At 36.8% G+C, this 57,671-nt stretch carries 60 protein-coding genes and 1 pseudogene (1 of these 61 running past the window's edge); all 61 read right to left on the bottom strand.

Annotated features, from left to right (window positions below):
* Positions 1-458, bottom strand: the 5' portion of a protein-coding gene (gene dpaA, locus ACR65M_RS09990; RefSeq protein WP_440273235.1) for a dipicolinic acid synthetase subunit A. Its footprint begins 442 nt before the window's first position; 458 of the gene's 900 nt are visible here — the first part of the coding sequence; its start codon is at positions 456-458; its stop codon lies beyond the left edge, outside the window.
* 265 nt (positions 459-723) lie between these two features.
* Entirely contained in the window at positions 724-975 is a 252-nt protein-coding gene (locus ACR65M_RS09985) for a YlmC/YmxH family sporulation protein (protein WP_341331858.1), read from the bottom strand.
* A 65-nt stretch (positions 976-1,040) separates the two neighbouring features.
* Entirely contained in the window at positions 1,041-2,282 is a 1,242-nt protein-coding gene (locus tag ACR65M_RS09980) for a M16 family metallopeptidase (protein ID WP_341331859.1), read from the bottom strand.
* Positions 2,283-2,557: 275 nt separating this feature from the next.
* Complete coding sequence (locus ACR65M_RS09975) at positions 2,558-3,544, bottom strand: polysaccharide deacetylase family protein (protein ID WP_341331860.1); 987 nt, start codon at positions 3,542-3,544, stop codon at positions 2,558-2,560.
* A gap of 156 nt (positions 3,545-3,700) precedes the next feature.
* Positions 3,701-5,812 (bottom strand): polyribonucleotide nucleotidyltransferase, encoded by a 2,112-nt coding sequence (gene pnp, locus ACR65M_RS09970; protein WP_440273234.1) that lies wholly within the window; start codon positions 5,810-5,812, stop codon positions 3,701-3,703.
* Between the two features lie 187 nt (positions 5,813-5,999).
* Positions 6,000-6,269 carry a 30S ribosomal protein S15 gene (gene rpsO, locus ACR65M_RS09965; protein ID WP_341331862.1) on the bottom strand — a complete coding sequence of 90 codons (270 nt, stop codon included), beginning with the start codon at positions 6,267-6,269 and terminating at the stop codon, positions 6,000-6,002.
* A gap of 103 nt (positions 6,270-6,372) precedes the next feature.
* Positions 6,373-7,338, bottom strand: coding sequence for a bifunctional riboflavin kinase/FAD synthetase (gene ribF, locus ACR65M_RS09960; protein ID WP_440273233.1), 966 nt, complete (start codon positions 7,336-7,338; stop codon positions 6,373-6,375).
* A 29-nt stretch (positions 7,339-7,367) separates the two neighbouring features.
* Positions 7,368-8,294, bottom strand: a complete 927-nt coding sequence (gene truB, locus ACR65M_RS09955) for a tRNA pseudouridine(55) synthase TruB (RefSeq protein WP_440273232.1) — start codon at positions 8,292-8,294, stop codon at positions 7,368-7,370.
* Between the two features lie 100 nt (positions 8,295-8,394).
* Positions 8,395-8,760 (bottom strand): 30S ribosome-binding factor RbfA, encoded by a 366-nt coding sequence (rbfA, locus tag ACR65M_RS09950; RefSeq protein WP_077617859.1) that lies wholly within the window; start codon positions 8,758-8,760, stop codon positions 8,395-8,397.
* Positions 8,761-8,775: 15 nt separating this feature from the next.
* A complete protein-coding gene (locus tag ACR65M_RS09945) occupies positions 8,776-9,054 on the bottom strand; it encodes a DUF503 domain-containing protein (RefSeq protein WP_099362979.1) in 279 nt (92 codons plus the stop codon).
* The gene (infB, locus tag ACR65M_RS09940) at positions 9,051-11,246 is read right to left on the bottom strand and encodes a translation initiation factor IF-2 (protein ID WP_341331865.1); all 2,196 of its coding nucleotides are present in this window, start codon (positions 11,244-11,246) and stop codon (positions 9,051-9,053) included. Before infB ends, ACR65M_RS09945 begins: the two co-directional genes overlap by 4 nt.
* Before the next feature lie 19 nt (positions 11,247-11,265).
* Entirely contained in the window at positions 11,266-11,568 is a 303-nt protein-coding gene (locus ACR65M_RS09935) for a YlxQ family RNA-binding protein (RefSeq protein ID WP_099352458.1), read from the bottom strand.
* Positions 11,569-11,847 carry an RNase P modulator RnpM gene (gene rnpM / locus ACR65M_RS09930; RefSeq protein WP_121446611.1) on the bottom strand — a complete coding sequence of 93 codons (279 nt, stop codon included), beginning with the start codon at positions 11,845-11,847 and terminating at the stop codon, positions 11,569-11,571.
* An 11-nt stretch (positions 11,848-11,858) separates the two neighbouring features.
* The gene (gene nusA / locus ACR65M_RS09925; RefSeq protein ID WP_440273231.1) at positions 11,859-12,995 is read right to left on the bottom strand and encodes a transcription termination factor NusA; all 1,137 of its coding nucleotides are present in this window, start codon (positions 12,993-12,995) and stop codon (positions 11,859-11,861) included.
* Positions 12,996-13,030: 35 nt separating this feature from the next.
* A complete protein-coding gene (gene rimP / locus ACR65M_RS09920) occupies positions 13,031-13,504 on the bottom strand; it encodes a ribosome maturation factor RimP (RefSeq protein WP_440273230.1) in 474 nt (157 codons plus the stop codon).
* A gap of 663 nt (positions 13,505-14,167) precedes the next feature.
* Positions 14,168-18,481 (bottom strand): PolC-type DNA polymerase III, encoded by a 4,314-nt coding sequence (locus tag ACR65M_RS09915; protein ID WP_341331867.1) that lies wholly within the window; start codon positions 18,479-18,481, stop codon positions 14,168-14,170.
* Between the two features lie 195 nt (positions 18,482-18,676).
* On the bottom strand, positions 18,677-20,380 hold the full coding sequence (locus ACR65M_RS09910; RefSeq protein ID WP_341331868.1) for a proline--tRNA ligase: 1,704 nt from the start codon (positions 20,378-20,380) through the stop codon (positions 18,677-18,679).
* A 233-nt stretch (positions 20,381-20,613) separates the two neighbouring features.
* A complete protein-coding gene (rseP, locus tag ACR65M_RS09905) occupies positions 20,614-21,873 on the bottom strand; it encodes an RIP metalloprotease RseP (RefSeq protein WP_341331869.1) in 1,260 nt (419 codons plus the stop codon).
* A gap of 50 nt (positions 21,874-21,923) precedes the next feature.
* Positions 21,924-23,081, bottom strand: coding sequence for a 1-deoxy-D-xylulose-5-phosphate reductoisomerase (locus ACR65M_RS09900; protein WP_341331870.1), 1,158 nt, complete (start codon positions 23,079-23,081; stop codon positions 21,924-21,926).
* 24 nt (positions 23,082-23,105) lie between these two features.
* Positions 23,106-23,900, bottom strand: coding sequence for a phosphatidate cytidylyltransferase (locus ACR65M_RS09895; protein ID WP_341331871.1), 795 nt, complete (start codon positions 23,898-23,900; stop codon positions 23,106-23,108).
* A 36-nt stretch (positions 23,901-23,936) separates the two neighbouring features.
* Positions 23,937-24,698: an undecaprenyl pyrophosphate synthase gene (gene uppS / locus ACR65M_RS09890; RefSeq protein ID WP_341331872.1), complete on the bottom strand. Its 762-nt coding sequence runs from the start codon at positions 24,696-24,698 to the stop codon at positions 23,937-23,939.
* A 150-nt stretch (positions 24,699-24,848) separates the two neighbouring features.
* A complete protein-coding gene (gene frr, locus ACR65M_RS09885; protein ID WP_121446602.1) occupies positions 24,849-25,406 on the bottom strand; it encodes a ribosome recycling factor in 558 nt (185 codons plus the stop codon).
* Positions 25,407-25,410: 4 nt separating this feature from the next.
* Complete coding sequence (gene pyrH, locus ACR65M_RS09880) at positions 25,411-26,133, bottom strand: UMP kinase (RefSeq protein WP_341331873.1); 723 nt, start codon at positions 26,131-26,133, stop codon at positions 25,411-25,413.
* 111 nt (positions 26,134-26,244) lie between these two features.
* Positions 26,245-27,126 (bottom strand): translation elongation factor Ts, encoded by an 882-nt coding sequence (gene tsf / locus ACR65M_RS09875; RefSeq protein ID WP_341331874.1) that lies wholly within the window; start codon positions 27,124-27,126, stop codon positions 26,245-26,247.
* Positions 27,127-27,281: 155 nt separating this feature from the next.
* The gene (gene rpsB, locus ACR65M_RS09870) at positions 27,282-27,980 is read right to left on the bottom strand and encodes a 30S ribosomal protein S2 (RefSeq protein WP_099352445.1); all 699 of its coding nucleotides are present in this window, start codon (positions 27,978-27,980) and stop codon (positions 27,282-27,284) included.
* Positions 27,981-28,128: 148 nt separating this feature from the next.
* Positions 28,129-28,662, bottom strand: coding sequence for a hypothetical protein (locus ACR65M_RS09865; RefSeq protein WP_341331875.1), 534 nt, complete (start codon positions 28,660-28,662; stop codon positions 28,129-28,131).
* Between the two features lie 11 nt (positions 28,663-28,673).
* Entirely contained in the window at positions 28,674-28,997 is a 324-nt protein-coding gene (locus ACR65M_RS09860; protein ID WP_440273229.1) for a hypothetical protein, read from the bottom strand.
* 70 nt (positions 28,998-29,067) lie between these two features.
* Positions 29,068-29,835, bottom strand: a complete 768-nt coding sequence (locus ACR65M_RS09855) for a FliA/WhiG family RNA polymerase sigma factor (RefSeq protein ID WP_341331877.1) — start codon at positions 29,833-29,835, stop codon at positions 29,068-29,070.
* A 45-nt stretch (positions 29,836-29,880) separates the two neighbouring features.
* Positions 29,881-30,378, bottom strand: coding sequence for a chemotaxis protein CheD (locus tag ACR65M_RS09850; RefSeq protein ID WP_341331878.1), 498 nt, complete (start codon positions 30,376-30,378; stop codon positions 29,881-29,883).
* Positions 30,371-31,009 carry a chemotaxis protein CheC gene (locus ACR65M_RS09845; protein WP_341331879.1) on the bottom strand — a complete coding sequence of 213 codons (639 nt, stop codon included), beginning with the start codon at positions 31,007-31,009 and terminating at the stop codon, positions 30,371-30,373. The genes ACR65M_RS09850 and ACR65M_RS09845 overlap by 8 nt, the downstream gene beginning before the upstream one ends.
* 11 nt (positions 31,010-31,020) lie before the next feature.
* Positions 31,021-31,476: a chemotaxis protein CheW gene (locus ACR65M_RS09840; RefSeq protein WP_440273228.1), complete on the bottom strand. Its 456-nt coding sequence runs from the start codon at positions 31,474-31,476 to the stop codon at positions 31,021-31,023.
* Positions 31,477-31,510: 34 nt separating this feature from the next.
* Positions 31,511-33,550, bottom strand: coding sequence for a chemotaxis protein CheW (locus tag ACR65M_RS09835; RefSeq protein ID WP_440273227.1), 2,040 nt, complete (start codon positions 33,548-33,550; stop codon positions 31,511-31,513).
* An 18-nt stretch (positions 33,551-33,568) separates the two neighbouring features.
* Positions 33,569-34,633: a protein-glutamate methylesterase/protein-glutamine glutaminase gene (locus tag ACR65M_RS09830; RefSeq protein WP_440273226.1), complete on the bottom strand. Its 1,065-nt coding sequence runs from the start codon at positions 34,631-34,633 to the stop codon at positions 33,569-33,571.
* Positions 34,634-34,643: 10 nt separating this feature from the next.
* On the bottom strand, positions 34,644-35,513 hold the full coding sequence (locus tag ACR65M_RS09825) for a MinD/ParA family protein (protein WP_440273225.1): 870 nt from the start codon (positions 35,511-35,513) through the stop codon (positions 34,644-34,646).
* Positions 35,510-36,688, bottom strand: coding sequence for a flagellar biosynthesis GTPase FlhF (flhF, locus tag ACR65M_RS09820; RefSeq protein ID WP_440273224.1), 1,179 nt, complete (start codon positions 36,686-36,688; stop codon positions 35,510-35,512). The genes ACR65M_RS09825 and flhF overlap by 4 nt, the downstream gene beginning before the upstream one ends.
* Positions 36,685-38,721 carry a flagellar biosynthesis protein FlhA gene (gene flhA / locus ACR65M_RS09815; RefSeq protein ID WP_440273223.1) on the bottom strand — a complete coding sequence of 679 codons (2,037 nt, stop codon included), beginning with the start codon at positions 38,719-38,721 and terminating at the stop codon, positions 36,685-36,687. Before flhA ends, flhF begins: the two co-directional genes overlap by 4 nt.
* A 69-nt stretch (positions 38,722-38,790) precedes the next feature.
* Positions 38,791-39,873, bottom strand: a complete 1,083-nt coding sequence (gene flhB, locus ACR65M_RS09810; protein ID WP_440273222.1) for a flagellar biosynthesis protein FlhB — start codon at positions 39,871-39,873, stop codon at positions 38,791-38,793.
* Positions 39,874-40,650 carry a flagellar biosynthetic protein FliR gene (gene fliR, locus ACR65M_RS09805; protein WP_440273221.1) on the bottom strand — a complete coding sequence of 259 codons (777 nt, stop codon included), beginning with the start codon at positions 40,648-40,650 and terminating at the stop codon, positions 39,874-39,876.
* Positions 40,651-40,653: 3 nt separating this feature from the next.
* A complete protein-coding gene (gene fliQ, locus ACR65M_RS09800; protein ID WP_341331888.1) occupies positions 40,654-40,923 on the bottom strand; it encodes a flagellar biosynthesis protein FliQ in 270 nt (89 codons plus the stop codon).
* Positions 40,924-40,938: 15 nt separating this feature from the next.
* Positions 40,939-41,604: a flagellar type III secretion system pore protein FliP gene (gene fliP, locus ACR65M_RS09795; protein WP_121446586.1), complete on the bottom strand. Its 666-nt coding sequence runs from the start codon at positions 41,602-41,604 to the stop codon at positions 40,939-40,941.
* Positions 41,601-42,248, bottom strand: coding sequence for a flagellar biosynthetic protein FliO (fliO, locus tag ACR65M_RS09790; protein WP_440273220.1), 648 nt, complete (start codon positions 42,246-42,248; stop codon positions 41,601-41,603). Before fliO ends, fliP begins: the two co-directional genes overlap by 4 nt.
* Positions 42,249-42,322: 74 nt before the next feature.
* Positions 42,323-42,685, bottom strand: coding sequence for a chemotaxis protein CheY (gene cheY, locus ACR65M_RS09785; protein WP_341331890.1), 363 nt, complete (start codon positions 42,683-42,685; stop codon positions 42,323-42,325).
* 18 nt (positions 42,686-42,703) lie between these two features.
* Entirely contained in the window at positions 42,704-43,918 is a 1,215-nt protein-coding gene (gene fliY, locus ACR65M_RS09780; protein ID WP_341331891.1) for a flagellar motor switch phosphatase FliY, read from the bottom strand.
* Positions 43,911-44,912 carry a flagellar motor switch protein FliM gene (gene fliM / locus ACR65M_RS09775; RefSeq protein WP_341331892.1) on the bottom strand — a complete coding sequence of 334 codons (1,002 nt, stop codon included), beginning with the start codon at positions 44,910-44,912 and terminating at the stop codon, positions 43,911-43,913. The genes fliY and fliM overlap by 8 nt, the downstream gene beginning before the upstream one ends.
* A gap of 39 nt (positions 44,913-44,951) precedes the next feature.
* Positions 44,952-45,377: a flagellar basal body-associated protein FliL gene (fliL, locus tag ACR65M_RS09770; RefSeq protein WP_341331893.1), complete on the bottom strand. Its 426-nt coding sequence runs from the start codon at positions 45,375-45,377 to the stop codon at positions 44,952-44,954.
* Between the two features lie 22 nt (positions 45,378-45,399).
* On the bottom strand, positions 45,400-45,594 hold the full coding sequence (locus ACR65M_RS09765) for a flagellar FlbD family protein (RefSeq protein ID WP_099352425.1): 195 nt from the start codon (positions 45,592-45,594) through the stop codon (positions 45,400-45,402).
* Between the two features lie 42 nt (positions 45,595-45,636).
* Positions 45,637-46,416, bottom strand: a complete 780-nt coding sequence (gene flgG, locus ACR65M_RS09760) for a flagellar basal body rod protein FlgG (protein WP_440273219.1) — start codon at positions 46,414-46,416, stop codon at positions 45,637-45,639.
* A gap of 81 nt (positions 46,417-46,497) precedes the next feature.
* On the bottom strand, positions 46,498-46,869 hold the full coding sequence (locus tag ACR65M_RS09755) for a TIGR02530 family flagellar biosynthesis protein (protein WP_341331895.1): 372 nt from the start codon (positions 46,867-46,869) through the stop codon (positions 46,498-46,500).
* 11 nt (positions 46,870-46,880) lie between these two features.
* Entirely contained in the window at positions 46,881-47,348 is a 468-nt protein-coding gene (flgD, locus tag ACR65M_RS09750) for a flagellar hook assembly protein FlgD (protein WP_440273218.1), read from the bottom strand.
* Between the two features lie 6 nt (positions 47,349-47,354).
* A complete protein-coding gene (locus tag ACR65M_RS09745; protein ID WP_440273237.1) occupies positions 47,355-48,653 on the bottom strand; it encodes a flagellar hook-length control protein FliK in 1,299 nt (432 codons plus the stop codon).
* Between the two features lie 40 nt (positions 48,654-48,693).
* Positions 48,694-49,266: a MotE family protein gene (locus ACR65M_RS09740; protein WP_440273217.1), complete on the bottom strand. Its 573-nt coding sequence runs from the start codon at positions 49,264-49,266 to the stop codon at positions 48,694-48,696.
* A gap of 8 nt (positions 49,267-49,274) precedes the next feature.
* Positions 49,275-49,718 (bottom strand): flagellar export protein FliJ, encoded by a 444-nt coding sequence (fliJ, locus tag ACR65M_RS09735; protein ID WP_440273216.1) that lies wholly within the window; start codon positions 49,716-49,718, stop codon positions 49,275-49,277.
* A 5-nt stretch (positions 49,719-49,723) separates the two neighbouring features.
* Positions 49,724-51,040, bottom strand: coding sequence for a flagellar protein export ATPase FliI (fliI, locus tag ACR65M_RS09730; RefSeq protein ID WP_341331899.1), 1,317 nt, complete (start codon positions 51,038-51,040; stop codon positions 49,724-49,726).
* A gap of 3 nt (positions 51,041-51,043) precedes the next feature.
* Positions 51,044-51,805: a flagellar assembly protein FliH gene (gene fliH, locus ACR65M_RS09725; RefSeq protein WP_440273215.1), complete on the bottom strand. Its 762-nt coding sequence runs from the start codon at positions 51,803-51,805 to the stop codon at positions 51,044-51,046.
* A complete protein-coding gene (gene fliG, locus ACR65M_RS09720; RefSeq protein WP_440273214.1) occupies positions 51,798-52,817 on the bottom strand; it encodes a flagellar motor switch protein FliG in 1,020 nt (339 codons plus the stop codon). Before fliG ends, fliH begins: the two co-directional genes overlap by 8 nt.
* Positions 52,818-52,828: 11 nt before the next feature.
* Complete coding sequence (gene fliF / locus ACR65M_RS09715) at positions 52,829-54,424, bottom strand: flagellar basal-body MS-ring/collar protein FliF (RefSeq protein WP_440273213.1); 1,596 nt, start codon at positions 54,422-54,424, stop codon at positions 52,829-52,831.
* 35 nt (positions 54,425-54,459) lie between these two features.
* Complete coding sequence (fliE, locus tag ACR65M_RS09710) at positions 54,460-54,759, bottom strand: flagellar hook-basal body complex protein FliE (RefSeq protein ID WP_341331903.1); 300 nt, start codon at positions 54,757-54,759, stop codon at positions 54,460-54,462.
* A gap of 10 nt (positions 54,760-54,769) precedes the next feature.
* The gene (gene flgC, locus ACR65M_RS09705) at positions 54,770-55,213 is read right to left on the bottom strand and encodes a flagellar basal body rod protein FlgC (protein WP_121446706.1); all 444 of its coding nucleotides are present in this window, start codon (positions 55,211-55,213) and stop codon (positions 54,770-54,772) included.
* Positions 55,214-55,221: 8 nt separating this feature from the next.
* Complete coding sequence (gene flgB / locus ACR65M_RS09700; protein ID WP_341331904.1) at positions 55,222-55,617, bottom strand: flagellar basal body rod protein FlgB; 396 nt, start codon at positions 55,615-55,617, stop codon at positions 55,222-55,224.
* 325 nt (positions 55,618-55,942) lie between these two features.
* Complete coding sequence (gene codY / locus ACR65M_RS09695) at positions 55,943-56,722, bottom strand: GTP-sensing pleiotropic transcriptional regulator CodY (RefSeq protein ID WP_099352412.1); 780 nt, start codon at positions 56,720-56,722, stop codon at positions 55,943-55,945.
* 23 nt (positions 56,723-56,745) lie between these two features.
* A pseudogene (gene hslU, locus ACR65M_RS09690) lies at positions 56,746-57,594 on the bottom strand (ATP-dependent protease ATPase subunit HslU); the annotation flags it as partial.
* Between the last annotated feature and the right edge of the window lie 77 nt (positions 57,595-57,671).

Raw genomic sequence — 57,671 nt, 5'->3', positions numbered from 1 at the left:
TGAATGGTTATATCAGTATGTTGAATGACCATCATAATGGTTCCTTCAACGGTTGGAATGGAATTATAAATTGCAACATCGTCTCTTTCAAATAAACGCACTAATTTTCGATTGGTTGCCTTTATAATCCCATCTAAATAGGAATTGCTAATTCCCGAATAGACAACACAGTGTTCAGGTGTTTGTGATAGAATATCTTCAGATAAGACGACTGTTTCATTTGAAAAAATAGTTTCAACCTCTCCTGCACTGTTTGTTCCTGATACCGGTAAAATAATTGCATCTATATCTGTAAAGTCGATTTCGTCTAATCGTTCTTTTGATGCTCCAGTAAACCCATGGTCTAATTGATCAAATCCTATTAAAGAAAGCCTTGCATCTAATTCAATTAGTTTACGGATTACCTCCAACTGTCGTGCATCTCCACCTATAATAGCCACATGCATATCAGTTAACATATGTTTTATCACCTTCTTTTACCTAAAGTGAACCCCGAGTGTATGTTAGTCATCACGTCGGTGAACTTCGGTTTTTTCATATCGTTTTTTGAGGGATAGCCTCAACAATCCATAAAATTACCATAATTTTATTTACTTCACCATACTATGAGGCATTGCTCAAATAGGTGAAAGAACAAGCTGAAATTTGCTTAGAATAACATTTTCCTAAAAAAATAAAAAACCCGCGGGAGTCCCGTGGGTTTACATTGTATTACTATTCTGCTTATTCTGTTCCAAAATCATCTGGAATATCAATGATGATCATATCTGTACCAATTTTGCGTATATGCTGCCATGATACGCGAACTTCATTGCCTTGTTTCTTTAAGCCAAACCATTTTAAAGATGGAATGATGAGAGCCTTTATTTGACCGGTTCTCTCATCAATTTCTAAATCAGTTTGACCTAAAACGCCTAGTCTTTCCGCTCGTTTTACATCAACAATTTCTTTTCCACTTAATTCACTTAGCCTCAAAAAAGACCACCCCTCACATGTCCTTTGTACAGTGTATGGAGTAGTCCACATTTTTAGAATCAAAATCAATTTGAAAGCTTATTCGGTAAATCGTCTGTAGGGCTAATTAATGCAAGTGAAAAATCGTCTGTGAAGACTCGTTCTGCCATTGCATTCACGCTATTTTCACTAACGACATTAATTTCATCTAAAATTTCATCTAGGTTTTTATGTTTCTTTAATAATAATTCATTTTTACCATTTCGGCTCATTCTACTGTTTGTACTTTCAAGTCCGAGCATAAGGCTACCCTTCATTTGCTCTTTGCTATTTTTTAATTCCTTATCGGTGATACCTTCTGCTTTAAGCTTTGCTAATGTTTCCTGTATTGTTTCAAATAACAAATTAAGTTGTTTACTTCCTGTGCCCCCATAAATGGTGACCATCCCTGCATCCTTATAAGAGGAATGATAAGAGAATACAGAATACGCTAGCCCTTTTTGCTCACGTACGTCTTGGAATAGACGGCTACTCATACTACCGCCAAGAATATTATTTAGCACAATAAGATCGTACACATCTTTATCTCCAATTTGTAAGCCATTAAAGCCTAAGCAAAGATGCGCTTGTTCGGTTTCTTTCTTTCGAGTAATCTTATTTGTATGGAATGAAGGTTTTTGCAACTCATATTTCGTCTGATTTCCTGAATAACTACCAAAGTATGACTCAACTTCAGAAATAAAGTTCTCATCAATATTACCAGCGATAGACACGACCACATTTTCTGGAGTATACATTTGATTCATATATTGACGTAGTTTATCACCATTAAAGGTTTCCAATGTTTCTTCTGTTCCTAGAATTGGATAACCTAATGGATGATTTTCATAAGTAGCCTTACTTAATAAATCATGGACGATATCATCTGGTGTATCTTCGTACATTTTTATCTCTTCTAGTACTACATTTTTTTCTTTTTTCAGTTCTTCTTCATCAAAGTTCGAATTGAAGAACATATCCGCTAGAACATCTAGTGCAAATTTTGCATGTTCATCTAATACCTTTGCGTAATAACAAGTGTATTCTTTTGAGGTGAATGCGTTTACCTGTCCACCAATACTATCAAAAGACTCCGCAATTTCTCTTGCTGTTCTTGTCTTCGTACCTTTGAAAAACATATGTTCTAGAAAATGAGAAATACCGTTATTCTCGGGGCTTTCGTTTCGTGATCCTGTCCCAATCCAAACACCAATTGCAACTGATCGAACAGTTGGGATGTTTTCTAATACAATTCTTACACCATTTTGACAAGTATACTTTTTAATCAATGCTGGATTCCTCCTGTAATCAAATGCGCCTTGGCGTATTTGCGCCCGATTTTTTTAGGCCCACACGAGGTGGGTCACAAAGACGTTGCCACAGGAAGTGGCGTCCTTAGTCTTTGATCTTATGCTCGAAAAATTACCTTTAAAAAATCGTGGCATCCGCCGGAGGCTTTAACTTTATTCAACTAGGTTTTGTTCTCCTACTGGATTGTATACTCTATTTCATTTAGTAGCCTTTTATAAAAGGTGGACTTATAGTTGGATAAAGTTAAACACCACTACTTTTTCTTTAGTATTATACGTTCTTCGTTTAATAATGTAGAAACGTTGTCGATTGCTAGATCTTTTTGTTTAATAGATATAATTAATCTTTCGAGACTTTGAGCAGTTGGTGATGTTGGATGCATTAAAACCATGGCGCCAGGATGGACTTTGCCCATTACCCTTTGAACTAAAACATGGGGTTGTGGACGCTGCCAATCGATTGTATCCACACTCCACATAATTGTTTTCATACCGAGTTCATCTGCAATTTTAACGACTTCATCACGGTAGCTTCCACTTGGCGGAGCAAAGAGAGTTGGCTTTTTCCCAGTAGCTGCCTCAATTACCTGATTTGTCTTCATTAATTGCTCTCTAACAAGATCTGAGGACAAGGTCTTCATATCAGGATGTGTATAGGAATGGTTGCCTACTTCATGTCCAGCATCCACAATCATTTTAGCTAAATCTGGATTTTCCTTTACCCATCTTCCTTCTAAGAAAAAAGTTGCTTTTACATTATGTTTTTTTAACGTCGCAAGCATATCAGGAATATACTCATTCCCCCATGCAACATTTATGATAAATGATACAAGTGGTTTGTTTGGATTTCCGCGATAAATAGCAGACGAAGGTAAATCTTCAAGATGAACTTTAGGTGATAGCTGTTTATACACCAGCCTATTTTCATCAAATACACCCTCTTTTTTCATCTTTTCATATGAAGCTTTAACATCTACCTCAAGCCCATTGAGGCCAGGTGTTGCTTTCCAAACAGGGTCAATCTTAGCATCTTCTGCAGGAATACTATATTCAATTGCCCTTTTTTCAATTTCATTTAAAAGTTTGTCACTACTACTAACAGGGATTGCGTCAGCGCTTTCTTTTAAAGTACTGTTTTTTAATCCCTGAACGTAATCATTAGTGAACGGATTATGTAATGATCCAATTGAAACCAATAATATGAATATAAAAGCAATAAATTGTATATACCTTTTTTTCATAACAATCCCCCTCTTTACTAGAAAATATGTAAAGGAGGGACAAGGTAGAACACAAATCAAGAAAAGTACTATGGCAACTGTTCAAACTTTAAAAAACGATTTCATTACAAAAATAAAAACCTAAAAAGCCCGGTTTACCAGGCTTTCCAAAGTTTATTATTGTTGTTGCTTTTCTTTTTGTTCTCGTAAAACGGCTTTTCTTGAAAGGTTTACACGGCCTTGCTTATCAATTTCAGTAACCTTCACAAGAAGTTCATCACCGATTGAGACTACATCCTCAACTTTTCCAACTCGCTCTTCTGCAAGTTCAGAAATATGAACAAGTCCATCTTTTCCACTGAAAATTTCAACAAATGCGCCGAACTTTTCAATACGTTTTACTTTTCCGAGGTACATTTGACCAACTTCTACTTCACGAACAATATCTTCGATGATTTTCTTGGCTTTTTGGTTCATTGCTTCATCAACTGAAGAAATAAAGACTGTACCGTCTTGCTCAATATCAATTTTTACGCCAGTTTCGTCAATGATCTTATTGATCTGTTTACCACTTGGCCCAATAACATCACGGATTTTATCTGGATTAATTTTTAGTGTTAAGATCTTAGGTGCATACTTAGAAAGCTCAGATCTTGGGGTTGTTAGTGTTGCTAACATTGAATCAAGAATTTGCATACGGCCTTTTTTAGCTTGCTGTAATGCTTCCTCAAGGATTTCTCGTGAAAGACCTGCTATTTTAATATCCATTTGTAAAGCAATTACACCCTTTGATGTTCCCGCAACTTTAAAGTCCATATCTCCTAAGTGATCTTCCATGCCTTGAATATCAGTTAATACTGTATAGTGCTCTCCTGATTTAATGAGCCCCATAGCAATCCCAGCAACAGGTGCTTTAATTGGAACACCTGCATCCATCATAGCTAATGTACTTGCACATATACTAGCTTGGGAAGTAGATCCATTTGATTCTAATACTTCAGAAACTAGGCGGATGGTATATGGAAAATCTTTTTCAGAAGGCACAACAGGTTCCAATGCACGCTCACCCAAAGCACCATGTCCAATTTCACGACGACCTGGGCCTCTCATAGGTCCCGTTTCACCGACACTGAATTGAGGGAAATTATAGTGGTGCATAAAACGTTTTGTTTCCTCTATACCTAACCCATCAAGGATTTGCACATCACCTAATGCACCAAGTGTACAAATACTTAATGCTTGGGTTTGTCCACGTGTGAATAGTCCAGAACCATGTGTACGAGATAATAATCCTACTTCTGATGAAAGTGGACGAATTTCGTCGATTTGTCTTCCGTCAGGGCGAACCTTTTCAACAGTGATTAAGCGTCGAACTTCTTCTTTTACAAGTTTATTTAAAATTTCTTTCACTTGCTTAAGAGTCGCCTCATCAGCTTCTTGTTCAGTGTATTCTTCTATAATTGCAGCTTTAATTTCATTAATTGCATCTTCTCTTGCATGCTTTTCAGCAACTTGTACAGCTTTGTTAATATCCTCTTCGGCTTTTGCACGAATTTGTGCTTCTAATTCTGAATCAAGCTCGTAAAGGACAATCTCTCTTTTTTCTTTACCGATTTCTGCAACGATTTTTTCTTGAAAAGCAATTAATCGTTTAATTTCTTCATGTCCAAACATAATTGCTTCAAGCATCACTTCTTCAGGAACTTCTTCAGCACCCGCTTCAACCATATTGATCGCATCTTTTGTACCGGCAACAACTAGATTGATATCGCTCATTTCCTGGTCTTTCACTGAAGGGTTGATAATAAATTGATTGTCAACTCTACCAACAGTAACACCTGCTATTGGACCTTCAAATGGGATATCTGAAACAGATAACGCTAATGATGAACCAAACATTGCTGCCATTTCTGAAGAGCAATCTTGATCAACACTCATTACGATACTGACAACTTGAACTTCATTTCTGAATCCATCAGCAAATAAAGGTCGAATCGGTCGGTCTATTAATCGACTTGCTAGAATCGCCTTTTCACTTGGTCTACCCTCACGTTTGATAAAACCTCCAGGGATTTTTCCAACTGCATATAATCGTTCTTCATAGTTTACAGTAAGCGGAAAGAAATCCAATGGTTTTGGCTCTTTCGAAGCTGTTGCTGTACTTAAGACAGCAGTCTCTCCATAACGAACTAATACAGCCCCATTAGCTTGCTTTGCTAGTTGACCAATTTCAACAGTCAGCTGTCGGCCTGCCCAGTCCATGGAAAAAACTTGCTTTCCTTGTTCCATATAATAGTACCCCTCTCTAAATCACATTCAAATATATGTAATGATAGTATGAACTAATTTATTCGAACATATCAATACTCGTTAAATATGTAAAGTGAATTTTTGTTCAAATAGTAGAAATGGAGGAAAAAAATCCCTCAATTTTTAACCTAATAAAAAAGCGGGAATGCTCCCGCTTTTTCGTAGATTATCGACGTAGTCCAAGCTTGTTGATTAATTCACGGTAACGAGTTACGTCTTTATTACGAAGATATGTTAATAAATTACGACGTTTACCAACCATCTTTAATAGACCACGACGTGAATGATGATCCTTCTTGTGTGTACGTAAATGATCATTTAACTTATTGATTTGCTCAGTTAGGACAGCGATTTGAACCTCTGGTGAACCAGTGTCATTGTCATGAGTTTTGTACTCGCTGATAATTTCGTTCTTACGCTCTTGTGTGATAGCCATCCTATTCACCTCCTATTATAGTATCCCCGATTACCTAGCAGACGTTGGTGATTCGTACTGCCACGCAATGGTTCTTTTTCATACTTAACTAGAATACAACTTTTTACGATAAAAAGCAAGTATGTTCGTCTATTTTCTCAAAGTATTCCTTCGCCTGTTCCTTATCTAGTCCAATTTGTTTCACCAATTCGTCAATGGAAGAAAACTTTCTTTCCGATCGAATTCGTTTATGCCATTCAACAATAACCTTTTCCTTATAAATATCTTCATTAAAATCAAATAGATGAACTTCAATTGAAGGCAACTTTACATTGTCATGAAAAGTTGGTTTTACTCCAAGGTTACATACTCCATTATACCATTTTGAACCAACTTTTAAACGAACAGCATACACGCCCATTTTAGGAATAATATAATCTCCGTTCGTTTTAACATTTGCAGTAGGAAAACCGATGGTTCTACCACGTTTTTCACCATCTACTACAATCCCATTTACTGTGTAAAATCTACCTAATAACGGTGGAAGTTTTTCAACCTCACCACTTTGTATAAATTCACGGATATGCGTTGAGCTCACCTTTTCATTATTAAAGGTTAATTTCTCTACAGTTGTTTGGGTAAAACGCCCATTAGCATGTTGAGGAAGAGTTTCCATTGTTCCTTTTCCAAACCGTCCGTACGTAAAATCAAATCCCGCAACAACATGTTTTACATTAAGACCGATAATGTATTGCTCAACAAATTGTTGTGGCGAAAGACTCGCAAACTCAGAGGTGAAATTAACTATATACAAATAGTCGACATCAAATTGAGCAAATAACTCTTCTTTGTGATGCAAAGGAGTTATATATTCTACGTGTGTAACATCTTTTTTTAGGACGATTGATGGATGAGGGTCAAAAGACATGACAGAGCAAGCAATTCCTTGTTTCTCTGCTTCCTTTTTTGCAGTCTCAACAACTTTTTGGTGGCCTAAATGGACCCCATCAAAATATCCCAATGCCAATACAGTTGGCGGCAAATCTGTTTGATTAAAGGAATGTGGATGCGTGATATATATCGTCTTCACTTCTATTTCACCTTTTCTACACGAATAACCTATTTTAATTCTTGATTATTGACTAATACTTTAATAGGTTTTATCAAGTTGGGTTTTTCTGGATGCCTTTGATATATTGCTAGGATATCTTCATTATATAGGACAGCAATAGGTTCTCCAACCTGGATCTGAATTAACTCCTGTGGAACCGGCAAGACAGACCCATTTTTTACTTTCTCTGCTACTTTATCATTAATTATTAATTTGGGCAAATGGGAAAGCGCATCTTCAATTGATAGGAGATGTTCCTGAATGCGTCCATCTTTCACCAAGTATTCAAGTTCTTCAAGTGTCATACATTGTTGAAGCTTAAATTCACCAGAAGAGACTCTTATCAAATCGGACATATGAGATGGATACCCTAGCTTTTCACCAATCTGTACAGCGAGCGTTCTCACATACGTACCCTTGCTACAGGTGACACGGAAACGAAATGATACTGTATGATTGGTATGGACTATATCACTAAGTAGCTCCAGCTTATGTATGGTAATTTTACGGGATGGTCTTTCGATTACCATTCCTTGTCTAGCATACTCATAAAGTCGTTTTCCATTGACTTTAACAGCAGAATACATTGGAGGGGTTTGAATGATTTCACCCGTTAACGAATGAAGTACATTCAATACTTCATCTTTGGTTATATCACGGTCTACTCCTTTTTCATCTACCACTTCACCTGAGGCATCTTCTGTAGTAGTTGAGAACCCTAATTTCACTTCACCTTCATAGGTCTTATTAGCCGCAGTTACATACTCTACGATTTTAGTCGCTCTTCCTAAACATATTGGCAGAACACCTGATACGTCTGGATCTAATGTTCCTGTATGTCCTACTTTTTTCATTTTTACTAACTTCCGTACCTTGAATACACAATCATGGGAAGTCATCCCTTTTGGTTTATTAAGCAGTAAAATTCCATCCACTTAGAGCCACTCCCCTAAACCTTTAGATAGGTGTTTTTTAAACAATTTTCTTAAAAATTGAAAAAAGGGATAGACTTTATATTAAAGCCTATCCTCTACTTTATTCTCGGTTTGATTCTTGATTTGAATCTTTATTTATTTCATGTAGGATCGTTTCAATTCGATTCCCATAATCAATTGATTCGTCAAATTCAAAAAGAATCTCAGGTGTTTTCCGTAAACGAATACGTTGACCGATTTCTGACCGGATAAAACCTTTCGCTTTGGCAAGACCTTTTAATGTGTTTTGCCTTTGCTCTTCATCACCTAAAACCGAAATAAAAACTTTCGCTTGCTGAAGGTCTCCAGTAACTTGAACGTCGGTAACAGTTACAAATCCAATGCGTGGATCTTTTATCTTCCGTCCAATTATGTCACTCAATTCCTTTTTCATTTGTTCTCCAACACGATTTGGTCGTAAACTCATCTTTATATCACCTCGTTATAACCACTCAAAATCGGTTACTGTTCGATCTAATTCCGGAAACGAATCAATAAACTTTAGAGCATTGTTTAATTCGAGTTCAGAGTGCTTTCGACTTGAAGATACAGTAACAATGGCTAATTTAGTGCGTTGCCATGTATCTTGATGGTCTACCTCCGCAACTGAAATATTAAACTTTTGTTTGAGTCGAGTAATGACACTTTGTAAAACGGCACGTTTTGCTTTTAAAGAATTCGCATCATAAATGACGCATTCACACTCTACATAGCCGATCAATGTCGATCAACTTCTTGCATCACAAATGCTTCAATGATATCTCCTTCTTTAATATCGTTGAATTTCGCAATTGTTATACCACACTCATAGTTTTGCGCAACTTCCTTCACATCATCCTTGAAACGTTTTAATGTATCAATTTCTCCTTCAAAGATAACAACTCCATCACGAATTAGGCGAACACCGCTGTCTCGAGTGATTTTACCATCTGTCACGTAAGAACCAGCAATTGTACCGATCTTCGATACCTTGAAGGTTGTACGTACTTCTGCTTGCCCAATTACTTTCTCTTCAAATTCAGGGTCAAGCATACCCTTCATTGCAGATTCAATTTCTTCAATTACTTTATAGATAATGCGGTGAAGACGGATATCGACCTCTTCTGCTTCTGCAGTTCGTTTCGCATTCACATCAGGTCGTACATTAAAGCCGATTACAATTGCATTTGAAGCTGATGCAAGTGTAATATCAGATTCATTAATCGCACCGACACCGGTATGGATAATCTTAACTTTAACACCTTCTACATCAATTTTTTGAAGAGAAGCTGCCAAAGCCTCAACAGAACCTTGAACGTCAGCTTTTACGATTAAGTTAATTTCCTTCATTTCACCTTGTTTAATATGCTCAAATAAATCTTCTAGACTTACTTTCACTTTGTCACCACGTTGCTCAACTAATTGCTTCTGAGCTCTAGCTTCTCCAACTTGTCGTGCTTTCTTTTCATCTTCAAAAACAACGAATTGATCACCGGCTTGTGGGACATCACTTAGTCCAGTAATTTCAACTGGAGTAGAAGGTCCTGCCTCTTTAACACGACGGCCTAAATCATTAACCATTGCACGGACACGACCAAATGTGTTTCCAACTACGATTGGGTCACCAATGCGTAACGTTCCGTTTTGGACTAGTAGTGTAGCAACTGAACCTCTTCCTTTATCGAGCTTTGCTTCAATTACAGTACCTGTTGCTCTTCTCTTAGGGTTTGCCTTATATTCTTCAACTTCACTCACTAGAAGAATCATTTCAAGCAAGTTGTCGATTCCTTCTCCTGTTAACGCCGAGATTGGAACGAAGATTGTGTCTCCTCCCCAAGCCTCAGGAACTAAACCATGTTCAGTTAATTCCTGCATTACACGATCAGGATTTGCTGTTGGTTTATCCATTTTATTCACTGCTACGATAATTGGCACCTCAGCAGCCTTTGCATGGTTAATTGCTTCAACTGTTTGCGGCATTACACCATCATCTGCTGCGACTACTAAAACAGTAATATCAGTAACCTGAGCACCTCTCGCACGCATAGTGGTAAAAGCGGCGTGTCCTGGTGTGTCTAAGAAAGTTATTTTCTTTCCGTTATCAACAACTTGATAAGCACCAATATGCTGTGTAATCCCACCAGCTTCCCCAGCTGTAACCTTTGTATTTCGGATGGAATCAAGAGTAGTAGTTTTACCATGGTCTACATGTCCCATGATTGTAACAATCGAAGGTCTTTCAATTAGGTCCTCTTCATTATCTTCCTCGACATACTGTTCGAATTCGGTAACGTCAAAGACAATTTCCTCTTCGACCTCAACACCATATTCAGAAGCAATTAATTCGATGGAATCTTTATCAAGCTCTTGGTTAATTGTCGCCATAACACCTAACATGAATAACTTTTTAATAATCTCAGAAGGCTCTTTACCTAATTTTTTTGCTAACTCTCCAACGGTTAATGAACCAATGAAAGTAATTTTTTCAGGTAATTTTTTTTCAGGCTTTGGTTGAACCGGTTGTTGTTGATGATTTGGACGGTTATTACCTTTTTGTCTGTTGTTTTTATTTCTTCTGTTATTATTGTTATGATTTGACTGAAAACCCTTTTTCTGTCCTTGATTTTCAGGCTTTTTAGCGTCACGGTTTTTAGGAGTTGCAGGCTTATTCTTAACTTCTTTTTTGTCAACCACTTTAGTTGTAGCATTATTATTAACAGGTGGTTTTGAGTTATTATTTTTATTTTGCTCGCTTGTAGCCTTAGCAGTTTCTGTTTTTTTACCAAATGTTTGATCCAATTTTTTCAAAATATCTCCTTCAATTGTTGCCATATGATTTTTAACCTCTATGTCCATCTCTTTAAGCTTTGTAATAACTTCTTTACTTGAGATATTTTGTTGTTTTGCATATTCGTATACACGCATTCTACTCATATGTTCACCCCCAAATATGTTAATCGAGCAAGTGACTAATTTTTTTTGCAAACCCACTCTCCGTTATCGCGACAACTACTCGGGCATCCTTACCAATCGCATGTCCTAGTGTATACCGATCGCTTACAGTACGAAGTTGAACCTGATAATACGTGCTTTTATCCGTAATTTTTTTTGTAGTGTTTGCTGATGCATCTTCAGATAAGAGAACAAGTTTTGCGTTTCCATTGCGAATTTCTTTCACGACGAGTTCTTCACCTGAAATGACCTTTCTTGCTCGATTGGCAAGACCTAATAATGAAAACCATTCCTTATTTTCCATTTATGAAGGCTTCTCCTTATCTACTAGTTGGAGTAATTCTTCATAAATTGAATCATCAATTGTGGCTTTCAGCTGACCAGCAAGAATGTTCTTTTTCTTCGCTAGTAAGATACATTCTTTATCTTTACTTAGGTATGCACCGCGGCCAGACTTTTTCCCAGTAAGGTCAATGGAAACTTCACCCTCTTTGGAACGTACAATTCGTACAAGTTCCTTTTTCGGCTTCATTTCACCACTGGCAATACATTTACGTAATGGTATTTTTTTATTTCCTACCAATTTTCTTCACCTCACTCGATTTCTTCAGACTGCAAATCGAATGCTTCTTCCTCATGTTCATCTTCGTGATCGTCGTCAAATAAACCAAAGCCTTCTCTAGGGTAAATCCCCGCTTGCTCTGCATCTGTTTGACTCTTAATATCAATTTTCCAACCAGTAAATTTTGCTGCTAAACGAGCGTTTTGCCCACGCTTACCGATTGCTAATGATAATTGATAGTCAGGAACAACAACTGTTGTTGCTTTTTCTTCTTCATTCACAATAACGTCAAGTACTTTAGATGGGCTTAGAGCGTTTGCTACAAAAACAACTGGATCATCTGACCATTTTACAATATCGATTTTTTCACCTTTAAGTTCATTCACAATCGCTTGAACGCGTTGACCCTTAGGACCAACACAAGAACCTACTGGATCTACTTCTGGATTATCAGAGTGAACAGAAATCTTCGAACGATCTCCAGCTTCTCTGGCAACTGATTTAATTTCAACAGTTCCGTCATAGATTTCAGGAACCTCGATTTCGAAAAGACGTTTTAATAATCCAGGATGTGTTCTAGAAACAAAGATTTGTGGACCTTTTGTCGTTCTTTCAACCTTTGTTATGTAGACTTTTATTCTGTCATGAGGCTTATATTGTTCATTAGGCATTTGTTCATTTAATGGAAGCAATGCCTCAATTTTCCCTAAGCCAACATAGATAAACTTAGAATCTAGACGCTGAACAATCCCTGTCATGATGTCTTCTTCACGGTCAATGAATTCTGAGTAAATAACTCCTCTTTCTGCTTCACGTACACGTTGAGTAACAACTTGCTTAGCAGTTTGAGCAGCAATTCTTCCGAAGTCTTTTGGTGTTACTTCAATTTCGACAACGTCCTCGACTTGGTAATTAGGGTTGATGGTTCTTGCCTCTTCAATGGAAATTTCTAGTCTAGGGTCAAACACTTCATCTACTACATCTTTTCTAGCAAACACACGCATAGAACCGTTTGCTAAGTTCAAATCTACTCTAACATTCTGAGCCTGGTTAAAATTCCGCTTATATGCAGAAATAAGTGCTGCCTCAATTGCCTCGATAATAATATCTTTGCTAATGCCTTTTTCTTTCTCGAGCAATGTTAAGGCATCTAATAATTCACTACTCATTAGTTTCCTAATCCCCCTTTATTATCTCAAACCTATTAATGAAAAGTAACAGCAAGTCTTGCATTTGCAATTTTTTCATACGGAATTTCTACAGATTTTTTGCGTGTTTTGACCATTACATTGATTGTTACTAGCTTTCCATCGAATGAAGTAAGCTCTCCTTCAAAAATCTTTTCACCGTCGATTGGTTCGTATGTTTTCACATACACTTGTTTTCCGATTGCCTTTTCAAAGTCACTGTTCTTTTTCAACGGGCGTTCAGCACCAGGGCTAGAAACTTCTAGAAAATAGTTATACGGAATGGGATCTACTTCATCAAGCTTTTCACTTAATTTTTCACTAACTAATCCACAATCTTCAATATCTACCCCTTTTTCGGAGTCGATAAAGACACGTAGAAACCAGTCTTTCCCTTCCTTTACATACTCAACATCAACAAGTTCCATCTGTAAATCAGTTACAATAGGTATCACTAATTCTTCCACTATTTGTGTTACCTTTTTACTCATGTTTTTCCTCCTAAGCTGAAAATACATGTTCAAAAACGAGGATGAAAAGGACCGCGTCGACAAAACGCCACGTCCTGTGGCATTGTCGACACTAGCACATCCTGTGCGTCGAAAGTTTCGAAGCGGCGCAGCTTAGAGTACCGGAACGTATGCAATTAATACGTGAGGAACGGATAAGCAAGCCAACGAGCTTCCACATGATGTGGTGACTTCGACGTTCGACACAGGACGTGTCGGTAGTTAGTCGAAGTTCCCGAATTGCGTCATTTTCACCGGACTTTTTGAACTTCCAATAAGGAATTCCTTTGTTTTATTCATAGTATTTCCTAAGTAGTGTAAAAACACCCTGCTATAATAGCAGGGAGGCAGTTGGAAAATATAGTGAAGTTCCATCTAAATAAACGTTGTTACACAATTTTTAGCCTCAGCCAAAGAATAAAGAGTGGGAAGCCCCACTCTTTTACCAGTAATATACATAGCATTTCCATAAAAACTATAACATAATCGCTATTTATATGCAAATAAAAGTGCATAGAAAGGCGAAAGGCGCTCTGCTTTAGGCGACAAGCATAAGACGAGCGCTGGCAGAAGGTGCTCTTTACCTTCAGAAGCGATTGACTTATGACCTCGAGCCGATGGCGTCTTGAGCTAGACATCTAACAATTAGAACAAGGATAATTGATTTTGTTCTGGCATATCTTCAAGGCAACCATGGTTTTCAAGATATTCCATAATTGTTTTAGATACTTTACCACGCTTCTGTAAGTCTTCTTTTGATAAAAATTCACCTTGTTCTCTTGCTTTAACAATATTGATTGCAGCGTTTGTTCCTAGTCCAGGAATCGAATTGAACGGTGGAATCAAGGCATCTCCATCTATTATAAATTCTGATGCACTTGAACGGTATAAATCAATCTTATTAAAAGCAAATCCGCGCTCACACATTTCTAGAGCTAACTCTAAAACTGTTAATAAGTTCTTTTCTTTTGTTGAAGCTTCTAACCCTTTGGCATTGATTTCCTCCATTTTTGCACGAATTGTACTAGAACCGCGAACCATTGCTTCTATATCAAAATCATCTGCACGAACTGTAAAATATGCTGCATAGTAAAGCAAAGGTAAATGAACCTTAAAATATGCAATCCTTACAGCCATTAAAACATATGCGGCGGCGTGGGCCTTTGGGAACATGTATTTAATTTTTAAACATGAGTCAATATACCAATCAGGAACATCATTCTTTTTCATTTCTTCAATAAATTCGTCCGTTAACCCTTTACCCTTACGAACAGATTCCATAATTTTAAACGCTAGGGAAGGATCTAGTCCCTTATATATGAGATAAACCATTATATCGTCACGACAACCTATAACTTCACTTAATGTACAAATATTATTATGGATAAGCTCCTGTGCATTACCCAACCATACATCTGTACCATGTGAAAGTCCTGAAATCTGAACTAATTCTGAGAAAGTAGTCGGCTTTGTATCCTCAAGCATTTGACGAACAAAACGTGTCCCAAATTCTGGAATTCCAAGAGTACCCGTTTTACACATAATTTGCTCTTCGGTTACGCCTAGAGACTCAGTACCACTGAAAATTTTCATTACCTCAGGATCATCGGTTGGAATGGTTTTTGGATCAATTCCGCTCAAGTCCTGAAGCATACGAATGACTGTCGGATCATCGTGTCCGAGTATATCAAGTTTTAGTACATTGTCATGGATAGAGTGGAAATCAAAATGTGTGGTTTTCCACTCAGAACTTGTATCATCAGCCGGAAATTGAATAGGTGAAAAGTCAAAGATATCCATGTAGTCCGGGACAACGATAATACCTCCTGGATGCTGACCCGTTGTTCGTTTAACACCTGTACACCCAGCTACCAAACGGTCGGTTTCTGCACCACGCATTGTCAAATTATGATCATTTGCATAACCTTTAACATAGCCATAGGCCGTTTTTTCAGCAACTGTACCGATTGTTCCAGCACGATATACATATTCTTCACCAAATAGTACTTTTGTATAGTTATGTGCACGAGGCTGATATTCACCAGAGAAGTTTAAGTCGATATCTGGAACCTTATCTCCCTTAAACCCAAGGAACGTTTCAAACGGGATATCATGTCCATCCTTTTTATACTTTGCCCCGCAATTTGGGCACTCTTTGTCTGGAAGGTCAAATCCAGAACCAACTGAACCGTCATTAAAGAACTCTGAATGCTTACAGTCTGGGCATACATAATGTGGCGGTAGTGGGTTTACCTCTGTAATTTCAGTCATCGTTGCAACTAATGATGAACCAACCGACCCACGAGAACCTACGAGATATCCATCATCAAGTGATTTTTTAACAAGTTTATGAGAAATGAGGTAGATTACTGCGAATCCATGCCCAATAATACTTTTCAGTTCTTTTTCTAATCTTTTTTCTACAATCTCAGGTAATTCTTCACCATAGATGCTTCTTGCCATACTATAACTCATATTCCTAATTTCATCTTCCGCACCTTCAATTTTAGGTGTATATAGATCATCCTTAATTGGTTTCACTTCACCAATCATGTCTGCGACTTTTTGTGTATTCGTTACGACAATTTCCTTCGCCTTCTCTTTATCGAGGAAAGAAAAGCAGTCCAGCATTTCATTAGTTGTGCGGAAATGAACCTCTGGCAATGAATGTCGATTTAATGGATTAGCTCCACCTTGGGACCGAACTAAAATTTTGCGATAAATATGGTCTTCAGGATTTAAATAATGCACGTTCCCAGTAGCAACAACTGGTAAATTCAACTTCTCTCCTAGGTTAACAATGTTTTTTAGGATGTCTTTTAGCTCACGCTCATTTTGGATTAAATCCAATTCGACTAAATGTTTATAATTTGATGGTGGCTGCACCTCTAGATAGTCATAAAATTGAGCGATAGACTCAACTTCCTCTGGTGACTTCTGCATCATACCCTCAAATACTTCCCCTTTGTCACAGGCAGAGCCGACTAAAATACCTTCTCGATATTTTTGCAACTGAGATCGTGGAATCCTTGGTACACGGTAATAATAATTAATATGTGAAATTGAAATTAATTTAAATAAGTTTTTTAGTCCTATATCATTTTGTGCTAGCAAAGTCGCATGATAAGGTCTTGAACGTTGGTACGCTTTACCTTGACCCATATAATCATTTAACTGATCATGATATTGAATCTCTTTCTCTGCTGCATCCTTTAATAATTTCATGACTAAATAGCCAGTTGCTTCTGCATCATAGATTGCGCGGTGATGCTGGGTTAATTCAATATCAAACTTCTTACATAATGTATTTAAACGGTGATTTTTTAATTCTGGATACAAAAATCTGGCGAGTTCCAGTGTATCAATTACTGGATTTGTTGCTTGTTCAAGCCCAGCCTTTTTATAGCCAACATTTAAAAAGCCCATATCAAAGCTGGCATTGTGGGCAACGAATATTGCATCCCCGGACCAGTCCTTGAATTTAACCAAGACTTCACTTACTTCTGGAGCCGTTCTTACCATATCATCTGTAATTCCGGTTAAGTCAATAGTTGTTGCACTCAATCGGTGATGAGGATTTGCAAATGATTCAAATCGATCAATGATTTCACCATTTTTTACTTTAACAGCAGCCAACTCAATAATTGTATTATAAACTGCAGATAAACCTGTCGTTTCTACGTCAAATACGACATACGTATCCTCTTCTAAATTACGATGCTGTGAATTATATGCAATTGGGACACCATCATCTACTAAATTTGCTTCGACACCGTAAATCATCTTTATCCCGTTTTTCTTTGCTGCAGAATAAGCTTCTGGGAATGATTGAGCTACCGCATGGTCTGTCAATGCAATGGCTGTATGACCCCATTTTTTTGCTTGGCCAACTAATTGACTAATAGAAGTTACAGCATCCATTTGGCTCATTGGAGAGTGTGCATGCAACTCGACACGTTTTTCTCCTTCTGGTGCAGTGTCTTTTCTTTCGTTCATCGGCTGTATCTCATTAATATCATTTGCCAGCATCACTAAATCTCTAACAAATGTATCATTTTGAATACTTCCACGACAGCGGACCCACATCCCTTTTTTAATACCTTGTAGAAGATGAACATCTTCTTTATCACGTGAAAATACTTTTACTAGTATTGAATCCGTATAGTCTGTAATTTTAAAGGTCAGAAGAGTTCTTCCACTTCGCAATTCCTTTGTTTCTGCAAAGAAAATATATCCTTGGATCGCAATTCTACGTTCTTCATCAAGAATTGAACTGATTTCTTTAAAATCTTCTTCATCTTTGATTGTATATCCGATTGTAATCGGTCCAGAAACAGCATTATTCTGATCCTTTTCCTTCTCTTTCTTTTGCATATCAGCAACAGCTAATAGTGCTCTTTCCTGATCTTCCTGTTGTTTTTTCTCTAAAAACTGTTCGTACTCTTGATTTGAAGCCTCAATCTCTGTTTCAAGTGTGAACATAGGAAAACCGTAGGATTGATAGACATTTCCTAACAATTGACCGTATTTTTTCTTAATCGCAATTGATTCCGTGTCATTTCTTGTCTTGATATGAAGCTTGAGACCATGTTGTGTTGGAAGTTGATTATGCAATAAAGATAGAATAGGCGGTGCGATTCCATCTAATTCTTGTAAGCAAAGCGGCCAATAGGCTTGTACCATTTCTTCAGTCACATGTTGTGATCGTACATGTAATGAGAAAGTCACTGAAGCTATATGTGTGAATTTTGTTCGAAGTTGAGTAGAAAATATCCTCATGACATCTGCTGGAATTACTTTTTCAAAAGAAAATAAGAAATGCCATGCCTTCTTCTCTTTATCAATCATAAGTTTTTCAATACCTGCATTTGCAAAGTGTGCAACTATTGCATCATCGGTTAATTCAAGCTGTTGCAGCAAGACCATAAACCGTTCTTTTTGCTGTGGCGTTAATTCCATCCTCGTTCCCCCTCTTCAGACAGAATGTCTAGTTTCAGCGACTAGAAACTCGAGAATCTTCAACTCCTCCTTCAGAAGCAAAAGAACGCTTCTTTGTCGGAGTATCCAGATTTCTCGTTTCAAGGCAAGTCGCTGCCACATTTCAAATATTTAGGGTACCCCATACTACCCGGGTACCCTTTTCTTTTGTACTATTTATTTTACTACATATTTGTTAATTGTCTCGATAAGATTTTCAATATTTATTTCCAATGTTTCCCCTGTCTTACGAACCTTCACTTCGACAATTCCCTCGCCCGCACGTTTTCCAACTGTGATACGTAGTGGCAGACCAATTAAATCAGAATCTGCAAACTTCACACCTGGGCGTTCGGCACGGTCATCAAATAATACATCATAGCCGCTTTCCTTAAGCGTTACATATAAAGATTCGGAAATTGCTTTCTGTTCTTCGTTCTTCATATTGACAGGGATTAAGTGTAGATCAAATGGTGCAAGATTTGCTGGCCAAATCAGACCATTTTCATCATTTGATTGCTCTGCTACTGCAGATAATGTCCGGGAAATCCCAATACCATAGCAACCCATAATCATTGATTGTGATCTTCCATTTTCATCAAGGAAGGTTGCATTCATTGCCTCACTATAACGTGTTCCAAGCTTAAAGATATGACCTACCTCAATGCCTTCAGCAAATACTATTTTTCCTTGACCATCTGGAGATGGGTCCCCTTCTTGGATAAAGCGAAGGTCTGCATATTGAATACCTGAAAAATCTCGGTCAGGGTTTACATTTATATAATGATAATTCTCTTCATTTGCACCACAAACACCATTCACAACTGAGGCTACAGCATGGTCTGCAATTACTGTGATGTCTTCCGATACTTGAATCGGACCTAATGAACCAACTGTGCAGCCCATAATACGATTGGTGTCCTCTGGATTTGCTAACTCGACAGTTGTAGCCTCAAGTAAGTTCTTCACTTTAATATCGTTTACTTCATGGTCCCCACGTGCTAATACAAGAACAAATTTTTCATCGACTTGGAAAAGTAGTGATTTGATGCATTTTTCCTTTGTAACATTTAGGAAAGTAGCAACCTCTTCAATCGTTTTCTTCTCAACCGTTTCTACTTTTTCTAATTCTTTTACTGACTCGTTGCTTTTTGAATATTCCATAACAACAGGTGCCATTTCAATATTAGCTGCAAATGAAGATGTATCAGAATAAGCGATTGTATCCTCACCAATTTCTGAAAGCACCATGAATTCATGGGTATCCTTTCCACCCATAGCACCGGAATCGGCGATCACAGCACGGAAGTTCAGGCCACAACGAGAGAATATATTAGAGTATGCAGTATACATTTTTTCATATATATCGTGAAGGCTTTCTTGATCAGCATGGAATGAATATGCATCCTTCATGATAAATTCTCGACCACGTAATAATCCGAATCGTGGTCTTTTTTCGTCGCGGAACTTTGTTTGTATTTGATAAAGGGTGATTGGGAGTCTCTTATAGGATTTAATTTCATCGCGAACGAGACTCGTAATAACTTCTTCATGGGTTGGTCCTAATACGAAGTCACGCTCATGACGATCGTGTAGGCGCATTAGTTCTGGACCATAAGAATACCAACGTCCTGATTCCTGCCATAACTCTGCAGGCGTTAATGCAGGCATTAATAGCTCCGCGGCACCTGCACGCTCCATTTCCTCACGGACGATTGTTTCAATTTTTTGTAAAACACGCTTGGCTAATGGAAGGTAACTATAGACCCCACTCGCATTTTGTCTAATAAAACCTGCTCGAATTAAAAGCTGGTGGCTCTTGACTTCGGCATCTGCTGGTACTTCTCGTAGTGTAGGTATAAGCATCATACTTTGTTTCATATCTTGCACCTCATTATAATTTCAGCTTATTTTAATAAATGTTCAAAAGGAGGGTGAATGTGACCACATCGGCTAAGACTCCACTTCCTGTGGCAAAGCCGACACTAACACATCCTGTGCGTCGAAGTTCAAGGCGGTGAAGCTTTGTGTACCGGAACGTATTCAGGTACGAAAAAAGCAAACCAACCTAAAAATTCCGAGCGTCAATTTCATCCGATTTTTTGAACCTTATTTTATAGAAAGAATCTTTGAATATCGTTCCACGTTACAACCAACATTAAAAGCATTAATAAAGCAAAGCCAATAAAATGAACCATTCCTTCTTTTTGCTTATCAATTGGTTTTCCACGAACGGCTTCTAACGCAAAGAACACTAGTCTCCCTCCATCAAGGGCAGGTAATGGTAATAGGTTCACGATTCCAAGGTTAATACTTAGAATTGCGGCCCATTTCATTACATAATAGATTCCAGATTGAACAACTGTATCGGTTGATACATATATTCCAACTGGTCCAGAAAGCATATCAATCGAGAACTGACCAGTAATAAGCTTTCCAAGTCCAAGTAAAATCTCCTTTGTCCACATGAAGGTTTCCATAACCCCATATTTCAAGGAAGGCAGTACTGATTTTTCAACTGGCCCATAAACACCTATGATACCAATAGTTTGGTCCTCAATTTTTTGAGCTTTCGGAGTTACAGGTATATCCAGTAATTCTCCATCACGTTCAACTACAAATCCAATTTCTTCTTCCGGATTTGCGCGAATAATATTTACAATGTCATTCCAGGTAGAAACTTGTTCATTATCAATCTCACGAACAATATCACCTTCATGGAGACCTGCTTGAAGTGCTGCCCCATCCTCAGTTAGCTTTCCGAGAATTGGCTTATCAATAGGCGTACCCTGTAATAAACCAATTGCAATTAAAATGATAAAGGCAAGGACAAAATTCATTGCCGGACCCGCAGCAATTGCCAGTGTCCGTTGCAATAGCGTCTTGGAAGCGAATTGACGATTATATGGAGCAATTTGAGTTTCTAGTCCGTCGACCACATAAAACGCAGTCTCACTAACTTCAAATCTTTTTAAGACCTCGTCCTCTCCATCCTCATAACCCGCAATAAATAGATTATGCTCTAAATCTGCTTCCTCAACCTCAATTACTCTTAAATCTGGATACTTATCCTTATTATTTAAAATAATTTTCTCTACTTTTCCAGCATTATCAAATAACAACCCGATATTATGGCCGGGTTTAATTTCAATCATTTCCGGGTCTTCGCCAGCCATTCTAACATATCCGCCAATAGGAAGGAGACGAATCGTATACAATGTTTCATTTCTTTTAAAGGTAAATACCTTTGGCCCCATCCCTATTGCAAATTCACGACAGAGGATTCCTGCTCGCTTTGCTAAAACGAGATGTCCCAACTCATGAAAAAATACGAGTGCACCAAATATAATGATAAAGGCTATCACAGTCTCCACATATTTAACCACCTTTTGTTAGATTGACTATAAAAAGTGTATCTACATCTTTATTTATTCTCGATTAATCCACGAACATAAGCCCGTGTTTGTTGATCTACCTCTTGGATGATTTCTAAGCTTGGGTGCTGTACAGTATCATGCTTCTCAATTGCTCCCTCAATGATGTCTTCGATTTGTAAAAAAGAGACTTTTCCATTTAAAAACCCTGAAACTGCCTCTTCATTTGCGGCATTTAATACAGTAGGTAAGGTGCCACCTGTTTTTCCGGCATGAAATGCAAATCCAAGACATCTGAATCGATCAAAATCCGGCTTTGAAAAATGTAGTTTACCTATCTCCCAAAGTCGCAGTCTCTCTTTAAATGCAGCCATTGGGAAACGGTCTGGATATGAAAAGGCATATTGAATGGGTACTCTCATATCTGGTGTCCCAAGTTGTGCAATGACACTACTATCATGAAACTCGACCATTGAATGAATGATGCTTTCTTTATGAAGAAGGACCTCAATTTGTTCATATGGAAGATTGAACAACCAATGAGCTTCAATTACTTCTAAACCTTTATTCATCATTGTCGCAGAATCTATTGTAATTTTAGCACCCATTGACCAATTTGGATGATTTAATGCATCTTCAATTGATACATTCTTAAGTTCCTCACGTGTTTGGTCACGGAAACTTCCACCTGAAGCGGTAAGAATGATTTTCTCGATATTTTTTTCTTTTTCGCCTTGAAGACACTGAAAAATAGCCGAATGTTCACTGTCTACTGGTAAAATTGGAACCCCATTCTGTTGTGCTGCATCCATCACTAGATGTCCTGCAGTAACTAATGTTTCCTTATTAGCAAGGGCTATCGTCTTCTTTGCTTCAATTGCTTTTAATGTAGGTAAAAGCCCTACACTTCCTACTACAGAATTTAGGACTATGGTTGCTTCATCGTAAGTAGCCACCTCTATTAATCCTTCATCCCCGTATACAAATCGGATATTACTTGAAAATTCACTTTTCAATGTTTCACATGTTTCTTTAGACTTTACAGATACAAGCTTTGGTGAAAACTTTTTAATAATCTTTCGACCAAGAGCAACATTTTCTCCAATTGACATTGCTACAAGCTGTAGTTTTTCAGGATGATTTTCAATTACATCCAATGTTTGCTGCCCAATTGAGCCTGTAGCCCCTAATAAACTTACTTTTTTCACAAACTCACTCCCAATAAACAACCACTACTGAATAATTGCACTTAAGAAATAAAGGATTGGCAGAATGAATATCATACTGTCAAATCTATCTAATATTCCACCATGTCCAGGTAGTAATGTTCCAGAATCTTTCACATTATAATGTCTTTTAAGTGCAGATTCTACTAGATCCCCAATTTGTCCAAAAACAGACACAAACAATGTCACGATAATTAGTGATAAGATGGAATCAAATAAATCTGTAATCATGTTAAAAATGAATGCAAATACAATAGCAGTCACAATACCGCCGACAAAGCCCTCAATGGTCTTATTAGGACTAATTTCTGGCCACAACTTATTTTTACCAAGTTTTCTCCCTACAAAATAGGCCCCTGAATCGGTTGTCCAAATAACAACGAATGCATAAAATATATATGCTAATCCCATCGCTCTTATTTCAATCATATAATAAAAACCAAATCCTATGTACAGAGCTGACAGAATCACAAGGCCAGCATCATCAAAACTGAAGCTATTTTTTGAAATAACAGTATAGGTTAAAATAAATAAAACAATTAGAAGAACTATTTCGATCTTCGTAATTTGAAGGGTCTCAAAAATGTCATTATATTGACTTGGAACTAAAATAACCCATAACAATATAATAGAGATTACACCAGGGATTGATGCAATATTAATTTGCTTCATCCGTAAAAGTTCAAATATAGCAATTGCTCCCATCAAATAGACTAAAATAGTAAACGGGACTCCACCAAAAATAACTATCGGTAGAAAGACTGCTGCTGCAATTATTGCCGTTATTATTCTTTGTTTCATTGTATCATTCCTTTTATTACGGTTTGGTCGTAATGATTATATACCACCAAATCGTCTACCTCTCTTTTGAAATGCATGAATAGCCTCTAATAAATGATGTTCCTTAAAATCAGGCCATAAAACATCGGTGAACCAAAATTCAGTGTATGCAAGTTGCCAGAGCATAAAATTACTTAAGCGAATTTCCCCGCTTGTACGAATTAATAAGTCTGGATCTTCTAAACCAGCACTCATTAAATATTGATTAAAAAGATCTTCATCAATCTTTTGGAGGGGGTCTTTCTCACGATAGTCTGAAAGAATTTGATTGACCGCATCCAGGATATCGGCACGGCCACCGTAGTTAAGTGCAAAATTTAATACTAAGCCTGTATTATTCTTCGTCTCATTCACAGCTTTATCGACCGCTTTTTGAGTATGTGCAGGTATCGCATCTTTATTCCCCATGATTCGAACCTGTACATTTTCTTCAATAAGCTCTGGTAGGAATGTGCCCATAAATTCTTGGGGAAGTTTTAATAAATAATTAACCTCATCCTCTGGACGCTTCCAGTTCTCTGTTGAAAATGCGTAGACTGTTAAAGTCTTCACCCCAAGTCTACTTGCAAGCTTAGTTACTCTCTTTACTACTTTCATTCCTTCATGGTGACCAGCAGTGCGTGGCAATGACCGTTTTTTTGCCCATCTCCCATTTCCGTCCATGATAATTGCTATATGGTTAGGTATTGGCCCTTTGACTATTTCTTCTTCAGAAATAGTAACTGGCTCCTTTTTTGTCTTTTTAAATTTTCCAAACATGAACAAGTCCTCCAACACCCGTCTCAATTGAGTTTCACTCATTTTACCATTTGTTTAGTTCGAGGTAACTAATTAGTAGACAGTATTAACAAAAAAACCCCCTGTAAACGTAAGAGGGTCTTTTTACAATATATTGTACATTGAAATGGATTAGACTTCCATGATTTCTTTTTCTTTTTCTTTTGCAACTGAATCAATTTTGTTAATAGATTCATCTGTCAATTTTTGAATATCATCTGTAAGACTACGTAATTCATCCTCAGTGATCTCACCATTCTTTTCAAGCTTTTTCAAATCATCATTACCATCACGACGAACATTTCGAACCGCAACTTTTGACTCTTCTGCATACTTCTTAACAAGCTTGACCAAATCACGACGTCTTTCTTCAGTTAATGGCGGAATTGAAATGCGAATTATCGAGCCATCATTTGTTGGGTTTAAGCCTAAATCAGCCTTTTGAATCGCTTTTTCCATATCTCCTAATACTGATTTGTCATATGGTTGAATAACAAGCATTCTAGCTTCAGGTACATTGATTGAAGCCAGCTGATTAAGAGGTGTTGGTGCACCATAGTAATCAACTGTAACTTTATCAAGTATTGCTGGATTCGCTCTACCAGCTCTTACAGTTGCTAGTTCACGAGACAATGCTTGGACTGCTTTAGACATTTTATCTTTTACTTGATTTAATGTGTTATTTGCCATAAAGTTATTTCCCCCTTACAATTGTTCCGATATTTTCTCCTAGTACGGCACGTTTAATATTTCCTTCTTCCATAATTGAAAAGACAATTAACGGAATATCATTGTCCATGCAAAGTGAAGAGGCAGTGGAATCCATCACAGCTAACCCTTCTTTAATAACATCAAGATAGGTTAATGATTCATATTTCACGGCTGTTTTATCTATAGATGGATCAGCGTTATACACACCATCAACATTATTTTTAGCCATCAAAATAACCTCTGCTTCAATTTCCGCAGCACGTAAAGCAGCAGTTGTATCTGTTGAGAAATAAGGATTTCCTGTGCCCGCGGCAAAAATGACAACTCGCTTCTTCTCAAGATGACGAATCGCTTTTCTTCTTATGTATGGTTCTGCAACTTGTCGCATTTCAATTGATGTTTGGACACGAGTTTGGATTCCTTGATTCTCCAGGCTATCTTGTAACGCTAAGGAATTCATCACTGTTGCAAGCATTCCCATGTAATCAGCATTTGCACGGTCCATTCCCATTTCACTACCAATTTTACCTCTCCAGATGTTTCCGCCACCTACTACTACAGCAACTTCTACTCCAAGTTCAGCAATTTCTTTTACTTGTTTTGCAACAGACTGGATAACAGATGGATTTATACCAAATCCCTGTTCACCCGCTAATGCTTCCCCACTTAATTTTAACACTACACGTCTATATTTGGCACCGCTCATCGAATAAAAAACCTCCATCTTTTAAAGAAAAGTACTAGCGTTTAAATAAAGCCACGCTAAAACTAGACATTTCAAAAAGAGGGAACACATAATGTGTTCCCTGTTATCTTTTTACTTCTTCACTTGGCTCATTACTTCTTCAGCGAAGTTATCTTGACGCTTCTCGATACCTTCTCCAACTTCGTAACGAACGAAGCTCTTCACTGTAGCACCTTTAGACTCGACAAATTTACGAACTTTTTGATCTGGGTCTTTAACAAAACTTTGATCAAGAAGACAAATGTCTTCGAAGAACTTACCAAGACGTCCTTCTACCATTTTAGCTACGATATTTTCAGGCTTACCTTCATTTAATGCTTGTTGTGTTAGCACTTCACGCTCACGCTCAACTTCTTCAGCAGAAACTTGATCACGAGTTACATATTTAGGATTTACAGCAGCAACATGCATTGCAACATCCTTTGCAACATCGCTATCTGAAGTACCACCAAGGACAGTTAGAACACCGATACGTCCACCCATGTGAAGGTACGCACCAAATACATCACCATCTTCTTTTGTTACAACTTCAAAACGACGAAGTGATAGCTTTTCTCCAATTTTTGCGATTGCAGCATTTACATGTTCAGAAACTGATGCACCGTTGTCCATCTTTTGTTCTAGTGCTTCTTCAACGTTTGCTGGCTTTTTCGCTAATAGATGAGCAGCTAATTCTTTTACTAAAGTTTGGAAACCTTCATTTTTTGCAACGAAGTCTGTTTCAGAGTTAACTTCTAAGATAACTGCTTCATTACCTTGAACTTCAATAGAAGTTAAACCTTCTGCAGCGATGCGGTCGCCTTTTTTCGCAGCTTTCGCAATTCCTTTTTCACGAAGGTAATCAATTGCTTTTTCCATATCACCATCAGTTTCTGTAAGAGCCTTCTTACAGTCCATCATTCCTGCTCCTGTTTTTTCACGGAGCTCTTTTACCATTTGTGCAGTAACTGCCATTATGTTTTCCTCCTTAATTGACACTATGTACTATTTGATTTTTACGATTTACACATCGTGTAGACAATCTGTTTCTATTATGACTTAATTCGCTAAAATATATAATTCTTAAAAAAGGTGATAAAAGGCATAACCCTCTTATCACCTTTCGCTCATTAAGCAGATGTTTCTTCACCTTGTTTAGCTTCTAGGATAGCGTCTGCCATTTTTCCTGTTAAAAGCTTAACCGCGCGAATTGCATCATCGTTTGCTGGAATTACATAATCAATTTCATCTGGATCACAGTTCGTATCAACGATACCAACGATTGGGATGTTTAATTTATGTGCTTCTGCAACAGCAATACGCTCTTTACGAGGGTCGATGATGAATAAAGCATCTGGTAATTGCTTCATATCTTTAATTCCGCCTAAGAATTTCTCAAGACGTTCTAATTCTTTCTTAAGACCTACAACTTCTTTCTTAGGTAAAACGTCAAAAGTACCGTCTTCTTGCATTCTTTCGATGTCTTTTAGACGCTTGATACGCTTTTGAATTGTTTCAAAGTTTGTTAATGTACCACCTAACCAGCGTTGGTTAACAAAGTACATTCCAGAACGTTCAGCTTCTTCTTTTACAGAATCTTGAGCTTGCTTTTTTGTACCAACAAAAAGCATTGTTCCACCGTTTCCAGCTAATTCCTTAACGAAATTATAAGCTTCTTCTACCTTCTTAACAGTTTTTTGAAGGTCGATGATGTAGATTCCGTTACGCTCTGTAAAGATGTAACGCTTCATTTTTGGGTTCCAACGGCGAGTTTGGTGACCGAAGTGAACACCAGCTTCAAGCAATTGCTTCATAGAAATTACTGACATGAATAAATCCTCCTAATGGTTTTTTGTCCTCCGTTCACATCATCTTTAAGCAAAACTGTTTGAACAGCACCAATGCTTAAATCTATGAACGTGTGTGATAACACCAAAAATTAATATATCATAATAAAAACTTGCTGGTCAAGAAAAATTAGTAGTTTTGACGAAATTTGTGTAAAAGTTCAATTTCAGTTTGACCTTTATTTAATTTTTTTGCAATATCTTCATATGTGAGTCCAAGTTTGATGAGATGGTCAATGTCTTTAACAAGCAAATCTTCATTCATTTCAATATTGCCTCTTTGTTGGGGTTTAGATTGACTTTCTAATATAGTATTTTTTTCGGTTTCGTTTTGACCTGCATAAGCAGGTAGAAGATCTTGAATTTCCTCAGTTGTTAAATCAGTTTCTTTTATTTGTATCGATTGTGTACTTTTTCCCTCTCGTTCAGAGATATCTTGCTTGTTCGGTGTTTGTTGAACTTGTTGAATTCTATTTAAAAACACTTCATTGTCCTCTTTGATTTCCATTACATACGAAGTGATCACATTTTCAAATTCATTCAGTAAGCGTTCTTGTTTGATTTCAATATCTTTTAATTGAGTCATTTTTAAATATAAAAGAATAATTAAAAAAAAAGCTAATGCAAGTAAAGCAAAGCAGGTTACGAATAAAATGGTTGTCATTCTAATTCCCTCTATCCCACGAAATCAATGAAATTCCCCTTGTATGGATGTTGTTCTTTTTCTTTTTTTTCAGGGTTTTGAGTCTTATGTGGTGGTTCCGTTGAAAATGTATTTGATGATGAATCCTTATGTATTTGTGCATTTTCTGACTTGTTGTTCTCGTTTACTATAGTACGGTTCCTTTTCTCAATTTTTTCGGTTTCTGCAGAAATGTGGCCTTGCATGTGCTGACCACGCATCATTAGTTGTTCATGAATTTTTCCCACATCTTGTGTCTTTGGGATTGCAACTTGTAATTCAATTAATTTTAGACTCAATTGATTCACTTCTTCCATTCCCTATTTTTAAGAAATGCGTTGATGGAAATCTCCTTTTTGCTGTACTTAAACTACTAAATACGTAATCTTAATGGATATGTTTTTGTAATATATCCTTCAGTTTAAAAAGAGCTTTTGAGTGAATTTGAGAAATCCTAGAAGTCGATAACCCCATTACCTGTCCAATTTCAGTTAATGTTAGTTCTTCTTTATAAAACAAACTAATAATTAGCTGCTCTTTTTCATTCAATTGTTGAATTACACTAATTAGTTGATTGATCACTTCTTTTTTTACAACGTGTTCTTCTGGTGTTAAAGTAGTATGATCCTTAATTGAGAATGCTGACTTTTCACTGCTCTCGTCATCATGTTGGTAATCGTCCATAGAAAGAACATTTGCAAAGAAGCCTTCATTAATCGTTTGATAAACTTCATCCTCGCTCATTCCAACCTCTTCTGCGATTTCAGGAATTGTAGCATTTCTCATTAAATTTTGTTCTAGCTTTTCAATAGCAGTTTCTACTTTCTTTGTTTTTTCTCTTGAACTTCTTGGTAACCAATCTTCTTTTCTAAGTCCGTCAAGTATTGCACCTCTAATCCGAAAGGAAGCATATGTATCAAATTTCAAATCACGAGAAGGATCGAATTTTTCCAGTGCATCATATAAACCAATCATCCCAAGACTTTTTATATCATCTTTATTTACACTCTTCGGGAGTGTGACAGAGATTCGTTGTACATGATATGAAACGAGTGGCATATATTTCCTGACAAGGGCGTCCCCTGCATCAGTGTCTCGTGAGTCGGTCCATTTCTGCCAATATTCTTGATGATCTGCGGATGATAATCTGGACATTCTACTCCTCCTTTTGTTTATTTGAATGTATTTTATCTTTACCTTCTATATTTCCTTAATACCATGATTGACAGTCCGAATCTTGAGGATGGCTGTTTCAGGGTCAAATTCAATCGTTCGTCCATTATTTCCACCTATATCTGATGCAATAATCGTAATGTTAAAGCGTTTTAGCTCTGCTTTAACTGCTTCAACGTTACGAGGACCAATCCGCATAATGTCACTTGTAGATTGAAATTGGAACATTTGTGCACCGCCTGCGATTTTGGCTTTCAAACTCTGTTCTCGACCGCCAATTTCAATGACTTTTTTTATTAGCTCCTCAATTGCAGTATCGGCATATTTGGCAATATTCATGTTCCCGGCTTTTGTTGAACCAGAACTCGGTAACATGATATGCGCAAGTCCTGCTACCTTTCTTGGTTGATCATAAATCACTACACCTACACAGGAACCCAATCCAGATGTTCGGATTAAGTTTGGTGTAGATATGACATTCATATCAGCTATCCCAACCTTTATAATCTGATTAAGTTCATTCATTTGTTTGAACTCCTAATGCAGTAAATATTTTTCCAAAAGAATCGGGATCTGGCAATAATAGAAAATGCCCATTAATATTATTTTGTTCATGTTTTTCATTCTCACTAATAGCCGTTTCGATAACGATTGCATAATCACTTACTTGAGAAAGTTCGATTAATCCATATCCAATGATTGCACCAACCATATCAATTGAAAAGCCTGGAATTGAAGGATATAAATTTAATTGAGTAAAATCGGATAAAGATGTAAGATAAGAGCCAAACAAGATATTTCCGACTTCTTGTAAAGCAGATATCCCCATGTCACTTTGTTTACTTTCAAATGAGTAGCTCTCGTCGCCTAAGAGATCTTGGATTAGTTTTGTAGCTTGTGGGAGCTGTAAAATAAAAAACATATTTCCCGTTATATCTCCTTCAATTCGAAAAAAGATACCCGCAACAACATTTTCTGCCCCACCGGCAAAATCCATCATTTCATCAAAAGTAACAATTTTTACATTCGGTACCTGCATATCAATTTTTCGATTTAAAAGCTTTGAAAGAGCAGTGGCAGAATGCCCTACTCCGATATTTCCAATCTCTTTTAAAATATCTAAATGAGTAGAATTAATACGTTGAAAAAATGACATACGATTGCCCCTTACTCTTTTCCCTTACGAATATCGGGGGTAAGAACCTTTTCTAAATTTAATAGGATCAATAATCTTTTATCAAGCTTGGCTACACCTTCTAGGTATTCGACCTCTACACTGCCAACAATCTCAGGAGGTGGTTCAATCGAATCAACTGGGATATCCATTACATCATTTGCCGAATCAACAATTAATCCTACTTCAACATCATCTGTAGCAACTATTATTATTCTTGTGCTATTCAAATACTCGGTTTCATCTATACCAAAACGAGTTCTTAAATCAATAATCGGAGTAACAACCCCTCTTAGATTAATCACACCTTTTACAAATGGCTCTGTTCTAGGAACCCGTGTTATATGTTGCAGTTTTTCTATTGAACGTACCTGTGAAACTGGGATTGCATATTCTTCATCCTCGAGTGAAAAAACAATTACCTTTAACACAGTAGCTTGTACAGACATTTTTTTCCTCCTTAACTACAAAATCAATGCATTTCTATTTGATTAAAGCATTACAATCAATAATGAGGGCAACTTGACCATCACCGAGTATTGTTGCCCCTGAAATTGCAAATACATTTGTTAAATAGTTTCCTAGTGATTTTAATACAATCTCTTGTTGTCCTACAAAGGTATCAACGATGAGACCAGCTGATTTCTCACCCTTTTTCACAATTAGAATAGAAACGTCTTCATCATCTTCAGTAATTGTTGGAACCTCAAAAATATCTTTCAAGTTTACCAATGGGACAACTTTACCTCTATAATCAATTACCACCTGATTGTGCGCATAAAGAATTTCACTTTTCTTAATGATGGCTGTTTCAATAATAGAAGAAAGTGGGATTGCATACTTTTCATTCTGAATCGTAACGAGCATTACAGAGATGATCGATAAAGTGAGTGGTAACTGTATAGAAAATGTTGAACCTCTACTAATTTCAGAATGAATAGTGATTGACCCACCTAATGACTCAATCGTATTTTTCACAACATCTAGACCAACGCCGCGACCTGATACGTCTGAAATTTGTTCAGCAGTTGAAAAACCAGAAGAAAAAATAAAATCAAATACTTGACTATCAGTTAGAGATTCAACCGTTTTTTCTTCAATCAGTCCTTTGTTAACTGCCTTTTGGATAATTTTTTCTCTACTAATTCCAGCACCGTCGTCTTCTATTTCGATAAATACATGATTTCCGCTATGGTAAGCACGTAAAATGACAGTACCCTCTTCTGTTTTTCCATTTTGCAATCTAATTTCTGGTGTTTCAATACCATGATCAAGTGCATTTCGTAATAGATGCACCAGTGGATCACCAATCTCATCAATTACAGTACGATCTAGTTCCGTTTCTGCACCAATAATTTGAAGATTAATTTTCTTATGTAAGTCCTTCGCTAATTGACGAACCATACGAGGAAAACGGTTAAAGACAGTCTCAACTGGAACCATTCTCATTGTCAAAATAATATTTTGTAAATCTCCAGATATTCTTGACATTCTCTCAACAGTTTCGTTTAACTCTGAATGTTTCAATTCATGAGAGAGCTGTTCTAAGCGCCCTCTATCAATGACTAGCTCTTCAAATAAGTTCATTAGAGTATCAAGTTTTTCAATATTTACTCTGATTGTTTTTTGATTCCCAACATACTTGCTGGTCGATTTTGAAGATAAATTTTCCTCTTTATCGTTCATTTGTTTCTGTTGGGGAGCAAGTGTTGGAGCAACTTCAGCCTGTGCCTGTATTTGTTCATGTACTTGAGCCTTATTTGAATCATTGTAAAAATCATTAACAATTACCTTGTTTATTTCAGATACTTTGTTTATTTGTTTTTCGATATTTTCGGATGTTTCCATTGAAACTACCGTTACATGAAATTCACTATCAAATTGTTCTTCCTCCAGCTGGCCGACTGATGGAAATGACTTAATGATTTCACCGACTTGTTCAAGAACCTCAAACACCATGAAAACTCGTGCAGCTTTTAATAAACAGTCATCACGAAGTTGAATCGTTATTTCATAACAATTAAAACCTTGTTCTTTTGATTGTTGGATAACCGTCAGTTCAAAATCATCATAGTTAGTTATAGATGCAGTAGGTTCATCAACATTATTTTGTTCACCAGTAGTTTCTTCTGCAGCTGTTTTATATTCACTTTCTACATTTTTAAGTGATAAAACAACATCTGTAACATCCTTTTTTCCATCACCACCCTCAGCAATGGAAAAAATCATTTCCTCTAGATAATCAACTGACTTAAAAACAACATCCAAGAGAGATAGGGTTACTTTTATTTTCAAATTACGAATACCATCTAGAACATTCTCCATCTGATGCGTAAGACTCGCCAGATCTTCATATCCCATGGTAGCTGACATCCCCTTCAATGTATGGGCAGAACGGAAAATTTCGTTGACAATCGCAATATTTTCAGGCTCTTTTTCCAACTTTAGCAAATTTTCATTACATGCCTGGAGATGCTCTTTACTTTCTTCAATAAATACCTCTAAATATTGATCCATTTCCATTTATCAAAACCCCTTTACTTATGAAAGGCTAAGTACCGTCCTCGCTATATCCTCTAAATTTTCAACTTTATCAACTAAATTTGTTTCAATAGCAGCCTTTGGCATCCCGAACACAATTGAAGTTTCCTTCGATTCTGCTATCGAAACAACTTGTCCAGTCTGTTTTAGTTTTATCAATCCACTTGAACCGTCCGTTCCCATTCCTGTCATGATAATAGAAATTGTTTGAATCCCCTTAATTTCACTAATTGATTCAAATAGGACATCAACAGATGGTCTGTGTCCATTCCGTATTTCACTCTCATCAATATTTACAGCCAGCATTGTGCCAATCTTTTTTATTTTCATATGATAACCACCAGGTGCAATATAAGCTGTCCCAGCCTTTAACATTTCCCCATCTTCAGCTTCCTTAACGGTAATATTACATAAACCGTTGAGCCTATTGGCTAAAGATTTAGTAAAACCCGCTGGCATGTGCTGAACAATAACAATTGGTGCTGAATAATTTTTCGGAAACTGTGGGAGCACCTGTTGCAAAGCCCGAGGTCCCCCTGTTGAAGCACCTATGCAAACAATTTTATTCATATTTTTATTTGGTTCTAGGTCTATTTTACTACATTCTACTATTCTAGTATTTGACTTTTCTTGTATTTTTATTGGACTTTTAAGTAAGGTTACGTTCACTTTTCCAGCATTTAGTACTTTTGTAACAATCTCATTTTTTATCAGGTGGAGATTAATAGAAATAGGTCCTGATGGTTTTTGAATAAAATCAACAGCCCCATTTTGTATTGCAAGTAATGTTTTGTCTGTTCCTTCTATTGTTGTGCTTGAAAGCATTACAACAGGACGGGGATGTTTATTCATAATCCGTTGTAATGCTTCAATTCCGTTCATTTCAGGCATTTCAACATCCATAGTTATAACATCTGGGTTGAGTATTTCAATTTTGTTTAGGGCATCGATTCCATTTCTCGCTGTTCCGATAACGTTAATTCTTGAATCTTCTTGAAGGAAATTTGAAATAAGCTTCCTCATAAATGCTGAATCGTCTACAATAAGAACATTAATCTTTGTCATCGCTAAACTCCTATCTACCACGTACGAAAAAACGTTGTAACTTTGATATAAAGGAGGTATGTTGATTTTTCTCCTGACTTTTTTCAGTACCAAGATAACTTTTGCAAATATCAAGTAAATTTTTGCTGATTATTGCATTAGGGGCATATAGTAAAAATGGTTCCTGGTGACTGACTGCCTTTTGGACGGTTTTGTCATCAAGTAATACTCCTAGTAGTTTAATTTCTTTTATTAAAAATTGTAGAACAGCTTGTTTTAATCTTTTTAAGGTTTGCATTCCTTCAGATTCATTATCAGCTCGATTCACAATCAAATACATAGGAATCGACTGAACAAATAAACAGATATATTTAATGACTGAGTATGCATCTGTAATAGAGGTTGGCTCAGGTGTGGTAATGACAAATATTTCGTCCATTGCCATAAGAAATTTAACACTTTCCTCGGACATACCAGCGCCCATATCAAAAATAATGTAGTCATAATCATGTAGTACGGATTGCAATTGGTTTATTAAATACTGAGATTTGCTTTCATCCAGCTTAAAAAGCGAAGGTAAGCCATTGCCTCCCGCAATATAGTCAATGCCTTCCGGACCTTTAATAAGCAGATCTGTTATTGATAGATTTTTTTCAAATAAGTCTACAATCGTATGGTGGGCTGTTATCCCCATCAAGATATCAATATTCCCCATTCCAATATCCATATCAAACAACAAAGCCTTCTTGCCAAATTGTGATAGGGCAATGGAAAAATTTAATGAAAAATTGGATTTACCAACTCCACCTTTTCCACTGATTATAGCTATTGTCTTCGGTTGGTCTTGTTCGTTATTCATCGATCCTAGTTTGTTACGAAGAGCTGTAGCTTGGTCTATCATGATTCATCAACTCCAAGGATAGTATTAGTTATTAGAGTTGGCGTAGCCACGACAATGTCATCTGGCACATTTTGACCATTCGTTAGATATGCGACACCGATACCAGAATCAGCAATTAAATTCACCATCGCTCCATAGTTTGCCGTTTCATCCATTTTTGTAAATATAAATTTGGATATTGCAATTTTGGAAAACTGTTCATAAATTACTTTCATGTCACTCATTTTGGATGTTAGTGAAAGCACTAAAAATGTTTCCATATCATTTGAAAAATGGATTAAATTATTTAAATCATCAATATATTTTTCATTACGAAAGTTCCTGCCTGCAGTATCAATGAATATAACATCATAATCCTTAAAGGCTTCCTTTGCTTTTTTAAAATCATCAAAAGAATAACAAACCTCAACAGGAGCACTAAGGATTTTTGCATATGTTTTTAGTTGCTCAATCGCAGCAATTCGAAATGTATCCGTTGTAATGAAGGCAATTTTCTTTTTGTCCTTCAACATGCTGTCCGCTGCAATTTTAGCAATGGTCGTTGTTTTTCCAACACCTGTTGGACCAACAACATTAATATATTTTTTTTGAAAGGTTAAGCCACCGTATTCAACTCCGGAAATGATGGAAGCCAAACATTCCTTCGTCCATCCCTTGACTTCTCCAAATGATGCATTTTCTGTTTTCAAATACCACTTCTCCATTAAAGTAGACATAACTTTTTTTCGAATGGATGGATTTATTTCTTGATGAGCCAGCAATTGATTTATTTCCTGTAAGGGGGCTGGATAAGGACTACTATCAACAGATATTGCTTTTATCGCGACCCTTAGTTCTTTCATTTCTTTTACAAGATCTGGTGTCGACTCTGATCGATCCTTTACCTGTTGTGTATTTACAGGTTTGGCAACCTCTTGTTTAATTGGGATTGGTTCAGATTTTATATCAATAACCGTTGGTTTTTTATTCTTTTCTTTCGGTTTCATTGTTTGAGTCTTAGGGACTTGAGAATCAATAGCTGCTATCACTTCAAAATTCTTTTTTCGAAAAAGGCCGAAAACCCCCTTCGTTTGAACAACCTTTGAGTTTAAGATGACCGCATCACTACCTAATTCAGCACGAATCATTTTCATTGCTTCTGGCATAGAAGTAGCAATATATTTTTTTACCTTCAATCTATATTCACCACCCCAACACTTTGAACTTCAACATTTGCCTCAAGCTCGTTATAAGAAAGTACAGGAACTTGTGGAAAATATCGTTCAATTAATTGTCTCACATACATTCTGACCGCAGGAGAACATAGTAAAATCGGAGATTGTTCTTGTATACTAACACTTTCGATTTGTTTTGCTATCGCTTCAATAATGGATTGTGACACATTTGGATCAATTGACAGATAGTTTCCATGTTCTGTTTGTTGAACACCATCAGCGACAAACTTTTCAACTCTTCCTGATAAAGTTACAACTTTCATTGTTTCACCTTGAACAATGTGTTGATTTGTTATTTGTCTGGCTAGTGATTGTCTCACGTATTCCGTTAATAAATCCGTATCAGTTGTCATTCGTCCAAAATCTGCGAGTGTTTCAAAGATGATAGGCAGATTTCGAATTGACACATTTTCTTTAAGTAACTTAGCTAATACCTTTTGAACATCTCCTACTGCTAGTGGATTTGGCGTGACCTCTTCTACTAAAATTGGGTATGATTCTTTTAGATGATCAATCAGTTGCTTTGTCTCTTGTCTTCCCAGTAACTCATGGGCATTCCTTCGAATTACTTCGGTGATATGTGTTGACACAACAGATGGAGGATCAACGACCGTATAACCTAGCATTTCTGCCTGGTCTTTCATATCCTCAGCTATCCATTTTGCCGGTAATCCAAAAGAGGGCTCAATTGTATCGATTCCCTCAATCGAATCATCCTCATAACCTGGGCTCATCGCTAAGAAATGATCAAGTAAAAGTTCCCCTCTTGCCATTTCACTACCTTTTATTTTCAGACGATATTCGTTTGGCTGTAATTGAATATTATCCCTTATTCTAACGACTGGGATGACTAACCCCAACTCAATCGCCAATTGTCTACGGATCATCACGATTCTGTCCAATATATCTCCACCTTGGTTTGTATCAGCCAATGGTATCAATCCATAACCGAACTCAAACTCAATGGGGTCTACATTTAACAGACTCACGACGCTTTCTGGACTTTTTAAGTCCTCTACTTGTACTTCTTCTTCGGTTTCAGGCTCTAATTGAGTCTCCTGATCCTTACTTTTAGAAATCATATAGGCGCCAATCGCTAAACAACTTGAGATTGAAATTGTTAAAAAATCATGGATTGGAGTAAACAATCCTAAAAGGAAAATCGTTCCTGCAGTCACATATAGCATCTTTGGAAAAGCAAATAATTGCTTTGTAATATCTGTCCCTAAATTTCCTTCAGACGCAGCACGAGTAACCACAATCCCTGTCGCTGTTGAAATTAATAATGCAGGAATCTGGCTGACAATTCCGTCCCCTACAGTTAACAGGGTAAATTTAGAAAGCGCCTCTTGGAAACCCAAGCCATGTTGTGTCATCCCGATGATAAATCCAAAAATTAAGTTGATAAGAACAATAATAATACCAGCTATTGCATCTCCCTTTACGAACTTACTTGCCCCGTCCATTGCCCCGTAAAAATCAGCTTCTCTACTTACTTTATCACGGCGCTCGCGGGCCTCAGTATCAGAAATCATACCAGCATTTAAATCAGCATCTATACTCATTTGTTTCCCTGGCATTGCATCTAATGTAAAGCGCGCAGCAACCTCAGAAACACGTTCAGAACCTTTTGTAATTACAACAAATTGAATAATAACAAGGATTAAAAAGACAACAAATCCGACAACCACATTCCCACCAACTACAAAGGTACCAAAGGTGTGCACTACCCCACCAGCATCCCCTGTAGCGAGTATTGATCTAGTTGTAGAAACGTTTAACCCTAATCTAAATAAGGTCAAAAGAAGTAATAAAGAAGGGAAAATTGAAAATTGAAGTGGTTCCTGCATATTCATTGAAGTTAAAAGAACTAACAATGCAAGAGAAATATTAACAATAATTAAAATGCTTAGCATCCAAGATGGAAATGGAATAATTAGCATCGCAACTATTAAGATTACACTTAATAAAACTGATAAATCTCTTGCTCGCATTGTTTTCTCTCCTTTAAGTCAAAAAACACATAAGTGATGAGGAATTAGTAAAAATCTCTTAAAAATCGTTTATATCTTTTCTTTCAATCGGTATACATAGGCAAGAATTTCCGCTACCGCTTTAAAATACTCTTCTGGTATCGCATCCCCAATATTTGTCCCTGCATATAGGGCTCTTGCGAGAGGACGGTTTTCGATGGTCGTGATTTCATGCTCGTTTGCAATTTCCTTAATTCGCCCCGCAACAAAATCTACACCCTTTGCAACTACAAAGGGAGCATCCATTTTTGATTCATCATATTTTAAAGCAATTGCATAATGAGTTGGGTTTGTAATAATGACATCTGCCTTTGGCACTTCTTGCATCATTCGACTCATTGCCATTTCACGTTGTTTTTGCTTTATTTTTGATTTAATCAGAGGGTCTCCTTCTGTCTTCTTATATTCATCTTTAATATCCTGCTTAGACATCCTTATGTTTTTTTCATAATCAAAACGTTGATAAAGATAGTCTAAGAACGATAAGAATAAAAGTGCTCCTCCCGCAAATAACCCCATCTGGACTGTTAGTTTGGCAAGAACAACTAGAGCTGCTCCAACGGTTTTCTGTGACAAGGACAAAATATCTTCCAAACGGAACCAAAGAATCGAAATCGTAACGCCACCTACGATCACGATTTTTAAAATTGATTTAAGCATCTCAACAAGCGCACGTATCGAATAAATTCGTTTAAATCCTTGAATCGGATCAAGCTTATTTAACTTCATTTGAATCGCTTCTGTTGAAAATAAAAAACCAACCTGCATAAGGTTCGCTGCAATTCCAACGATAAGGGCAATTATCATAATCGGTGCTAATATAATTGCAGCCTCTAAAGATAGTTCAATAAAAATTTCCTGAACACTTTGTTCAGTCGGTGAAATCAATAAATAATGGCTAAAAGAATGATTTAAAAAGGTTAATATTCGATCTAAAATGAATCCACCAAAAACAAGCAGTGTAAAAAAGATCGAAATTAGTAGTAGTGCGGTATTAATATCTGCACTCTTTGCAACCTGACCCTTTTTTCTTGTTTCTTGACGTTTTTTAGGAGTGGCTTTTTCTGTTTTTTCACCTGCAAAAAATTGCAGATCAAGACGAACAAAATACATCTAGCTTCCTCCTAATAGTTCCATTAAACCTCGCATCGTAAATACCATATTGTCTACCAGGTTTCCAACGAGCATAAAAATCATCGTCATCGCGATAAATAATACAACAAAACTAACCCCAATTTTTAATGGAAGACCTACAACAAATACATTTAATTGTGGGACTGTTCTCGCCACTATACCTAGAGCAATATCTACTAAAAATAAGGCACCAACGACTGGCATTGACATTTGAAATGCTATTATAAACATTGTTCCAAAAGCTTTAATAACAAATTCGACTATATTTTCATCACCAAATGGGAGAGTTGATTGTTCCATTGGGATAAATTCATAGCTATAAAAAATTCCATCCAACAATAAATGATGGCCATTAATTGCCAATAAAAAGAGGAGTGCAAACGTATATAAATATTGTCCCATCAATGGACTTTGCGCCCCTGTATGTGGATCAATAACATTGGCGATGGCAAACCCCATCTGAAAATCGATAAAGCCCCCTGCAATTTGAATCGCAGCGAAAATCATATAAGCTGTTAACCCAATTAAGAGACCCACCATAGCCTCTTTGAGAATTAACATGATAAAATAGCCATCAATCTGGAGAATTGGTTTTTCCATAGATAGGAACATAACCCATGCAATAAAGAAAGCAATTCCGATTCGATGTAATGCCGGCAAAGTCCGATATGAAAACAAAGGCATCGTTACAAAAAAACTCGTTACCCTCACTAATACAAGTAAAAAGGCAGGAAAATAGGTATATATCTCTGTCATTTTTTAACCTACAAATCTTGTTAAATTACTAAAAATATCATGCGTATATGCGAGCATCTTTGAAAGCATCCACGGTCCAAAAAATACCAACCCGACTAGCACGGCTATAATTTTAGGGATAAATGCCAGGGTTTGCTCCTGAATTTGTGTTGTGGCCTGGAACACACTAACAATCAACCCAACAACTAAAGCCACTAATAAAAGTGGACCACAAATCATTAAGGTCGTATATACACCTTTTTCTGCTAATGAAATAACTGCTTCAGGACTCAAACTGTTCACCCACTCTTAGAAGGTCTGTAATAAGGATTTAACAATTAAATACCATCCGTCCACGAGGACAAATAATAGTATTTTAAACGGCAAAGAAATCATTACTGGCGGTAGCATCATCATCCCCATAGACATAAGGATACTTGCAACAACCATATCGATCACAAGGAACGGAATAAAAATCATAAAACCAATTTGAAACGCTGTTTTAAGCTCACTTATCGCAAAAGCCGGTACCAAAGCAGTTAAGGGAATATCCTCAATCGTTTCCGGCCTATCAGCTCCTGAGTAATTTAAAAATAACTCCAAATCCTTTTGCCGGGTATGTACACTCATAAATTCCTTGAACGGTAACGAGGCACGATTATAGGCTTCCTCTAAATTAATGTCCTCATTAAACAGAGGGGTTAAGGCTTGTTCATTGACCTCACTTAAAGTCGGCGCCATCACAAAGAAAGTTAAAAACAATGCCAGACCAATCAGTACCTGATTTGGAGGCATTTGTTGTGTCCCAAGTGAAGTTCGAACAAATGACAACACAACAATTATCCTCGTGAAACTCGTCATTAAGATCAAAATACTAGGACCTAGTGAAAGAACAGTCAATAGAAGTAAAAGTTTAACTGATGTCGACACATTTTCGGGGGCACTAGTATTAAAAAACTCCATAAATTCATTCATTCTTTACTAGACTCCTTATTTTCAAGTTGCTCGACAATTTTCTTTCTCCCTTGTTTTAATTCTGATAGTTGCTTTTGTAACAACGAGGAAAAATGACCTTGGTCCCCATCTTTGACTTCTTTTCTTTTTTGAATCATCCGGTTAAGGAGATCTCTAGGCTGAATCATGGAATCCAATGATGCATTATGCTGTTCCAAAATTTCATTAATTTCATCCGTGTCTTCGATCTCTTTAAGAAGCTGAACGGTATCTCCAACCCCCACTACTAGAATCCGCTCCCCAACTTTCACAATCTGAATGGATCGGTTTGTACCTAAACTTGTTCCACCTAGATTTTCAATGAACCTATGCTGATTAAACATGCGATTTCTTTTATTGACAAATTTTAATAATAAGTAAATGAGTGCAATGACAAATAACGTTGTAAAGATCATTTTAATAAAATCGCCTGCTGTTAGTTCACTGACAGGTTCTGCGGTTTCAATAGCGTCCGTTTCCTGCTCTTTATCTACTTGTTTTTCTTGATTTTCAAGTACATCACTTACACTTCTATCAATATGACCTTCTTCAGCTTGAACAGGAAAAGTGACAAGCAAGGCATGAAAGAAGATAAGTGCAAGAATAACTTTTTTAATATATTTCAATTTTGTTGCCACTCTCCTGAATAAATAGAATTACAAGTCTCGATTTAGGTGCTACATTATTCGGTTAGTTATTGCTAACTTAGCGTTTTGCTGATAGCTTCAATCACACGGTCTGCTTGAAATGGCTTTACAATAAAATCCTTCGCACCCGCTTGAATGGCATCAATAACCATGGCTTGTTGACCCATAGCCGAACACATAATAACTTTTGCATTTGGATTTATTTTTTTAATTTCTTTAAGTGCTGTAATTCCATCCATTTCTGGCATAGTTATATCCATTGTTACTAGGTCTGGTTGTGTTTCTTTATACTTTTCAACAGCTTGTGCTCCATCAGCTGCTTCTGCTACGACTTCGTATCCATTTTTAGTTAGGATGTCCTTAATCATCATTCTCATAAATGCTGCATCATCTACAATAAGAATTCTGTTTGCCATTAGAATAGCCCCCTACTATTAATTCAATTTTTTTATTCGATCACTTTGGCTAATAATATCGGTGATCCTAACACCAAAGTTTTCTTCAATAACAACAACCTCACCTTGAGCGATAAGTTTTCCATTTACTAAAACATCTACCGGCTCTCCTGCGAGCTTATCCAACTCAATTATAGAACCAGCAGACAATTCAAGAATTTCTTTTATAGACCGTTTGGTCCTACCTAATTCGACCGTAACTTGAAGTGGAATATCGAGTAACATGTTTAGGTTTCTAGATTCAGATTCTTGTAAATGGATCGATTCAAATTCAGAGAACACCGCAGGTTGGATTTCAGGTTGTTTCGCCTGGAATCCTCCTAGATGTTGCGGGCCACTGTTTGAAATAGGCTGGTTATATTCAGATTGTTGAACCTGCTGAGTCGGTTGATATGATGTATTTTGTACCGCGCGGTGATTAGTAATATTTTGATTCTGCATTAACATCTCTTCGTCAACATGGGAAGACGATTGTTCAATTGTTGGGGCTACCAACTCTGCCTGTGGGGAGAGAAGTTCACCAACAAGGTCTTTTCCAAATTGAACTGGCACAAGCTGCATGATTGTGGAATCAATTAGTTCACCAATTTTTAATCGAAATGATATTTTCACTAAGATATCATCAAGTCGAAGATTTTCTACACCATTGCTATTACTCATGTCAAGCATATCAATACTAGGTGGAGAAATATCAATTTTCTTACTAAATACAGTTGACATTGAAGTCGCAGCAGAACCCATCATTTGATTCATCGCCTCTTGAACAGCACTTAATTGAAGTTCTCCTAGGTTTGTTGGTGCTGCAAGTCCGCTTCCACCAAGCATCAAATCAGCAATAATTGATGCATCACTTTGTTTAATGACTAATAGATTTGTTCCTGTAAAACCAGCTGTATAGTTTACATAGACCGTTACACATGGGTGTGGAAACTCATCCGCGAGTTGAGAACTTTGAATAAGCGTTACATTTGGAGTAGTAATTTCAACCTTTTGATTGAGTAGTGTAGAAAGAGCCGTTGCCGAACTCCCGAAAGATATGTTCCCAATTTCCCCGAGTGCGTCCTGTTCAATTAAAGATAAAAAATCCTCGATAAGGGGTTTATTTTTGTCTGCTACCGGTTCATTGTCTAAGTCAGCTGTACCTTTAAGTAATGCATCAATTTCATCTTGAGATAGCATATTACCATTATTCATCTTCACTGCCCCCCTCTTTTATTTCCATTAGGATTTGAATGGCTTGTTTCTTATTTACCTTACCAACCTGCGCATGAAATTTCGGGATACCTTCAATTTTTACATCAATTGGGTGTTCAATCATATTGTCAAGCTGGATTGTATCGCCAACGTCTAATAATAAAAACTCCTGGATCGCAATATTGGCTGTACCTAATTCTGCTATAATTGGTAGTTTAGTATCTTTCAGATTGCTTTTTATTGTGGCCAGTTCCTCTGTATTCCGTTCTTTTCTAGGAGCCGTTTGCATCCAGTAATGCGCTGATAGTTTAGGAATAATTGGCTCAAGAATCACATGGGGAATACAAATATTTATCATCCCACTAGTCTCACCAATTTGAGTATTAAGTGAGATAACAACAACCGTTTCATTTGGAGAAACCATTTGAAGGAACTGTGGATTTACTTCAAAATCAGTTAAAAATGGGTCAACTTCTACTAAATTAGCCCATGCTTCCCTAGCTTGTTCAAATGCTTTTTCGAACATATTGCTCATAATTTTTGTTTCTATTTCAGTTAAACTGTCGATCTTATTTAGTCCTGTTCCTTTACCTCCAAGTACTCGATCGAGCATGGCATATGCAATATTAGGGTTTACTTCTAGTAATACTCGCCCTTCGAGTGGAGGCATTTCAAACACATTTAATATGGTCATTTTTGGAATCGAACGTATGAATTCTTCATATGGTACCTGATCTGCTGTTCCTACTGTGATTTGTACATACGTTCGAAGTTGAGCTGAAAAATAGGTTGTTAATAATCGTGCAAAATTTTCATGTATTCGGGTGATACTTCGAATCTGATCCTTTGAGAATCGAAGTGCCCTCTTAAAATCATATACTCTAACTCGGCGCTCACTTTCTTCTTTCTTTAGTTCTTCCGGATTCATTTCACCAGTTGACAGGGCTGAAAGTAAAGCATCTATTTCACTTTGAGATAATATTTCACCAGGCAAGGTTCCACCTCCGCTCATTAGGTCATTTAATTAAATTGGTTACTGCGGAAGAAAGGATGTCGCATAGACTTTAACGACAGTACCATCTTGCATTAATTCATTTATTCGGTCCTTTAATCTATTTTCAAGATTCACGATTCCTTCTTCACCCTTAAATTCTTCAGAAGTCATATTGGAAAGTTCCTTAATAATGATGTTGCTTACTTGGAACTCTCGTTTCTCCAATTCTTCTTTGCCTTTTTTTCCATCTGTTTGAATATTAAAGGATATACGGATATAATCATCACTTAATAGTTTTGTTGTGATTTCTGGAATTTCTACAGTCGCTTTAAGTACCTGATCAATCGATGGTTCCTTTTCACCTTCACCCGCTGCAACCTTCGTTAGAATGACAAATGCAGTGGTACCGACTAATGTTATCGTACTTAATATGATGACCATTACCACAAGAAGTTTATTTTTCATAGCACCCTATCCTCCCCAAGCATTAACGAAGGCCAAGTACATTTATTTTTTGATAAAATTCATGAACCTTCACATGTACATCTTCTTCTGTTTCTTTGACAACAAACTTTTTACCATTTGTTAAGGTAATGGTTGTATCAGGAAAGGATTCAACCTGTTCAATATATAATGCATTTAATGTAAACTTTTTATCATTTAATTTCGTTAAAGTAATCACTTTTCATCGGGGTTTTAGTGTTGTCTAATACCCCTTACCCCCTTAACGTTTTAGGTTTACAAGCTCTTGAAGGATTTCATCGGATGTGGTGATGATACGAGTGTTCGCTTGGAATCCACGTTGTGCAACAATCATTTCTGTAAATTCTTCAGAAAGGTCAACATTTGACATCTCAAGAGCACCAGCCATTAATTTTCCACTTTCCCCATTTCCAGCTGTTACTGCTGTAGGTGTTCCCGAGTTTAGTGTTTCAATAAACAGGTTATCCCCAAACTTTTCGAGACCATCAGGATTCGCAAAAATGCTAATTTCTAATGTTCCTGCTGTTTGTAAACTACCGGTATTGTCTACGTAACTTACTACACCAGCTGAATCAATACTAAAACTTTGGGCATCCGAAGGTATTGTAATATCTGGCACAACATTTAGTCCGCTGCCATTTACTAATTTACCAGTTTCGTCTAAATAGAAATTACCTGCTCTAGTATAGAAGTCATTTGTACCATCAGATACAGTAAAATAACCAGATCCGGAAATAGCTAAATCAAGTGGTCGGTTAGTAGATTGGATACTTCCTTGTGTAGAAATAGTATCAATTGTAGATAATGTAGAACCTAAACCAACCTGCTTTGGATTCACACCACCTCTTACACCGTCATTTGCTTTTGCACCTTGAATCGTTTGACTCATCATATCGGAAAAAACTGCTCTTCCCTTCTTGAATCCGTAAGTATTGACGTTAGCGATGTTATTACCAATTACATCTAGTTTAGTTTGAAAGTTTTTCATACCGCTGATTCCTGAATACATTGAACGTAACATTTTATTTTCCCCTTTCAATTAAGGTGGCGTCTATCGGTCGGCACACCCCGGCTTCCTGTTAAGGTCCAGCCTGATAAATGATTAATCTAAAATAATGGTTCCATTAATATTGGTAAATATCTGAGAATTTGCTTCATCACGATTCATTGCAGTGATAACTGTATTATTTGGGACATTTACAATTAATGCTGCATTTTTAGTCACGACCAAAGAATCTTGAATTCCCTTTGTTTTTGCTTCTAAGATTTTTGTTTGGATTTCTTTCCATTTAGAATCTTGAATGTTAATGTTTCTTTCATCCAATCTTTTTTGTGCGTGTTTACTTATTACTAGTTCTGACTCTTTTGCGAGAGTATCTTTAAAAGAAATGGAAGGCTGCTTTCTATGCTGCACTTTATTCCGTGTTGTTAATGACAAGGGATGATTTTGTATTTGCAGAATACGATGATCCATCTTAACACCTCCTATTCTTCCTCGTTAGAAGGTTCCTTCACTTTTAAAATTTCATCACTATAAATCTTAGTTCCGTCCTTTAACTCTAGCTCAATATACCCTGATTTTTGTGATACAGATGTTACAATTCCTTGCCCTTTATTGATGATTTCATTTCCATTCTCATCCTCAGTTTTAAAACTGTATTCAACTTCTTTCCCAATCATAGAGCTATATTTTAAAAGCTGTTCACCCTTCTGGCTAGTCACGAATTTCTCTAAAGTACTATTCATATTTGTCATTTGTTCAAGCGAGGTAAAGGTCGCCATTTGAGCAATAAAATCCTTATCTTCCATTGGATTCATTGGATCTTGGTTTTGAAGCTGTGTCATTAATATCTTTAAGAAATCATCTTTTCCTAAAATATCATTACCAGTTTTTCTTTCTTGCTTTAAATTTGAAAGGTAAAGACTCGAATCTATTTTTGTAGTCACATTCATCACCACCTAAATTTTAATATTGACAAGCTCATCCAATAGAGCAGTTGTAAAGGAAGAAACATCCTCATTTTGTTCTTGATTATTTTGTTCCTTCTGTTGTCTTCCTGATTGCTGACCATGTTGTTCATTTTCTCTTTGCAGATTTTTTTCAGTTTGATACTGAAGCTGTGTTGAAACTTCAATTTTTTCGACTGAAATGTTTTGTGCTAAGAAAGAGTGTTTTAGGTTTGTTAACTGTGACTCTACTAATTCCTTTGCTTGACTCGTTGAAGCCAAAATTTTTGCAATCATACCTGCTTCACTTTGAAGAATTTCAATTCGTAGTGACCCAAGATGTTCAGGATATAAGTTAATTAATAATTTTTGTTGCCCGCCACTATTCAAAAAGTTGCTTCTTGCTAGGATATTCTGAAACTGCTTTATGAATTGTCGCTGATTCGGTAACGGTTTACTCGTTTGTTCAACGTTTATTGTAAATTGCTCAGCCCTAGAAATATGATTGGAGCTCAAATCAGCTACAGAAATGGCTTCTCTTGAATTTCCTATAACTTGGTGTGTACTTGCTTGTTGTATAGACTTACCAGCCGTATCAGCCTGTGTCGTTTCAATCCCTTTTGGTGCCGAAAAATATCTCGAATGTACAGTTTGCAGGTAGTGAAGACGGGACTGAGATTCTGTCCTTGGCTTCTCGACTAAAGAAGTCTTGTTTTCTAGCGACTGCATCAACTCTTGGATAAGCTTAATTGCCTTTAAATCGGTTAAGTCCTTCGAAACTTGAGGACTTGTAGTCAATTCCTCGTTAGAAGCTATCTTCATTTGCTTTAGAAGGTTTATTAGTACAGCCTGATCAATTACTGGATTTTCTTCAACTAAACGTGTAGCCACTAACAGCAATGCAGATTGTTCAGCTTCTCCATACGCTTGTCCAACTCCCAGCTCGATTTCACCATTTTGAATTCCAGTGATAAATACTTTTATTTGGTCTACCAAATCAGGTGGAAGTGTCAGAAATACATCTTCTAAACCAGATAAATCGAATTCTTCTTTTACAAAAGACTGGAATTCAGATAATGCTTGATTGGTTGTAGCCATAGATGTGGAATCCTCTTCTTTTCCTGCATTAAAATTAGGAGTAAGCTTTAATTTAGGATCTCCGAAAAGTTTTGGGTCGTTCTCAAAAATTGCATCTAATTTCTCCCGAAAGTACAATTCAAAAGTATTATTACCTTGGATTAAGCCATTGCCCAGACTTGAATCAACAGCCTTTCTGAATGCTCCAGATGATGGTTCCAAATTTACTACCATATTCACATTACTTCACCTCCCTTCAAGTTTAGTAGGATCATTATTGTGTAATCAATTGAGTAAATTTCGCTGCGTCCTCAGGCGCCATTTTTTCAAAGATAGCGGCTAGTTTTTCTGTATCAATACTTGAAAGAATCTCCCTTGCCTCTTCTTCTTGTAAATTCGGAATTATTTTTGCCGCATTTTTGGGAGACATCAGCTCATACATTTTAGTTAATTCATTTAAAGATTTGCTTTTAGCTAAACGTTCTTTCTGGAGTTTTACAAGTTCATCTGAAAGGTTATTAATTTCATTTTCTAATGCTTCAATTTCATCGCTCTTTTTTACCAATTCGTTTTCCAATTGCGTAATTTTCGTTTCCTTTTCCTGTATCTCAGACTCTAAATCAGCAATTTCTATTTCATCCTCTTCCGGATTCTGCTCCTTTTTTTCATCACTAAAAAGAGAACTAACTGCTGGTATTTTAGCAACGACATCATTCATTACTCCAAGTGGCTTAAAACCAGCAACAGATAGAAGTACAAATACTACTAATAAAGTAAAGATAGACGGTATAAGAATGACAAACAGGAACCATTGAAATCTACTGTATTCTTTTTCGTTTGTCTCCATTTAATCACCTATCTTCCTTTTGACATATATTGTTGGATTGAAATTTCATCCATCATTTGACTTTCTTGTATTTTTAACAGTCCCTCATAAATAGCAAAATCTTTTTCATGCATGATTTCGTATTTCTTAACCTCGATATTTTTTTCGGTTAGCAATGATTGTAGCTGTTTCATTTTGTTTCTTGCTTTTATAACAAGATTTTGGTAATACATAATTGTTCTTTCTAAGCTAGTAATAAAAGACTGTTGTTGTCTAATACTTTGAATGGATAAGCCGCTTTGTAGCTGCTGTCTTTGATTTTCTTCAAGTATTTCCTTCTTTTTTAAAGAATCGTATAAAGCTTCTGCAGCCTCTTCGAATTCTTTGACAGATGTTTTATAATCTGAAAGAACTTGATTCTTCTCATTTTCTTTTAGCGACATCACTTTTTGAAATTTGAACGTATAACTCATTTGTTTTATTCACCTTTTTCGGCCAATTGTGCTAATAAGTGTACACTTTCTTCAAACGTGAATTTTTCATCGGTTTGTTGTTTTAAGAAAGAAATAATCTTAGGATAATATCTGATTGCTTCATCAACCTCAATTGAAGAACCCCTTTTATAAGCCCCTATATTGATTAAGTCTTCTGAATTAAGGTAAGTGGCCAATATCCCTCTAATTTTTTCTGCATAAGCTTTATGTTCGCTTGATGTAATTTGGTTCATTACACGGCTAATCGATTTTAATACATTAATTGCAGGATACTGTCCTTTGTTAGCTAGACTTCGATCAAGAACAAAATGCCCATCAAGTATACCTCGAACTGTGTCGGCAATCGGTTCATTCATATCATCACCGTCTACCAGCACTGTGTAAAAAGCAGTTATTGAGCCTAAATGATTGGTACCAGTTCTCTCCAATAGTCTGGGAAGTGTGGTAAACACACTCGGTGTATATCCTTTCGTTGTTGGTGGTTCCCCAATCGCTAAGCCAATTTCCCTGCTTGCCATTGCAACGCGGGTAACAGAGTCCATCATTAACATGACATCTAAACCTTTATCTCTGAAATACTCTGCAATCGCAGTAGCAGTCATCGCTGCCTTGATTCTAAGAAGTGCCGGCTGATCTGAAGTCGCCACCACAAGAATCGATCTTTTAAGGCCCGCTTCACCCAAATCCTTTTCTATAAACTCTCTTACCTCTCGTCCACGCTCTCCAACAAGTGCAATTACATTAATGTCAGCAGTTGTATTTCGAGCAACCATTCCTAATAATGTACTTTTACCAACACCACTTCCTGCAAAAATTCCAACACGTTGTCCTTTACCAACCGTTAAGAGGGTATCAATCATTTTGACACCAACCTCAATTGGCTCTTCTATTGGAGGGCGAGATAGTGGGTTAGGAGGATCCTGTTCAGTAGGAGCCGACGACAATCCTCTAGGAAGTCCGCTTTCATCAAGGGGATGTCCTAATGGGTCTAATACCTTTCCAAGTAAACCTTCCCCGACTTTTATATCAAGTGGCTTGCCAGTAGCTTCCACGATGCTGCCTGGTGAAATATCCTTTACATTTGAGAAAGGCATTAAGATTACATGCTCTTCACGGAAACCGACTACTTCGGCTTGAATACATCTTTTATGTGTTAATCCCACATAAATAAGACATAAATCGCCTATCGAACATTCCGGTCCACGAGATTCAATCATCAAGCCAACAACTCTTGTCACCTTTCCGTACCGCTTATATGAATCAATTGTATGGATTTGATCTAGCAGCTCGATTGCCTTCACGACCTATTCCTCCAATAGCAAAGAAAGCAGTTTTTCTTTTATCTCTGTAAGTTGAGTATCTACACTTGCATTAATCTTTCCGAAGGATGATTCAATCACACAATCTGTTTCTTTGAAATCTTCATTCGGATAGATAAAAAGATCAGTTTCTCGATTAAGGATGGCAATTAACTCCTCTTTTTGCTCCATCACATATTGAAAATAATGTGGGCTGACTTGAATCATAATATTAGAATGTTCCTTTACTTCTTTAGTCGCCTTTCTAACGAGAAAAACAAAATCCTCTGGTTTCTCAGAAAGATGAGAGCCAATGATTTTTTCTGCTACTGTTAAGCCAAGCTTAACAATGACTTCTTCAGAAGAATCAAGATATCGATCATAATCTTGCTTTGATAGATCAATAATTTTACGAGCCTCAGCAAGTAAATCTCTATATTCTTGATAGCCCTGTTCTCTACCTTCAACCAATCCAGCTTGAAAGCCATCTCCTGATGTTTTATTAATTAACAGTTGTTTTTCTTCTTCCCACTCACGTTTTTCCACTAATATTTGTTGCCTAAGTGAGTTTGAATAGGAAATCGCATCTTTCACAATTTTATCCGCTTGTTCTCTAGCCTCTTCTACTATTTTTTGAGAGACTAAAAGTGAATTTGGCTGTGGTTCGACATTATTCGTTTCTTTTGTTTGTAGAACTTTAAGTCCGATGACTCTCTTAGGAGAATCGTTTGTCGTCTGCAAGGAACCTGACTTAATAACGTTAGACAATAATATCATCTCCTCCGCCACGAGCGATGACAATTTCCCCTGCTTCTTCTAGTCTACGGATGACTGTTACAATACGAGTTTGAGCTTCTTCAACATCACGCAATCGAACAGGTCCCATATATTCCATTTCTTCTTTAAATGTGTCGACCATTCGCTTCGACATGTTTTTAAAGACAATTTCCTTGACTTCCTCGCTTGCAACACGAAGGGAAAGCATAAGATCTTCATTCTCCACATCTCGAATCACACGTTGGATTGCACGATTATCGAGTGTCACAATATCCTCAAATACAAACATCCTCTTCTTAATTTCTTCAGCAAGTTCTGGATCTTGTATTTCGAGTGCATCTAATATTGTTCTTTCAGTTGAGCGATCGACACCATTTAATACCTCGACAACTGCCTCAATACCACCTGTTTGTGTATAATCATGTGTCACCGTAGCAGAGAGTTTACGCTCTAATATTTGTTCAACTTCATTTATTATCTCGGGTGAAGTTCGATCCATAATGGCGATTCTTCTAGCTATATCTGCTTGAACCTCTTGTGGCAACTCAGATAATATTTGTGCAGCCTGCCTTGAATCCAAGTACGATAAAATCAAGGCAATTGTCTGTGGATGCTCATTTTGAATAAAATTCAAAATTTGGCCTGGATCTGCTTTCCTTGCAAAATCAAACGGTTTAACCTGCAATGAAGATGTTAGTCGATTAATGATAATTCCTGCTTGCTCTTCACCAAGAGCTTTTTCGAGTACCGTTTTTGCATATCCAATTCCGCCCTGGCTGATATAATCCTGAGCCATTGCAATCTGATGGAACTCTTCCATAATTTGTTCCTTTGTATTTGCTTCCACCTTACGAACCCCTGATATTTCTAAAGTTAGTTTCTCAATCTCTTCCTCTGAAAGATGCTTATACACTGAAGCCGAAACATCCGGGCCAAGTGAAATGAGGAGAATGGCCGCTTTTTGTTTTCCGGTGAGTCCGTTTTGCATATCTCGTTTTGCCATTTCTCCACCTCCTACTCGTCCGCTAACCATGAACGTAATAATTTTGCAAAGTCTTCAGGCTTATCTTTCGCAAGCTTCTCCAATTGCTTTCTTCTAACCGTTGTTTCCGATTCTTTTTCTTCATTAAGATCTGGAATTTGATTAAATAATACAGGTTCTGGTTGAGGGATTATCTCTTCAATCTCTGTTTCTTTCTTTTTACGTAAAAAGAAAAATAATAGAATGATTAGGCCAAGTACTAAAATACCACCTACAATATATACCCATAAAGGAATTGCTTTAATGATTGGTGATTCAGGAACAGTATTCGTTTTTCCACTAAATTCTTGAACTGAAACGACAATTTTATCCTGTATCTCTTCTTGTGATAACTCAGTATTTTCATCTTGATTAATACTAGTCCTTACGATAGTGCTCAATATTCTCTCGATATCGTCGACACTTTCCTGTGGCATCGATGTAGGATTTTTCGGGTCTGGAGCTTCAACCATTACCTGGATTCCTAAATCTCTAATTTTATATGGTGCTTCAACAATATTTTTTGTAATTCGATTCACATCTTTATTCACACGTTCTTCGATTCGTTCATAGTCCCCATTACCAGCTTGTCCATCAGTGTTATAGGATGGGACATCTGATTCTCCGGTACCAACAACTCCACCAGCCTGGGCTCCTTCACCTGTATAGGTTTCAGTAATACGTTCGACACTAATTTCGATTCCATCCATATTTTCAGGGTCAACGGGTGTGACTAAATTTTCTTGACGGTTTTCTTGAGTGAAATCAATATCCGTAGTTACAGATACAAAAACCTTCTCTGGTCCCATCATCGTCCCTAGCATTTGCTGAACCTGTCTTTGAATATCTCTTTCAATCTCACGTTTCAAATCAAGCTGTGAGGCTACATTTCCTATAACTGATACATTTCCTTCATTTTCTAAGTCAAAATACTCAAAGTTTTGATTCGTTATGACGATATTATCAGTAGGTAAGTTAGGAATACTTTTGGAAACCAAGTGATATAAAGATTTAATCTGCTGCCCGTCTAATTTATATCCGGGTTTCGTGTTAAGTACGATTGATGCGGAGGCCTCTGCTTGGCTATCTTTTACAAAAATTCCTTCGTTCGGCATACTGATCATAACGTTCGCATCGTTTATCCCATCGATGCTCTTGATCATATTTGCTAATTCTGTTTGTGTGGATTCAAGTTTTAACATATTAAATTCATTATCGGTCATCCCAAATCCAGCATTTTGGCCAAAGAATGAATAATCAATGTTACCACTATCTGGTATTCCTTCTGCCGCAAGTTCGACCATTAAGGGTTCTACCAGTTCCTCTGGCACCTTAATGGTCGATCCATTATCCGCTATTTCAGATTGAATTCCTCTTGAATCTAACGTCGCTTTTATTTGTCCTGTTTCCTGTGGAGATAGATTGCTATACATAGGAACTAGGTTTGTTTTTGTTGTAAAAAACACAGTAAGCGAAATAATAAAAATGAAAAGCAATGGCAAACCAATAATTGTAGCTTTTTGAAAGCCAGATTGTTTATTCCAAAACTCGCCTATTTTTGTCTTATATAATAGTAGTTTCTCTTTCATGACATACCCCTAAGTAGAAAATTTAAAATCCCGGACTAAACCTGCATCCTCATGATTTCTTGGTATGCTTCCACAACTTTATTTCGAATTTGAAGTGTCGTTTGCAATGACACACTTGCTTTTTCAGAAGCAATCATTACTTGGTGTAAATCTACATTTTCACCCTTAACAAGCTTTTCGGTCATTTTATCTGAAGTCTGTTGAGTTTCATTTACATTATTTAAGGCATCTTTTAAAAAGCTGCTAAATTCCTTTTGAACTGCACTTGCAGTCTTTGGCTGTGTAACAGGTTTCGACAAAACCTGTGATGTAGTAATATTTACCTTATCTATCATGCTTTATCACCTATTTCCCTATTTCTAGAGCTTTCATTAACATTCCTTTTGACGCATTAAAAACTGTTACATTCGCTTCGTAGGATCTAGTGGCACTCATCAGGTCGACCATTTCCTTTAGAGGGTCTACATTCGGAAGAGCCACATACCCGTCTGCATTAGCTTCAGGATGATCTGGGTTATATACAAGCTGAAATGGGGTTTGATCTTCAACAATACCTGTAACCTTAACACCATTTCCTGTTTTTGATTGATTCATCGCTTTTGATAAGTGGGAAGAAAAGCTATTGCCTAGAGGCTGCTGAACAACCATTTTCCTTCTATACGGCTGCCACTGTCCATCTACAAGTTTCCCTCTTGTTGTATCCACATTTGCCATATTAGAAGAAATAACGTCCATTCTAAGTCGTCCCGCAGTTAGGGCTGAGCTGCTTGTATTGAGGCTTTGAAATATTGACACCTTTAGTTTCCTCCTTTTACGACTGTTTTTAATGTATTGAATTTCCCGCTTATTCTTTGTGTGATGGCATTATAGTAAATTTGATTTTCTGCTAAAAGTGCCATTTCCTTATCGATATCGACATTGTTACCGTTATGGTTATATGCAGTATCGTTCTTCGCAATGAGCGGATTGTTCGAACGTTTACTGCTTGTAAATTCGATATGTTTTTCATTTGTTCGATTAGCTCTCATTTGGCTTTCCGTCTCATTAGCAAGAAGATTTTTAAAGCTCACATCTTGTGCTTTATAATTTGGTGTATCCACATTTGCTATATTATTTGAAATGACCTTCTGTCTTAAAGCTGAATAATCCAAAGCTTTTTCAAGTGAATGTATTGTATTAGAAAAAAGTTTCATATAAACCCCTCACAAAAAAGTACTATCATTCGAATAAATATAACGAATCGTATTAACTCCTTTTTCATTGTAATGAAATTAATTCTATCTGTCTATGAAGCTTGTGATAAAAAGTGATAATTTTCGACAATTTAGGACTTTCTACTCATAGTTTCCGTTTATCATTATAGAATTTCACAGGAGTAGTTTCACGAGTTTTTTACAAAAATCGTCAAGTACATATTTCCACTTCAAAAACTCGACAAATTATGTTACGAACACTTTTATAATAATCATGAAACAAAAAAAAAACGAAGATGTGAATTACATCTTCGTTTTTTATTAATTAATGTGATTTTAGTTTTTCTAATTCAAGTAAGAATTTATCGTTTAGTACTTTAATGTAAGTACCTTTCATTCCTAGTGAACGAGATTCAATTACACCAGCACTTTCAAGCTTTCTTAATGCATTAACGATAACTGATCTTGTAATTCCTACGCGGTCAGCAATTTTACTTGCAACTAATAATCCTTCGTTGCCATTTAGCTCTTCAAAGATATGTTCAATAGCTTCAAATTCACTATAAGATAATGAACTAATTGCCATCTGAACAACAGCTTTGCTTCTAGCTTCTTCTTCAATTTCTTCAGCTTTTTCACGCAGAATTTCCATACCAACAACTGTTGCACCATATTCAGCTAAGATAAGGTCATCATCTTCAAATCTTTCATCTAGTCTTGAAAGAATGAGTGTTCCTAATCGTTCTCCACCACCGATTATCGGAACAATCGTTGTTAGTCCATTCTTAAACAATTCCTTGTTCTCGATTGGAAAAGCAGTATAATCACTTTCAATATCGAGATTAGATGATGTTTCCTGAATGTTGAATAAGCTTTGTGTGTACTCTTCAGGGAAATGACGATCCTCAATCATTTTCTTAATTCTTTCATTTTCAATCGTTTGCTTGATGGCAAAACCAAGAAGTTTCCCACGACGACTTAATAAGAAAGTATTCGCACCGATTACATCGGTTAATGTTTCTGACATTTCCTTAAAGTTAACTGGTTTACCTGCTGCATTTTGCAGCATTGCATTAATTTTTCTAGTTCTTTCTAATAATGGCATTTTTCTTGTTCCTCCTGATAAACTTACAAAATAAACTGACTTAAATCTTTGTTTTTTACAATTGTACTTAATTTCTCATCGACATATTGTGGAGTAATTGTGATTTTTTCCATCGTAATGTCCGGCGCTTCAAATGATAAATCCTCTAATAGTCTTTCCATAATTGTATGTAGACGACGAGCACCAATATTATCTGTATCCTGGTTCACTTGAAAGGCAACTTCAGCTATCTTACGAATAGCATCGTCAGAAAATTCCAGTTGTATACCTTCTGTTTCTAATAATGCTGAATATTGTTTCAATAATGCATTATCTGGCTCAACTAAGATACGGTAGAAATCATCTACTGTCAACTTAGTTAGCTCTACACGAATCGGAAAACGACCTTGTAATTCAGGGATTAAATCTGAAGGCTTTGACATGTGAAAAGCCCCAGCTGCAATAAAGAGCATATGATCTGTTTTAACAGAACCATATTTGGTGACAACTGTCGAACCTTCTACAATTGGTAAAATATCACGTTGGACTCCTTCCCTTGAAACATCTGCAGAAGAAGAATTATGACTTTTACCTGCAACCTTGTCAATCTCATCGATAAAAATAATACCCGACTGTTCTGCTCGGTTTACAGCTTCCTGTGTTACCTCATCCATATCAATTAGTTTAGCGGCTTCTTCATTTGTTAAGACTTTACGAGCTTCTTTAACTGTTAATTTACGCTTTTTACGCTTTTTCGGCATGAGGTTACTTAATGCATCCTGCATATTCATTCCCATATTTTCCATACCAGAGCCTTGTAGTAGGTCGAACATAGATGCCTGTTGCTCCTCTACTTCGACAGTTACATAATAATCCTCGAGTTCACCAAGTGCTGAACTGACCTAGCCAAATGAGACATATATAAAACACCTATCCATATTAAATTTAACACTTTTTCATTAATTTGATA

It is taken from the genome of Ferdinandcohnia sp. SAFN-114 (assembly GCF_059415045.1).
Note: the sequence above shows the minus strand (reverse complement) of the source record. Positions and strands in the feature narration are given on the sequence as shown.

What these genes read in the sequence shown, in the direction of transcription:
- ACR65M_RS09975 (WP_341331860.1), bottom strand. Translation starts at nt 3,544, where the DNA reads ATGAAAAAAAGGTATATACAATTTATTGCTTTTATATTCATATTATTG.
- pnp (WP_440273234.1), bottom strand. Translation starts at nt 5,812, where the DNA reads ATGGAACAAGGAAAGCAAGTTTTTTCCATGGACTGGGCAGGCCGACAG.
- rpsO (WP_341331862.1), bottom strand. Translation starts at nt 6,269, where the DNA reads ATGGCTATCACACAAGAGCGTAAGAACGAAATTATCAGCGAGTACAAA.
- rbfA (WP_077617859.1), bottom strand. Translation starts at nt 8,760, where the DNA reads ATGAGTTTACGACCAAATCGTGTTGGAGAACAAATGAAAAAGGAATTG.
- infB (WP_341331865.1), bottom strand. Translation starts at nt 11,246, where the DNA reads ATGAGTAGAATGCGTGTATACGAATATGCAAAACAACAAAATATCTCA.
- ACR65M_RS09935 (WP_099352458.1), bottom strand. Translation starts at nt 11,568, where the DNA reads ATGGAAAATAAGGAATGGTTTTCATTATTAGGTCTTGCCAATCGAGCA.
- nusA (WP_440273231.1), bottom strand. Translation starts at nt 12,995, where the DNA reads ATGAGTAGTGAATTATTAGATGCCTTAACATTGCTCGAGAAAGAAAAA.
- rimP (WP_440273230.1), bottom strand. Translation starts at nt 13,504, where the DNA reads ATGAGTAAAAAGGTAACACAAATAGTGGAAGAATTAGTGATACCTATT.
- ACR65M_RS09915 (WP_341331867.1), bottom strand. Translation starts at nt 18,481, where the DNA reads ATGGAATTAACGCCACAGCAAAAAGAACGGTTTATGGTCTTGCTGCAA.
- ACR65M_RS09910 (WP_341331868.1), bottom strand. Translation starts at nt 20,380, where the DNA reads ATGAAACAAAGTATGATGCTTATACCTACACTACGAGAAGTACCAGCA.
- ACR65M_RS09895 (WP_341331871.1), bottom strand. Translation starts at nt 23,900, where the DNA reads ATGAAACAAAGAATAATAACGGCAATAATTGCAGCAGCAGTCTTTCTA.
- uppS (WP_341331872.1), bottom strand. Translation starts at nt 24,698, where the DNA reads ATGTTTGGAAAATTTAAAAAGACAAAAAAGGAGCCAGTTACTATTTCT.
- frr (WP_121446602.1), bottom strand. Translation starts at nt 25,406, where the DNA reads ATGGCAAATAACACATTAAATCAAGTAAAAGATAAAATGTCTAAAGCA.
- pyrH (WP_341331873.1), bottom strand. Translation starts at nt 26,133, where the DNA reads ATGAGCGGTGCCAAATATAGACGTGTAGTGTTAAAATTAAGTGGGGAA.
- tsf (WP_341331874.1), bottom strand. Translation starts at nt 27,126, where the DNA reads ATGGCAGTTACTGCACAAATGGTAAAAGAGCTCCGTGAAAAAACAGGA.
- rpsB (WP_099352445.1), bottom strand. Translation starts at nt 27,980, where the DNA reads ATGTCAGTAATTTCTATGAAGCAATTGCTTGAAGCTGGTGTTCACTTC.
- ACR65M_RS09865 (WP_341331875.1), bottom strand. Translation starts at nt 28,662, where the DNA reads ATGACAACCATTTTATTCGTAACCTGCTTTGCTTTACTTGCATTAGCT.
- ACR65M_RS09860 (WP_440273229.1), bottom strand. Translation starts at nt 28,997, where the DNA reads ATGGAAGAAGTGAATCAATTGAGTCTAAAATTAATTGAATTACAAGTT.
- ACR65M_RS09855 (WP_341331877.1), bottom strand. Translation starts at nt 29,835, where the DNA reads ATGTCCAGATTATCATCCGCAGATCATCAAGAATATTGGCAGAAATGG.
- ACR65M_RS09850 (WP_341331878.1), bottom strand. Translation starts at nt 30,378, where the DNA reads ATGAATGAACTTAATCAGATTATAAAGGTTGGGATAGCTGATATGAAT.
- ACR65M_RS09845 (WP_341331879.1), bottom strand. Translation starts at nt 31,009, where the DNA reads ATGTCATTTTTTCAACGTATTAATTCTACTCATTTAGATATTTTAAAA.
- ACR65M_RS09840 (WP_440273228.1), bottom strand. Translation starts at nt 31,476, where the DNA reads ATGTCTGTACAAGCTACTGTGTTAAAGGTAATTGTTTTTTCACTCGAG.
- ACR65M_RS09835 (WP_440273227.1), bottom strand. Translation starts at nt 33,550, where the DNA reads ATGGAAATGGATCAATATTTAGAGGTATTTATTGAAGAAAGTAAAGAG.
- ACR65M_RS09830 (WP_440273226.1), bottom strand. Translation starts at nt 34,633, where the DNA reads ATGACAAAGATTAATGTTCTTATTGTAGACGATTCAGCATTTATGAGG.
- ACR65M_RS09825 (WP_440273225.1), bottom strand. Translation starts at nt 35,513, where the DNA reads ATGATAGACCAAGCTACAGCTCTTCGTAACAAACTAGGATCGATGAAT.
- flhA (WP_440273223.1), bottom strand. Translation starts at nt 38,721, where the DNA reads ATGCGAGCAAGAGATTTATCAGTTTTATTAAGTGTAATCTTAATAGTT.
- flhB (WP_440273222.1), bottom strand. Translation starts at nt 39,873, where the DNA reads ATGTATTTTGTTCGTCTTGATCTGCAATTTTTTGCAGGTGAAAAAACA.
- fliR (WP_440273221.1), bottom strand. Translation starts at nt 40,650, where the DNA reads ATGACAGAGATATATACCTATTTTCCTGCCTTTTTACTTGTATTAGTG.
- fliP (WP_121446586.1), bottom strand. Translation starts at nt 41,604, where the DNA reads ATGAATGAATTTATGGAGTTTTTTAATACTAGTGCCCCCGAAAATGTG.
- cheY (WP_341331890.1), bottom strand. Translation starts at nt 42,685, where the DNA reads ATGGCAAACAGAATTCTTATTGTAGATGATGCAGCATTTATGAGAATG.
- fliY (WP_341331891.1), bottom strand. Translation starts at nt 43,918, where the DNA reads ATGAATAATGGTAATATGCTATCTCAAGATGAAATTGATGCATTACTT.
- fliL (WP_341331893.1), bottom strand. Translation starts at nt 45,377, where the DNA reads ATGAAAAATAAACTTCTTGTGGTAATGGTCATCATATTAAGTACGATA.
- flgG (WP_440273219.1), bottom strand. Translation starts at nt 46,416, where the DNA reads ATGTTACGTTCAATGTATTCAGGAATCAGCGGTATGAAAAACTTTCAA.
- ACR65M_RS09755 (WP_341331895.1), bottom strand. Translation starts at nt 46,869, where the DNA reads ATGGATCATCGTATTCTGCAAATACAAAATCATCCCTTGTCATTAACA.
- flgD (WP_440273218.1), bottom strand. Translation starts at nt 47,348, where the DNA reads ATGAATGTGACTACAAAAATAGATTCGAGTCTTTACCTTTCAAATTTA.
- ACR65M_RS09745 (WP_440273237.1), bottom strand. Translation starts at nt 48,653, where the DNA reads ATGGTAGTAAATTTGGAACCATCATCTGGAGCATTCAGAAAGGCTGTT.
- ACR65M_RS09740 (WP_440273217.1), bottom strand. Translation starts at nt 49,266, where the DNA reads ATGGAGACAAACGAAAAAGAATACAGTAGATTTCAATGGTTCCTGTTT.
- fliJ (WP_440273216.1), bottom strand. Translation starts at nt 49,718, where the DNA reads ATGAGTTATACGTTCAAATTTCAAAAAGTGATGTCGCTAAAAGAAAAT.
- fliG (WP_440273214.1), bottom strand. Translation starts at nt 52,817, where the DNA reads ATGGCAAAACGAGATATGCAAAACGGACTCACCGGAAAACAAAAAGCG.
- fliF (WP_440273213.1), bottom strand. Translation starts at nt 54,424, where the DNA reads ATGAAAGAGAAACTACTATTATATAAGACAAAAATAGGCGAGTTTTGG.
- fliE (WP_341331903.1), bottom strand. Translation starts at nt 54,759, where the DNA reads ATGATAGATAAGGTAAATATTACTACATCACAGGTTTTGTCGAAACCT.
- flgB (WP_341331904.1), bottom strand. Translation starts at nt 55,617, where the DNA reads ATGAAACTTTTTTCTAATACAATACATTCACTTGAAAAAGCTTTGGAT.
- codY (WP_099352412.1), bottom strand. Translation starts at nt 56,722, where the DNA reads ATGCCATTATTAGAAAGAACTAGAAAAATTAATGCAATGCTGCAAAAT.